At 50.2% G+C, this 44,974-nt stretch carries 41 protein-coding genes and 1 pseudogene (1 of these 42 running past the window's edge); 29 read left to right on the forward strand and 13 right to left on the reverse strand.

The annotated features are described in order from the left end of the window. The 8 genes from B7988_RS07415 to B7988_RS07450 form a co-directional block, all read left to right on the forward strand. A protein-coding gene (locus tag B7988_RS07415; protein ID WP_088657414.1) for an OmpA family protein crosses the window boundary here: on the forward strand, positions 1 to 482 show its 3' end. It extends 2,170 nt beyond the left edge of the window; the window shows 482 of its 2,652 coding nt (coding positions 2,171-2,652); the start codon falls outside the window, past its left edge; its stop codon occupies positions 480 to 482. Positions 483 to 593: 111 nt separating this feature from the next. Beyond that, the gene (locus tag B7988_RS07420; RefSeq protein ID WP_088657415.1) at positions 594 to 833 is read left to right on the forward strand and encodes a hypothetical protein; all 240 of its coding nucleotides are present in this window, start codon (positions 594 to 596) and stop codon (positions 831 to 833) included. A gap of 87 nt (positions 834 to 920) precedes the next feature. Further along, on the forward strand, positions 921 to 1,733 hold the full coding sequence (locus B7988_RS07425; protein WP_073317779.1) for a thymidylate synthase: 813 nt from the start codon (positions 921 to 923) through the stop codon (positions 1,731 to 1,733). A 20-nt stretch (positions 1,734 to 1,753) separates the two neighbouring features. Then, positions 1,754 to 2,239, forward strand: coding sequence for a dihydrofolate reductase (locus tag B7988_RS07430; protein WP_073317776.1), 486 nt, complete (start codon positions 1,754 to 1,756; stop codon positions 2,237 to 2,239). Then, on the forward strand, positions 2,240 to 3,955 hold the full coding sequence (locus tag B7988_RS07435; RefSeq protein WP_088657416.1) for a GGDEF domain-containing protein: 1,716 nt from the start codon (positions 2,240 to 2,242) through the stop codon (positions 3,953 to 3,955). 69 nt (positions 3,956 to 4,024) lie between these two features. Next, positions 4,025 to 5,332, forward strand: a complete 1,308-nt coding sequence (locus B7988_RS07440; RefSeq protein ID WP_088657417.1) for an MgtC/SapB family protein — start codon at positions 4,025 to 4,027, stop codon at positions 5,330 to 5,332. A 13-nt stretch (positions 5,333 to 5,345) separates the two neighbouring features. After that, positions 5,346 to 6,089 (forward strand): hydroxymethylpyrimidine/phosphomethylpyrimidine kinase, encoded by a 744-nt coding sequence (locus tag B7988_RS07445; RefSeq protein WP_088657418.1) that lies wholly within the window; start codon positions 5,346 to 5,348, stop codon positions 6,087 to 6,089. Positions 6,090 to 6,178: 89 nt separating this feature from the next. Beyond that, positions 6,179 to 7,195, forward strand: a complete 1,017-nt coding sequence (locus tag B7988_RS07450; RefSeq protein ID WP_249268897.1) for a fibrobacter succinogenes major paralogous domain-containing protein — start codon at positions 6,179 to 6,181, stop codon at positions 7,193 to 7,195. Positions 7,196 to 7,404: 209 nt separating this feature from the next. Here B7988_RS07450 and typA read toward each other — a convergent pair whose 3' ends face one another. Beyond that, complete coding sequence (gene typA, locus B7988_RS07455; RefSeq protein WP_088657419.1) at positions 7,405 to 9,237, reverse strand: translational GTPase TypA; 1,833 nt, start codon at positions 9,235 to 9,237, stop codon at positions 7,405 to 7,407. A 100-nt stretch (positions 9,238 to 9,337) separates the two neighbouring features. Between typA and B7988_RS07460 the strand changes: the two genes are divergently transcribed. Then, complete coding sequence (locus B7988_RS07460) at positions 9,338 to 9,793, forward strand: hypothetical protein (protein ID WP_088657420.1); 456 nt, start codon at positions 9,338 to 9,340, stop codon at positions 9,791 to 9,793. A gap of 107 nt (positions 9,794 to 9,900) precedes the next feature. Here B7988_RS07460 and B7988_RS07465 read toward each other — a convergent pair whose 3' ends face one another. After that, positions 9,901 to 11,139, reverse strand: coding sequence for a lamin tail domain-containing protein (locus B7988_RS07465; RefSeq protein WP_088657421.1), 1,239 nt, complete (start codon positions 11,137 to 11,139; stop codon positions 9,901 to 9,903). 144 nt (positions 11,140 to 11,283) lie between these two features. After that, on the reverse strand, positions 11,284 to 11,775 hold the full coding sequence (locus B7988_RS07470; protein WP_073317752.1) for a peptide chain release factor-like protein: 492 nt from the start codon (positions 11,773 to 11,775) through the stop codon (positions 11,284 to 11,286). Here B7988_RS07470 and B7988_RS07475 point away from each other — a divergent pair. The 4 genes from B7988_RS07475 (at position 11,770) to B7988_RS07490 (ending at position 18,397) form a co-directional block, all read left to right on the forward strand. After that, the gene (locus tag B7988_RS07475; RefSeq protein ID WP_073317749.1) at positions 11,770 to 12,486 is read left to right on the forward strand and encodes a hypothetical protein; all 717 of its coding nucleotides are present in this window, start codon (positions 11,770 to 11,772) and stop codon (positions 12,484 to 12,486) included. The genes B7988_RS07470 and B7988_RS07475 overlap by 6 nt on opposite strands. 62 nt (positions 12,487 to 12,548) lie before the next feature. Continuing rightward, positions 12,549 to 13,385, forward strand: coding sequence for a hypothetical protein (locus tag B7988_RS07480; protein ID WP_141225597.1), 837 nt, complete (start codon positions 12,549 to 12,551; stop codon positions 13,383 to 13,385). 39 nt (positions 13,386 to 13,424) lie between these two features. Beyond that, positions 13,425 to 17,528 (forward strand): C25 family cysteine peptidase, encoded by a 4,104-nt coding sequence (locus B7988_RS07485; protein ID WP_249268898.1) that lies wholly within the window; start codon positions 13,425 to 13,427, stop codon positions 17,526 to 17,528. Positions 17,529 to 17,530: 2 nt separating this feature from the next. Next, a complete protein-coding gene (locus B7988_RS07490; RefSeq protein WP_088657423.1) occupies positions 17,531 to 18,397 on the forward strand; it encodes a hypothetical protein in 867 nt (288 codons plus the stop codon). A 102-nt stretch (positions 18,398 to 18,499) separates the two neighbouring features. Here B7988_RS07490 and metK read toward each other — a convergent pair whose 3' ends face one another. Continuing rightward, complete coding sequence (gene metK, locus B7988_RS07495) at positions 18,500 to 19,690, reverse strand: methionine adenosyltransferase (protein ID WP_088657424.1); 1,191 nt, start codon at positions 19,688 to 19,690, stop codon at positions 18,500 to 18,502. Positions 19,691 to 19,939: 249 nt separating this feature from the next. On the opposite strand from metK, the gene B7988_RS07500 reads away from it, so the two are divergent. The 5 genes from B7988_RS07500 to B7988_RS07520 all read left to right on the forward strand — a co-directional run bounded on the left by B7988_RS07500 (position 19,940) and on the right by B7988_RS07520 (position 24,570). Beyond that, complete coding sequence (locus B7988_RS07500; RefSeq protein WP_170930576.1) at positions 19,940 to 21,715, forward strand: type II and III secretion system protein; 1,776 nt, start codon at positions 19,940 to 19,942, stop codon at positions 21,713 to 21,715. After that, a complete protein-coding gene (locus B7988_RS07505; protein ID WP_088657426.1) occupies positions 21,712 to 22,875 on the forward strand; it encodes a hypothetical protein in 1,164 nt (387 codons plus the stop codon). Before B7988_RS07500 ends, B7988_RS07505 begins: the two co-directional genes overlap by 4 nt. Next, the gene (locus tag B7988_RS07510; protein WP_088657427.1) at positions 22,865 to 23,785 is read left to right on the forward strand and encodes a hypothetical protein; all 921 of its coding nucleotides are present in this window, start codon (positions 22,865 to 22,867) and stop codon (positions 23,783 to 23,785) included. The genes B7988_RS07505 and B7988_RS07510 overlap by 11 nt, the downstream gene beginning before the upstream one ends. Before the next feature lie 219 nt (positions 23,786 to 24,004). Continuing rightward, a complete protein-coding gene (locus B7988_RS07515; protein ID WP_170930577.1) occupies positions 24,005 to 24,373 on the forward strand; it encodes a type II secretion system protein in 369 nt (122 codons plus the stop codon). Beyond that, on the forward strand, positions 24,361 to 24,570 hold the full coding sequence (locus B7988_RS07520; protein ID WP_073055610.1) for a prepilin-type N-terminal cleavage/methylation domain-containing protein: 210 nt from the start codon (positions 24,361 to 24,363) through the stop codon (positions 24,568 to 24,570). Before B7988_RS07515 ends, B7988_RS07520 begins: the two co-directional genes overlap by 13 nt. On the opposite strand, the gene B7988_RS07525 is transcribed toward B7988_RS07520, so the two are convergent. Beyond that, positions 24,560 to 26,125: a glycosyltransferase gene (locus B7988_RS07525; RefSeq protein WP_249268899.1), complete on the reverse strand. Its 1,566-nt coding sequence runs from the start codon at positions 26,123 to 26,125 to the stop codon at positions 24,560 to 24,562. The genes B7988_RS07520 and B7988_RS07525 overlap by 11 nt on opposite strands. Positions 26,126 to 26,256: 131 nt before the next feature. Here B7988_RS07525 and B7988_RS07530 point away from each other — a divergent pair, with 131 nt between their 5' ends. From B7988_RS07530 to B7988_RS07540, 3 genes are read left to right on the forward strand one after another with little or no spacing between them, the layout of a single operon-like run. Continuing rightward, positions 26,257 to 26,787 carry a sulfurtransferase TusA family protein gene (locus B7988_RS07530; protein ID WP_088657453.1) on the forward strand — a complete coding sequence of 177 codons (531 nt, stop codon included), beginning with the start codon at positions 26,257 to 26,259 and terminating at the stop codon, positions 26,785 to 26,787. 12 nt (positions 26,788 to 26,799) lie between these two features. Next, positions 26,800 to 27,384: a hypothetical protein gene (locus B7988_RS07535; protein ID WP_088657429.1), complete on the forward strand. Its 585-nt coding sequence runs from the start codon at positions 26,800 to 26,802 to the stop codon at positions 27,382 to 27,384. 12 nt (positions 27,385 to 27,396) lie between these two features. Beyond that, entirely contained in the window at positions 27,397 to 27,732 is a 336-nt protein-coding gene (locus tag B7988_RS07540; RefSeq protein WP_073055596.1) for a hypothetical protein, read from the forward strand. A 153-nt stretch (positions 27,733 to 27,885) separates the two neighbouring features. Here B7988_RS07540 and B7988_RS07545 read toward each other — a convergent pair whose 3' ends face one another. The 7 genes and pseudogenes from B7988_RS07545 to B7988_RS15300 form a co-directional block, all read right to left on the reverse strand. Further along, positions 27,886 to 29,157, reverse strand: coding sequence for an ammonium transporter (locus tag B7988_RS07545; RefSeq protein ID WP_088657430.1), 1,272 nt, complete (start codon positions 29,155 to 29,157; stop codon positions 27,886 to 27,888). Between the two features lie 131 nt (positions 29,158 to 29,288). Then, positions 29,289 to 29,630 (reverse strand): P-II family nitrogen regulator, encoded by a 342-nt coding sequence (locus B7988_RS07550; protein ID WP_088657431.1) that lies wholly within the window; start codon positions 29,628 to 29,630, stop codon positions 29,289 to 29,291. 189 nt (positions 29,631 to 29,819) lie between these two features. Further along, on the reverse strand, positions 29,820 to 29,990 hold the full coding sequence (locus tag B7988_RS15290) for a diguanylate cyclase (RefSeq protein WP_249268900.1): 171 nt from the start codon (positions 29,988 to 29,990) through the stop codon (positions 29,820 to 29,822). A 16-nt stretch (positions 29,991 to 30,006) separates the two neighbouring features. Next, positions 30,007 to 30,243 carry a hypothetical protein gene (locus B7988_RS15295; RefSeq protein WP_249268901.1) on the reverse strand — a complete coding sequence of 79 codons (237 nt, stop codon included), beginning with the start codon at positions 30,241 to 30,243 and terminating at the stop codon, positions 30,007 to 30,009. Positions 30,244 to 30,331: 88 nt separating this feature from the next. Beyond that, positions 30,332 to 30,820 carry a GNAT family N-acetyltransferase gene (locus B7988_RS07560; RefSeq protein ID WP_088657432.1) on the reverse strand — a complete coding sequence of 163 codons (489 nt, stop codon included), beginning with the start codon at positions 30,818 to 30,820 and terminating at the stop codon, positions 30,332 to 30,334. 23 nt (positions 30,821 to 30,843) lie between these two features. Further along, positions 30,844 to 31,536, reverse strand: a complete 693-nt coding sequence (locus B7988_RS07565) for a LysR family transcriptional regulator substrate-binding protein (RefSeq protein ID WP_249268903.1) — start codon at positions 31,534 to 31,536, stop codon at positions 30,844 to 30,846. Positions 31,537 to 31,551: 15 nt separating this feature from the next. After that, positions 31,552 to 31,725 (reverse strand): annotated as a pseudogene (locus tag B7988_RS15300) (LysR family transcriptional regulator); the annotation flags it as partial. Positions 31,726 to 32,389: 664 nt separating this feature from the next. Between B7988_RS15300 and B7988_RS07570 the strand changes: the two are divergent. The 8 genes from B7988_RS07570 (at position 32,390) to B7988_RS07605 (ending at position 44,150) form a co-directional block, all read left to right on the forward strand. After that, positions 32,390 to 35,680 (forward strand): helicase-related protein, encoded by a 3,291-nt coding sequence (locus tag B7988_RS07570; RefSeq protein ID WP_212668300.1) that lies wholly within the window; start codon positions 32,390 to 32,392, stop codon positions 35,678 to 35,680. 11 nt (positions 35,681 to 35,691) lie between these two features. Continuing rightward, positions 35,692 to 38,832, forward strand: coding sequence for a TaqI-like C-terminal specificity domain-containing protein (locus tag B7988_RS07575; RefSeq protein WP_170930579.1), 3,141 nt, complete (start codon positions 35,692 to 35,694; stop codon positions 38,830 to 38,832). 252 nt (positions 38,833 to 39,084) lie between these two features. Beyond that, positions 39,085 to 39,597, forward strand: a complete 513-nt coding sequence (locus B7988_RS07580; protein ID WP_088657435.1) for a hypothetical protein — start codon at positions 39,085 to 39,087, stop codon at positions 39,595 to 39,597. Positions 39,598 to 39,608: 11 nt separating this feature from the next. After that, positions 39,609 to 40,043 (forward strand): hypothetical protein, encoded by a 435-nt coding sequence (locus B7988_RS07585; protein ID WP_088657436.1) that lies wholly within the window; start codon positions 39,609 to 39,611, stop codon positions 40,041 to 40,043. Between the two features lie 180 nt (positions 40,044 to 40,223). Continuing rightward, a complete protein-coding gene (locus B7988_RS07590) occupies positions 40,224 to 40,496 on the forward strand; it encodes a hypothetical protein (RefSeq protein WP_088657437.1) in 273 nt (90 codons plus the stop codon). A 639-nt stretch (positions 40,497 to 41,135) separates the two neighbouring features. Further along, positions 41,136 to 42,146 carry a PDDEXK nuclease domain-containing protein gene (locus B7988_RS07595; protein WP_088657438.1) on the forward strand — a complete coding sequence of 337 codons (1,011 nt, stop codon included), beginning with the start codon at positions 41,136 to 41,138 and terminating at the stop codon, positions 42,144 to 42,146. Between the two features lie 139 nt (positions 42,147 to 42,285). Beyond that, the gene (locus B7988_RS07600; RefSeq protein WP_088657439.1) at positions 42,286 to 42,825 is read left to right on the forward strand and encodes a flavodoxin family protein; all 540 of its coding nucleotides are present in this window, start codon (positions 42,286 to 42,288) and stop codon (positions 42,823 to 42,825) included. Between the two features lie 125 nt (positions 42,826 to 42,950). Next, positions 42,951 to 44,150: an alpha/beta hydrolase gene (locus B7988_RS07605; RefSeq protein WP_088657440.1), complete on the forward strand. Its 1,200-nt coding sequence runs from the start codon at positions 42,951 to 42,953 to the stop codon at positions 44,148 to 44,150. Positions 44,151 to 44,204: 54 nt separating this feature from the next. On the opposite strand, the gene B7988_RS07610 is transcribed toward B7988_RS07605, so the two are convergent. Beyond that, the coding region (locus B7988_RS07610) for a hypothetical protein (RefSeq protein WP_212668301.1) at positions 44,205 to 44,974 on the reverse strand (770 nt) is incomplete at its 5' end.

Below are 44,974 nucleotides of genomic sequence, written 5' to 3' on the forward strand. Positions count from 1 at the left end.
AGAAACTCCAGAAGGAATTCGAAAGCGTTTGTACCGGTATCGACCGCTGCCCGGATGAACCGGGTGACGACGGCCATGGCTGCCCGAAGAAGGCTGTCGAAAAGCTCGATGGCGTGACCTTCAAGAGCGGTAAGGCTACCTTGGAATCCAACGCCAAGAAGATTCTCCAGAACGTGGCTAAGAAGCTCGTGAACGAAGACAGTTACAAGGATCTGAAGATCGTGATCCAGGGTCACACCGACAACGTGGGTAAGGAAAAGACCAACCAGAAACTTTCCGAAAACCGCGCTAAGGAAGTGATGAAGGTGCTCACCAAGGCGGGCGTCAAGAAGGATCGCATCAAGGCTATCGGTATGGGTTCCAGCTGCCCGGTGGATGACAACAGCACCGCCGAAGGCCGCGAAATGAACCGTCGTATCGAAATGCACTTCGTAACGCCGGATAACGACGGTACCCAGTGCGAAAGCAACTTGGTTCAGTAATCTTCGCTAACCTTTGAATAAAGTCCCTGGCATACCGCCGGGGACTTTTTCTATCTTAATCAAAAATCTCTTCCTACTTCCTACTGTCTACTTCTAACTTCCTACTCCTCTATGACCAAACTCGACGAAATTCTCCAGTCTCTCAATGCTTCGAACCATGACCTCGTGGAAATGCTCCCGGCCAATTTGAACCACAAGATGGTGCAGAAAGCCCGTCTCGGCAAGAAGCCTGTTCCGAAACATACTCAGGACCTGATTCTGCAGGCGCTGAACAAGTATCTGTTGCAGAATGCCGTTACCGAAGACAAAAAGGTGAAACAGTACAAGCGCGTGGAAATATTCGGGGAGTGATTACAATGAGGAATGTGTAATGTGGAATGTGTGGTTATTCATTTCTCATTACACACTTCACATTTCACATTTTATTAAATTGACTGTATGCAACAATATTTAGACCTGCTCAAGGATATTTTGGAAAACGGAGTTGACCGTTCTGACCGTACGGGTACGGGAACGCGCTCCGTGTTTGGCCGCCAGTGCCGATATGACTTGTCCAAGGGATTCCCTTGCCTGACGACGAAAAAGCTTCATCTGCGCTCGATTATTCACGAACTTCTGTGGTTCTTGAAGGGTGACACCAATATCAAGTACTTGCATGACAACAAGGTGACCATTTGGGACGAATGGGCCGACGAAAACGGCGACCTGGGCCCGGTTTATGGACACCAGTGGCGCAGTTGGCCGACCCCCGATGGTGGACACATCGACCAGATCAAGAACTTGGTGAACAGCCTCAAGAACAATCCCGATTCCCGCCGCCACTTGGTGTGTGCATGGAACGTGGCCGAAGTGGACAAAATGGCCTTGCCGCCTTGCCACTGCCTGTTCCAGTTCTACGTGGGCGGTGTAGGCGCCTCCGGCAAGCGCAAGCTCAGTTGCCAGCTGTACCAGCGCAGTGCCGATACATTCCTCGGGGTGCCGTTCAATATCGCCTCTTATGCGCTTTTGACCTTGATGCTTGCACAGGTCTGCGATTATGAACCGGGCGAATTTATTCACACGTTGGGCGATACGCACCTGTACTCGAACCATTTTGAACAGGCCCGTGAACAGCTGACGCGTACTCCGCGCAAGTTGCCGACAATGAAGTTGAATCCGGCGGTCAAGGATCTTTTCGAATTCAAGTTCGAAGATTTTGAACTGGTCGATTACGACCCGTGGCCGACAATTAAGGCGCCGATTGCGGTGTAATCGAAGGAGGAGGCAAAGATATGTTGATTTCTGCAATTGTCGCGATATCTCGGAATAACGTGATCGGGCGTGACGGGCACTTGCCTTGGCATTTGTCTGCCGACCTCAAGCGTTTCAAGGCGATTACGACCGGGCATTCGATTGTGCTTGGCCGCAAGAATTACGACGATATCGGACGACCACTCCCGAACCGCACGAATTACGTGCTCACGCGCAACCCGGCTTTCGAAGCTCCGGGCTGCGTTGTCTGCGGCAATCTTTCTCAGGCTATAGAATCTGCTCGCGCCGCCCATGAAACAGAATGTTTTATTATTGGCGGCGCGGCCGTTTACCGCGAAGCCATGCCTTTAGTGCAAAAACTGTATGTGACGCGCGTGCTTGCCGACGTCGATGGCGACGTCTTGTTCCCTGAATGGGGCGATGGCTGGCACAAGATAAGCGAAGAAAAATTCGAAGCCGACGAAAAGAACGATTACCCGACAGTGTTCGAGGTGTGGGAGCGTTAATTGACAGAACCGGAAAGAATTCATAAGCAATATCTGTGGGTCACGTCGGCTTCGGCTGCCGTGTTACTTTTGCTGTTTGTCTTTTTTTTGATTGCGGTTTGTTCCAATGGAGTTGCCCCGCAAAATGTCCGCCTCGATAAAGGCTGGACCGTTACCTACAAGGGCGAAAAAACCGGAGTGGGGTCCTTGGTTAATTATACGTTCCCCAAGAAACTCATGCGTGGAGATTCGCTGATCCTGGAGAACCGGATTTCGGCAAACCAGCTTGCCCATCCGATATTCAGATTCCGGACGGTCCATAGCGCTGTCGAGGTTTTTGAAAACGGTAAAAGCGTGTATGAGTATGGCGGGGACCGCGATTTTCCGGGATGCGGTTACCATCAAGTCCACTTGAGTCATGGCGAAAATCAAAAGTTGAAATTGGTCCTTGTCAATAAAATAGACAACAGGAAAATTACTATTTCGAAATATGAACTTTTTTCAGAGGAATACGCCGTGAGCGATTATTCCTCGCGCCATATTTTTGCGCTAGTCATCGGAATATTCTTGATTCTTTTTGGCGTGCTTGCTGTTTTGGTCGGCGCCGTCATGCGGATTTACGGTGTCAATTATTTCCGCCTGTCGATGATTGGGGTCTTGTCTTTTACGTTTGGCACTTGGACAATGTGCTATACGAAGCTAATCCAGATTGTGTCTTACAATTTGACACTTAACACGACTCTTGAATATATCTGCCTTTATTTTTCGCCAATTCCGTTTACGTTGTTGCTTTGGAACATGCAGCGGACGCGTCTCAGTCAATCCAAGACTTGGGTCATGAAGTTCCTGGTGGCCTACGAGGTCGCTTACTTGGCTGTCTCTTCGGTTCTTCATTTTACTGGATTGCTGTTCTACCCGCAAATGCTGGTGTTTTTCCATGCGGTCGTATTTGCCGGATTGGTATACTTTGTTTATTCCGGCATTCTCTACAACAAAAAAATGGACGAGTCCGGAAAGATTCTTTCCCGCGGAGTCCTGTTCTTTGTGGTAATGGTGGTAGCGGATATGCTTCGCTATAATTTTGCCCGCCATCTCGCAATCGACAACCCTTTGCTGGAATCGTCCTGGATTCCGTTGGGTACGCTTGGCTTTGTGTTCTCGCTTGTTCAAAGCTATGTCGTTTATTTGGTCTACATTCTGGAAGACCGTGCCGAAAAGGGTGCGCTCGCTACGATGGCTTATCTGGATGCCTTGACGGGACTATTCAATCGAGCCAAGTGTCAGCAGATTTTTGATATTCTGGACAAGAGCTTTGGCGACTACGCCTTTGTGAGTATCGACATGAATGGCCTGAAGATGGTAAATGACAAGTATGGCCATAATGAAGGCGATAAACTCATTAAGATCTTTGCCGGCCTTTTCAAGGAGGCTTTTGCGGGAGTAGGGACCGCTATTCGTGTGGGCGGCGATGAATTCCTGGCGATTGTGCGTAGTGAGCATGTGGCCGACGTGAACGATGCCGTCAAGAAAATGGTCGACTTGCAGAAAGAACGCAGCGAAGATTTGCCGATTCCCCTCGAAGTGGCCTATGGTGTGGCTTTTAAGCATGAATTCTTGAAAAACGGCTTTAGCATGGCCGAAGAAACCCACATTGATGCCGAAAAAGTTTACCACCTGTCCGACGAGCGCATGTACGCCATGAAGGCGAAGATGAAGTCAAAACTCGCCAGGTTCTAAAGCTCACTTTTTGCATATTTTCGCGATTCTCGTGTATCTCGGTGTCAGTCTTTAATATATATTAAAGACATGCTTGACTTTAACGTGTTTTATCGTTTGGCGGCAGCTATAGGCATTGGCCTGATTATTGGCTTGCAGCGCGAACACACTTACTACGACCAGTCGGGGAGGCATCCGGCGGGGGTTCGTACGTTTACCCTTGTGGGGTTAGCGGGTGCCATGGCGGCCCTGCTTTCGGACCAGATGGGGGGTGTGGCGCCTTTTGTTACCGGATTTGTTGTCGTGGGCATGCTCTTGATGGCCATGCATGTGTCTTTTGCGATTGGTCACTGTAAGCACGAAGATTCTACCGGGGGACACCTGCCCGGTGGCGACGGCATTACCACGAGTATTGCGGTGGTGATCGTGTACTTGCTCGGTGGAATTTGCTGGTACGGGCGTCTGTTGGAATCTTGCGTGATTGTGGTCGTGATTCTCTGGGTGCTTTCGGCGAAGGAGCAGTTGCATACTTTTGCGCAAAAGCTTTCTAAAGAAGATATTTTGGCGACGGTCAAGTTCGCGGTAATTTCGGCTTTGATTTTGCCGTTCTTGCCGAACCAGGCTTACGGCCCCGCGGGGCTCGAAGTTTTGAACCCGCATACGATTTGGCTGTTCGTTGTATTCATTAGCGGTATCGGTTTTGTGGGCTACGTGCTCATTAAGCTTGTGGGGCCGGGCAAAGGCATTTGGCTTACGGGGCTTTTGGGTGGGCTTGCCAGCAGTACGGCTTTGACCTTGAATTTGGCCGGCCGCAGCCGCGAAAACGAGGATTACGCGTCGGATTTTACGCTTGGCATTGTGCTGAGCTGGGCGGTGATGTATGTGCGCCTGTACCTGATATGCATTTTCTTGAGTGGCGCACTTGCGAAACCGCTCGCGTTGCCGCTGTTGTTGCCGGTGGTGCCGGCGCTCGGGTATGCGCTTTACCTTAAGGTGAAGGAATTCCGCAATCACCAGCAGAAATCGGCTGATTTTACGAACCCCTTCAAGCTTTTGCCTGCAATCAAGTTCGGCGTCATCTTTACTTGTGTGATGTTCGTGGCCAATGCGGCGCGCGTTTACCTGGGTGCAGGCGCGCTGCTTGCTTGCAGTTTTTTGGGTGGTGCCGCTGAAATGGATGCGGTGGCGTTCTCGGTGATTGACATGAACTTGAAGGCCGGTCTCCCGGTGCGCGAACTGGTGCTGGCGTTGTTGTTTGCAAGCCTCGCCAATACAATCACGAAGGGTGGCTTGGTGTTTTTCTTGGGCGCGAAGTCGATGCGTCGTCCGATATTGCCTGCGGTGGTGCTGATTTGCCTAGTGACGGCCGGCTTGATCGGGTATTACGCGGTCTTATAAAAAAGGATAGGGTATGGGTGAAAAATTGATTCACGCTTTGACGGTAGCGGGCTTTGACGGCTCTGCCGGAGCGGGTTTTATTTCTGATATCAAGACGATGGCGCATTTTGGCGTGTACGGCCAGGCAGTCTGTACGGCGCTCACGCAGCAGAATGAAGAAGAATTCGTGGCGCCAGGCTGGGTCATTTGGGACCGCATCGAGGCGCAACTCGAAACGCTCTTTAAAAAACATAAGTTCAAGTACGTGAAAATCGGGCTTGTGGAAAAGGCCCGCACCTTAAAGCGCATTGTGGAATTTGTCCGTGAAAAGTCGCCGGATGCATTCATTGTGTGGGACCCGATTGCAAGTGCTTCGGCGGGTTTTCACTTTATGCGCGATGCCGAAAAATTCTTGCCGATTATGAAGTCTATTGACTTGGTGACGCCGAACCAAGATGAATTTGCCTACTTGGGCCTGGGGCTTGCGGAATCCCGCGGACAGATTAAGATGGGCCGCGACTTTGCCGTACTCTTGAAAGGTGGCCATGCCCGCGGCAAGGAATCGATCGATACCTTGTGGTATAATGAAGAACAGTTCAAGTTTATTAGCCCGCGGCTCCCCGGCAAAGGCAAGCACGGCACCGGCTGCGTGCTCAGCTCTGCAATCCTTGCAAACGTCGCCCTCGGTAAAGATGTGCCTACCGCCTGCGAAATTGCCAAGCAGTACATGAACGAATACCTGCAAAGCGGGGAAGGAAGGCTCGGGTTCTTGGTGTAGGCGAGAGTTTTTTAATTGTCACACGGATTGGGAAAAGCTAACGTTTTTCTATCTTTTGATATGAGTTACATTTTATGGGGTTAGTATTTATGAGAATTTTTTTAATAGCGTTATTTTTGGTTGCTTTTGGATTTGTTGCTTGCGATGATTCCGGTACGAGTTCTACGGAACAAAATGCTGATACAGAACAAGTATCATCTTCATCTGTCAATTCGACCGTTGAACAAGAATCTTCTTCTAGTGTCGTTCCAAATGACACGAAGCAATCTAGTTCTAGCGAAAAAGATGTAGAGGTTAAATCGTCTTCATCGATCAACTCGGCTGTAGAACCGGAATCTTCGGCGGAAGGTGAGAATAATTCATCTTCTAGCAGTTTAGTCAATCTCGATGGCTGGATTTGGGACAAGGAAACATATCTGAATCCCGAAATTAATTACGGCACCATGATGGACGAGCGTGACGGTAAAATCTATAAGACAGTAAAGATTGGCGACCAAACCTGGATGGCGGAAAATCTGAATTATTCCGATAGTGTAAAAACTCCGAGCCTCAAGGGCAAAAGTTGGTGTTACAAAAATGATGAGAAATATTGCGATGTTGCTGGGCGCCTCTATACCTGGGCTGCTGCAATCGATTCGGTAAAGTTTGCGAACGATGATGATAACCCGCGCGATTGTGGCAATGGTGAAAAGTGTATCTTTTCTGACACGGTGCACGGAATTTGTCCGCCGGGCTGGCATTTACCGGATACAACGGAGTGGGTTGCTCTGTTCATGGCTGTGGGCGGGCAATCTACGGATCATCCTGGGGAATCCACGGCGGGCTATATTATCAAGACTCAGAGGGGCTGGAACGATTATAAGGGAATTTCCGGCAACGGCTCTGATGCATTTGGTTTCTCCGCATTGCCTGCTGGCCACGGGGATGTTGGCTCCAACAAAGTTTACTTTTACGATTATGGTTGTTACACCGATTTTTGGGGGGCCTATGATTACGGAGGTTCTCTCGCCTATCGCATTGCCTTGAGTTTCGCAGCGCCCGATATTGCGTATCTAGGCCACGGCACTAAGCGGCTCGCTTTTTCTGTCCGTTGTGTAAAGGACTAGTGAGACGGATGTCGAACGGTCATGTAAGAGCGAGACGAACTTATACTCATAGAGCATAACTCAACTAAGAAACTGAGGTTTCAAGTTTCGTATATCTCTGGAGCCGTGGTCTGTTTTCTCGGATTGGAGAGGAGGTCCCGGGTCAAGCCCGGGAAGACAATTAAAAAAGGCACTCGGTTGAGTGCCTTAAATTTTTTATGAAGTAAGTATTAATCTTCTTCAGCAGGGCGCTTGGAGAGCTGCTTACGCTTGATCGGGTCGAGCTCGGTCTTGCGGAGGCGCAGCACTTCCGGCGTGACTTCGATGCATTCGTCTTCGTTGATGAAGGTGACGCATTCTTCCAGAGTCAGGCGGCGGTACGGTGTCAGCTGGATCATGTCATCGGCAGACTTGGAACGCATGTTGGTGAGGTGCTTACCCTTGGTGACGTTCACGATGATGTCGACGTCGCGGTTGTGTTCACCCACGATCATGCCCGGATAAACTTCGGCACCCGGTCCGATGATGAGGTAACCACGATCTTCGAGGTTGGAAAGAGCATAGCTTGCAGCTTCGCCCGGTTCCTTCGCAATGAGCACGCCGTTTACGCGGGCCGGAATTTCGCCCTTGTACGGTTCGTAGTCCTTGAAGATGGACTGGCTGACGGCATAACCCTTGGAAAGGGAAAGGAGCTTCGGGCGGATACCGATAAGGCCACGGGACGGCACGAGGTATTCGAGAGTCACACGGTCATTTTCGTCGGTGGTCATGTTGACCATTTCGCCCTTACGGGTGTTGATTTCCTGAATGCAGGCGCCGCTGAATTCGCTCGGTACTTCGACCTTGAATTCTTCGATCGGTTCGAGGAGCTTGCCGTTTTCGTCGGTCTTGAAGATCACCTGCGGAGAACCAATGGTGAATTCATAGAGTTCACGACGCATGTTTTCGACGAGGATGGTGAGGTGCAAAATGCCTCGGCCAGACACCTTGAAGGTAGAGGCGCCGTCGACCTTTTCGACCAAGAGGGCGGGGTCTGCCATGTGGGCGCGTTCCAGACGTTCCTGGAGCTGGTTACCCGTCATGAACTTGCCACCGTACTTACCGGCCAAGGGCGAGGTGTTCACGGTGAAGAGCATGGAGATGGTCGGCGGGTCAATGTGGATGCGGGGGAGGTGCACCGGATTGTTCGTCGAAGAAAGGGTATCACCGATGTCGAAGTTGTCGAGACCGGCAATCAAGATGATGTCGCCGGGACCCGCTTCTTCGATCGGCTGCGGGGTCAGGCCTTCGTAGCGCAGAATCTTCTGGATACGGATGTTCTTCACCTTGCCGTCGCTCGTAGCCTGGGCAACGGTCATGTTCGGCTTGAAGGTGCCCTGCTGCACGCGGCCCACGGCTAAGCGGCCGAGGAAACCCGAGTATTCAAGCGATGCAATCTGCAGAAGCGGTTCTGCATTCGGATCGCCCTTCGGGGCTGGGATGCGTTCGATAATCTTGTCCATCAAAATGTGGAAGTCGCCATCGGGGTCTTCCATTTCGGCCTTGCAGATACCCTTACGGCCAGAGCCGAACACCTTGTCGAAGTCAAGCTGCTGCTCGTTGGCGTCGAGTTCGCAGAACAGGTCGAACACCTTGTCAAGAGCGGCGTGCGGGTTGCAGCCGTCACGGTCGATCTTGTTCACGACCACGATAGGAATAAGTCCCATTTCAAGGGCCTTCTGGGTCACAAAACGGGTCTGAGCCATGGGGCCTTCGAAGGCGTCCACCACCAGAATCACACCGTCCACCGTACCCAGAACGCGTTCCACCTGGCCGCCGAAGTCGGCGTGCCCCGGGGTATCGACGATGTTTACGCGATAGCCCTTGTACATGACGCTCGTGTTCTTGGAAAGGATGGTGATGCCGCGTTCACGTTCCAGGTTGTCGGAGTCCATCACGCGTTCGTTGACTTCCTCGTTTTCGTGGAAGGTTCCGCATTGCTTGAGGAGCTGGTCCACCAGGGTAGTTTTACCGTGGTCAACGTGGGCGATAATGGCGACGTTTCTGATTTTAGATGTATCCATAATGGCTCTTTTGATTGACGTTTATTTTTGCGCGCAAATTTAGAAATTCTAGCCGATTATGGCAATGTTTTGGGGGTAAGTTTACTATATTTGGGCTACTATGGCAAAAGAACTCGACAATTTTGACGATGAAGAAATGGACGAAGCCGCCCTCGAGAAGTTCGATTCCGAGGACTCCCTTGCCCAGCCCCCCCAGGTTCGCGACTATAGCGACCGCCGTATCCTGATTTGGGAAGAAGACGATTCCCATCGCGACGCTTGCCTGACCGTGCTGACCGACCTTCTGGTGGGTGCAACCATCAAGGCTGTAAAAACCGAGGCCGAAGCCCAGGAACAGCTCGAAAATGACGACTGGGATACTTTCGTTGTCGATTTCTACACCGAAGGCGTTTCTTCCAGCGACTTCATCAAGAGCGCAAACAACTATCCGGGCTCCATTCTGGTGGCCCTGAACATGGGTCCGCTGACTCTTGCCGAGGAACGCGATCCAGCCCGCACAGAATTACTGCGCAGGCTGTTTGACGTTGAACGCGCTAATACGCAGATTCACGCCTAGTTTATGAGCTGAACTCATAAACTAATTCGGAATTAGGAGTTCGGAATTCGGAGTTGATTTCCTGAATTAAAATTCTGAAATCAGAATTCCGAAATCTGAAGTTACGTTTAATCGCAGAATGTCACTACGCCCGGAGTGGGGACCGCAAGGCACCACGACGAGGAATCTGAACGCATGTTCCAGTGGTCAACATTCAGTTGGCCACTTTGATTGTATTTACCTGAGCCTACCGCGGGCACCACATTGGAATGCAGCGAGTCGGGGGTGCTTGCATAATACAGGGAGTCAAGCGTTTCGCCGTCGCACTGCAGTACGACGGCGCCCTTGCTGTTGGACATAGCGCTCCAGCCATCGGTATTGATGTGGAGGGCGGGCGTGTTTTCGGAGGCGGCATCGCCTAACACGAGCACCTGGCCGGGCAAGATTTCGCTGGCGGTGAGGGCGTAGCGCTTGACGCTGGTGGCACTCCCGAGGCCAAGCGTGCAATCGTCGAGGATAAGCGTGTCGATGCTTCCGTTGTAGATTTCAACGAATTCATACTGCGTGCTATCCTTGGCGTTGGGCGCTGCGTAGTATTCCGTAATCAGCAAGTCGTCGACCTTGGGTTTGCGGAAAGCGGCGCGGAGGGCAAGCGTGATGGACACGTTGCGCTCGTCGGCGGGCTTTACGGAGACTGCGATTTTACTGCGCAACGAGTTCAGCGAGAGGTCGGGCACCGGGCTGTCTTCGGTGAGCAGGAACCTGTCGCTCAAGTCGTAGATGGCGTTGCCGTCTGCATCGAACAGGGAAATCTGTACTTCGTATTCAACGCCGAGCTTGAGCATGCCGCTCTTGAAGAGGAGCTTGCCCGTGGATTCCTCCATGGGGATTTCGTAACGTTCGTCTTCGGAAACAAGAGTCATGGTACCGCTTTCAATACCGCTTTCGTTCCTGAGGCCGATAGGCACTTCAACCACCACGAAGCCCACAATGGGGTGCATCTGGATCGGAATGTCTGCGATGGCGCCTGCTTCCAACTTAGTCGAGAGTTCGCCCATTTGCATGAGCGCACCGTTCGCATAAATCTTGGCCTTGAACGTCCAGTTGTCGCTGGGGAACAAGTCCATGCTGAAGAGGCCGCTGTCGGCAGAATGCACGTAGTGCAAGGTGTCTGCGCCGTAACAGTCCAGCACCAGGCTGTCCAAGAGGGGCGGCGTGTTGTACTGCAGGCGGAGCGCGACCGATGCCGTGCCCGACTTGCTGATGGTGGCGCTGGTTTCGTGGGTGTCGCTGCTGCAGTTCCAGAGGGCGAGAGCGCACAGGAATGCGGTGGCGATGTTTGCGTGTTTCGTTTTGATAGGACTCATAATACCTCCATTTGGTTGAGTGGTCCTATTTACTAACACGCCATTTTGGGCAAAAGTGTCTGATTTAACCCCTGTTTTTTGGGGAACTTTGTTGTAAAATTTTGTTAACCACAATTGCGGGGGTGGAACGAAGTGCTGGAAACCCTAGAGCTTTAGCGCTTTCTGGCCGTTTTGCTTGCGGTTTCCTTGCAGCTTGGTGGCGCAGGCTTTGTCTTGGCGCAAAATCTTCACGAGCGCACTCGGGGTCAGGTTGAATGCGGCTGCCGCGGCCTTTGTGTCGCCGTTCTTGGTGGCCATAATATCGAATACGTGGGCTACGAACAACGGAAACAAGGGATTGGAAGGTTGGAGGTGACCGTTGCTCCCCGGAAAGGGCATTTCGGGATTTGCGGGTGTTTCGCGGACTTGCAGGGCGAGAGCCATTTGCATTCGGTGTAGCGCATGGACCTTGTTTTCGTGAGCACTCCTGCCTTCGCACGATTTGATTTCTAAATTGAATTCCCGTAAACCGAGCAGAACGCCCGTGTTGGTCTTGTTGCGGTGTTGACCGCCGGGGCCTGATCCCTGGAACCCCTTGAGGGTGCAGGCACGGAGCAGTTCGTCGAGCGTCATTTTTAAATAGGTATCGCGATGCATACTATTAAAAATAAAATTGTTATGGCCCTTGCGATTGGGGCATGCGTATTCTTTTCGGCTTGTGCCGGCTCTTCAAAAGACGATGCCGGCCTCGATGCACCGGCCAACGTGAAAAACGAGAAGGTAGTGGTTCAGGAATCTGACAAGCAGGCCATGCTCGAATCCATGTTCAAGAATTTCCTGGTTGCCATTCGTGAAGACACGCCTGCCGACGACCTTTACGCCATGTTGACGGATTCTTCGGAATACTGGCTTGACACTCTGGAACGCCACGCCATGACTTACGGCCCCGCCGAACTCGATACCTGCCAGTTCTACGAGATTTATTCCATTCTGCTTTACCGCCTTTACGAACGCGAACACCTGTGGCAGGTTCCCGAAGACCGCATGCTTTGGCTCTACATGTCCAAGGCGGGAATCATTCATAACTTTACCAAGCTGAAACTGGGCCCCATGAAAATCAAGAACGACCGCGGAAGCATTGGCCTGCAACAGAGCCCCGAAGTGCCGATCATGATTTTTGAATGGGACGACAAGTCCTGGAAACTCGACCTGGTCGAAACGGTTCCCCTGATTACGAAGGGTATCGAAGCTACTGCAGTCAAGAAGAGCTGGAGCAACAAGAAACTGGCTCTCTACTGGCTCGACCGCGAATACCACATGACGTATTCGAGACTCGATGATTCCCTTTGCGAACCCATTGGCTTCTAGTGGTGGGAAATCTAGTGCTGAATATAAACTTTTCGAAGATCGTCCTTGTTGCATTAATTTGTTTGAACTCCGCGCTTTGGGCCGCTCCCAAGGGTAAGCCCTATACGGCGGGCTCTGCCAAGGTAATCGGCGCAGTAGAATCGAAGACCGCTTTTAGTGGCGAACGCCTTTTTGCAACGCTCGATTCCGTGGGCGGTACGGGTACCTGGATGGAATGGGACGTGAATGGTGAGAAAGATCCCTCGCTTATGGGAATTCTGGACCCCATGCTCAAGGGGACGAACAAGCCCGAAATGGTGTGGGTGATTACCGAACGCCAAAAACCGTTGGTTGCCGTGTTGCTGCCCAAGGGAAAAGGCGAAACAATCCTGTTCTATGAATTGCCTTCGCTCGATGCAAAGCCGGTGCCGCTTTCGATTAATCCTGTGCTTCACCCCGAGGTGGTTTTCCGCGACTATAGGCAGGTTTCGGACAAGGAATATGTCCACCGCGATAAGGATAACCTGAAGGTGAAACTTTTGCCGTCGGGCATGCTCTTTACTTACGAAAAGAAGGGCGAAGATCCGTTGTACATGGTGGCTGATTACGCGACCAAGGACCCTGCCGAAAAGAATTCGATTTTGACCGATTACGAGGACTACTTCAAGTACGAATATTCGCTGATGCTCAGGGCCTTTGTGCAGTCGGTCAGGGGAGTGTTCAATTGGCAGCCGTGGCACTGGTATATGCCGGCCTGGAACGCCAAATTCATGATCAAGCGCGCCGAGCTTGAATCTATCCTTGTGCGCGGCGTGGCGCCCTCGTTCTTTAGGCTTTTCAAGGCGACAACGCCTGCCGGAGAATCGATTGAATTCCGAACGAATGGAAATGGCTATTCGGAATTAGAAATTCGCAAGTGATCTATAATCAGGGCTTTCGTTATTTGCTATTTTAGACTTGTGAAGCCTAAAGTACTTATTACCCTTTTTGTGGCCTTGGGGGCAATCTGCTCGTTTGCCCGCGTGGTCGAAGATTCCAGGACGCGTTACGTTCTGGATGACGCTGTCGTTGAATCTAGTATTCATCCTTGTGATTCTACCGGTTTGCCTGGGGTTAAATTCAAACCCGAAAATGCGACCTACCTGGAAAAGCATGATATGCCCTTTAGGCATTATTGGGTTGCTTTGCCCACGAACAAGAAACCGTCTGTTTCTGTAACCGATACCAAGACTGTTCCGCTGGGAGCTCCCTTGTGTGCAGAACACCGCGATATTCGTACGGATGCTTCTTGGATATATTCGATTGATGTTTCGGAACCTGTGCTCCGCGATGGTCTTTGGATGACCAACATTCGCGTGCCGCTTTACGTTAAGAACGGCTCGTCGGTTTCGCTGCGTAAGAATTTCCGCTTGAAGGTTCAGTTTAACGGCTCTACTAACGGAGTCAATCCGGGTAAACGAGCCCTTTCCAGAGTGCAGAACCCGGCGGCGGCTTCGCGCTTTGGCGTTTCGAAGGCGAAGGCTATCAAGGCCTTGCGTTCCGAGGCAGCAGACGGTGAATTGCCGACGTTCCTTGCCCGCTTTAGCGTGGGCGACCAGAATGTGGCGACCAATAGCGAAGACGGCCTGTATGCGGTGAGCTATACCACGATTCGTAATGCCTTACCCAACCCCAAGGATTTGGATGGCATTCCGGTAGAATGGATTCGCGTTTACGGTGCATCGCCCGATACGCTGGCCGACATGGCTCCTGGCGCAAGCGATCGCATTCCGAACCAGATTTTTGAAATTCCCATTGAAATTCGCGACCATACGCCCGCATCGGAATACGGTTCTGCGAGCAGCGCCCCCGATAACCTGTTCAATAGCGGCGACTCTATTGTGTTCATTGGCTACGGTAGCGCATTCTGGAAGCGTTGCGACCGCGAAGATCAGTTCTTTGTGAACGGCAAGATGGATTACTTCCATTCTTACTCTCCGTATTCGTTCTACCAGAAGTTCTTGTTGGGCTACAAGCAGACCGGCAAGGGCATGCGCTTTAACCAGACGGTTACGGCTCCTGCGGGTAGCGGCAAGGACATTGCCTGGTTGCGCTATGTGCGTGCCGAAAAAGAAATGGATTTGCGCGATACCTATTTCGGTAAGGAACTGGACTGGGAAAAGGCAACCGGTAAGGAATGGTATTGGCTGTGGCATAGCCGTCTCGAGACCACGACGGTTCCGGCTTCTGAACTTGAAATGAAGACTACCAAACAGTTGCCCGGGCTTGTTCCTGGCGGTAAGCAGTATGTGTCGGCTTCGTATTTCCCACATCGCTCGGTGTGGGCGTCTGCTGCAGTGGTGGACCAAGACCAGCGTGCAAACCTGACGCTTTCGTCTGCCGGGTACAAGCAGCGCATGGATTCTATTTATTTTGCGATGGAAATCAACGGTGTTCGTGTGGAATATACCGACACCGAACTCTTGCCGGGCGGTAACTTTCGTATCGATAATCCGGGGCTTGTTGAAGACGGGAACCAGTATGTACTTGAAATGTTGCCGTCGCCCAGACAGTTTGACCGCTTTGACGGCTATTCAGTTGCGTACCAGTGGACGCCTGCTGTCGATTCCGCCGAATGGCTTTTGCCGGGCGGTGCGGTTTCGGGCGTTATCAACGTGCCTGTTCCGTCTAACACCAAGGTGCTAAAGTTTTCGAACATGCGACCGGTCGGATTCCTGAAGGCTGCCGGTGGCGTTGCCAAGGACAGCGTTACTCTTGGCGAGGACGTGCGCTACATTGCCGTTAAGGAAAACGTGTTCCGCACGGGCTTGAAGGTCGAGGGTATTGCCAACTATGGCGATGGAGTACTCAAGGATCTTTCGAAGCCTAATTCCAAACTTGAATACCTGATTATTACTCCGGCCGAATTCGTGGACCAGGCGAAAAAACTTGCCGAATTCCGTAACGACGGTTCTTCCGTGGGTACGTTTGCGACCTCGGTGGTGGTGGCCGAAGACATTTACAACCGCTATACGGCTGGCCGCATGTCGCCGGTTGCAATCCGCAACTACATCGCCTACGTCTATTCCGTGTGCCCGAATTTCCGTTACGTGTTGCTTGCTGGCGCCGGCCACTTCGACTACCGCGACATCAACAAGAAATACGGTGTTCCGGTGCTTCCGCCGTTCGAAAAGGAAGATGGCGTGATCGAAGACTTCTTCGGTATTCTCGACTCGGGGGAGGTGGCTCCCTACGGTGTTTACGATTTGGACGTCGCCGTCGGTCGACTTCCGGTGGCGACGGCGGCAGAATTTGCAAACTATGTCGAAAAGGCCAAGGACTACGAAAAGAAAGGCGCCATGGACTATTCCGACTGGCGCTCGACTTTGCTGCATACGGCTGACGATGCCCGTAACAGCGGTATGGATGACGCGACCAAGCATACCATGTATCAAGAAAACCTGGTACGAGCTATTGATAGCATGGCTGTGAAAAAGAAGGAACGTTGGAATTTCAAGAAGATTTACTTGCTCGATTATGCTGAAGATGCGGCTGGCCAAAAGAAAGACGCCGCCGAAGACTTCCTGAATATCTTGAATCAGGGAGCCCTGTTTACCACATACTTTGGACACGGTTCCAAGACTGACTGGGCAAGCGAAGGCCTGCTCAAGCCGAGCTACTTGGTGAAGCTTACGAACAAGGGCCGCTATACGATTCTGGGCTCGTTCTCTTGCACGGTGGGCCGCTTTGACGAAGGTAACGCCCGCTCCCTTTCCGAAGAATTCTTGCTGAAGGCAGATGCCGGTTCTATCGTCTCTATCGGTGCGACGCGTGAAACCTTTGCCGAATACAATTCCAACTTTGGAACAAACCTCTTGCTGAATTCCTTGCGTGAAACCGGAGAAACTATTGGAAGCGCCTTCTTGCAAACCAAGCGCTCTGTCAGCATGAAGTATGAACGCCAGCGATTCAACAACGAACGCTATGTGCTTCTGGGTGAACCGGTGATTCGCATGCCGAGTAGCGAATTCAAGTTTTCTCTGGACACTCCGTTGGATTCTGTCAAGGCGCTTGACCACGTGAAACTTTCAGGTTCCGTGGAAGGCCTTGACAATGGTTACGTGGACTTGATTCTGCGCGAAGGCCGCACAAACAAGAAAATGTCTCTCGAAGTGAGCGATGATTCCGTTGACGTGTTCTACGACGGCGGATTGATTTATTCCGAAAAGGTTCCGGTGAAGGGGGGCCGCTTTGCGACCGACTTCGTGACGCCGCGCAAGATTTCGATTGGCGATACGACGGCTGAATTCAGCGCGTGGGCTTATTCCCCGAATGAAAGCGCCGTGGGCCGTTCTTGGCTCAGGAACCTGGTGATTAGCGGTATTTCGGACTACGCCGATTCCCTGAATGACACGCTCCCGCCTTCTATCCAGATTCAGTCTTGCTACGGCGGCGGTGTAGTGACAGACTTTGCCGATGGTGAAACGGTCAAATTGCAGGCTCCAGCTTGCCTGCAGGTGGTTGTAGAAGATTCCACGGCGCTAGACTTTAGAGAACAGGCTGATGAAGGAATCTCGTTTGAAGTCGTGGGCGTGCAGGAACCGTTCCACCCGTGGCCCTATTTGGAACAGACTTCGAAGCGTGCCAGGGTGCGCATGAACTTTAGCGCAGAACAGTATCCTGCCGGCAAGTACGAATTCAAGGTGTTTGCGAAGGACGTTTTGGACAACATCGCCGTCAAGTCCTTGAATCTTGAAATTACGGACGACATGGAATCTGGCCTTGCCGACGTATTCAATGTGCCGAACCCGATGGGCAAAAAGGGCACAACCTTCTACTTCAAGAATTTGGCTGTGGATCGCGACAGCAAGGTCGACATCTTTATCTACAACCAGAATGGCAAACTGGTTCGCGTGATCAAGAATGCTGTTTCGGGCGTTACGCACTGGAACGGTCATGACAATCACGGGCGCTTGCTTGCTAACGGTCTGTACCACTACGTGGTTCGCAGCACCGTATCTGCTAACGAAAAGTTTGGCAAGAAAACTTGGACTAAAAAACAAAAACTGTTGATTTCGAGGTAATTATGGATTTGCGTGAAAAGCCTGGTAAAGTTCAGACTTTTTTGGAATTGATGTTGCGTTTTCGTTTGATCGCCTTGGTGGTCATGGTCATTGCGACGGTTTCATTTGTGGCGACCGGCTGGCAAGAAATAGTTTCTTTGCCGCTGGGCTCTTCTGAAGCGCTTGGAATGTGGCTTGCCGAAACAGATACGGCGAAGGGCTTGTGGGAATCTGCCCGCTATATTGGCGTGGCGACGATTGCCTGCGTGGTCATGTTTGTCGTATTTGGCGGAGTCCGCGCGGGCATTGCCTCGGTGGTGTCGGCGATGCTTTCTTTTGCGGCGCTGTATGTACTTGGTGGCGCCGAAAGCATGCCGCTCCCGATGTTTGGAATCCTTGCGCTGGTGGCGGTTGTCATGTTCATTTTCGTGAAACTTTCGGTCGCTTGCGCGCTGTTCCCGTTTGTGCTTTCTTGGCTGTTCTTGAGCGGGATTCTTGAAATTATTTCTTCGAAATTTGATGCCGCGGCAAGCCTCATGTGGGGTGCGCATTCCGCATTCGCTTTTGCTTGTGCGATGGCTTTTGCGGTGGTTGCGGGCAAGCACTTGAGCGAAGGCGCTCCGCAGGCGGGTGCGCTTGTGAAATCGGCAAAGCAGTTACTTGCGCCGGTAGTGATTGGTTCCTTGCTCTTGGTTGCAGCCATGACTTTTGACATGGGTGAACGCAACTGGGTCTATGCAGCGCTCCAGTTTGTGGCGGTCCTCGTGTGGTTCTTCGTATTTTTCTTCTCGATTTCCTCCTTTGGCCCGTGGGAACGCCTGCGTTCCGGAAGCCGCCGCGTCGAAATGAAGGACAAGAAGAAAAAGGCTCCAGCTAAAAAGAAGAAGTAATTCGCTTTTGAATGCAGAAAAAAATCCTCGACTTTATGTCGAGGATTTTTTGTAAAAGGAGATCCCGGGTCAAGCCCGGGAAGACAATCTTGAGAAAGTCGCTTAGATTTTTGCGAGTTTCTTCAAAGTTGCAGCCTTGTCGGTCTTTTCCCAGGTGAAGCGTGCGCCCGTGCGGCCGAAGTGACCGAGAGCGGCGGTAGCCTGGTAGCCCGGCTTCTTCAGGTCGAGCATCTTCACGATGCCTGCCGGAGAAAGGTCGAAGGTCTTCGCGACGAGAGCTTCGATTTCGCGGTCGCTGATTTTGCCCGTGCCGAAGGTGTTCACCAACACAGACACCGGCTTACTGTAGCCGATGGCGTAGGCGAGCTGCACTTCGCAACGGTAGGCGAGGTCTGCGGCGACAATGTTCTTTGCCACGTAGCGAGCGGCGTAGGCTGCGCTGCGGTCCACCTTGCTCGGGTCCTTGCCGCTGAAGGCGCCACCACCGTGGCGGCCCATGCCGCCGTAGGTGTCGACGATAATCTTACGACCGGTGAGGCCGCAGTCACCGTGCGGACCGCCGACCACGAACTTGCCGGTCGGGTTCACGAGGTAACGGGTCTTCTTGTCGAGCAACTTGGCCGGAATCACCTTCTTGATGAGCTTTTCGATGATTTCCTTTTCTATGGTAGAATGCTTGAGTTCCTTGCCGTTCACGAATTCGTCGTGCTGGGTAGAAATCACGACGGTGTCCACGCGTACGGGCTTGTCGTTTTCGTCATATTCCACCGTCACCTGGGACTTGGCATCCGGGCGCAGCCACTTGATCTTACCTTTTTCGCGAAGGTTCTGGATTTCTTCCATGAGCTTGTGGGCGAGGCTGATCGGGAGCGGCATCAGTTCCTTGGTTTCTTTAACGGCGTAACCGAACATCATGCCCTGGTCACCGGCACCCTGCTTGTCATCTTCCTTACCGTCGGCAGCCTTGGCGTCCACGCCCTGGGCGATGTCGGGGGACTGCTTGTCCATAGCGACGAGCACGGAGCAGCCCTTGTAGTCGAAGGCGAGTTCCGGATTCACGTAACCGATGCCCTTGATAGTCTTGCGGGCGATCTGCTGATAGTCGATGACGGCCTTGGTGGTGATTTCGCCGGAAATCACGACGAGGCCCGTGTTCACGAGCGTTTCGCAGGCGACGCGGCTGTTCGGGTCCTGCGCGAGGCATGCGTCGAGGATAGCGTCCGAAATCTGGTCGCAGACTTTGTCCGGGTGTCCCTTGGACACGGATTCAGAAGTAAAGAGATAATGTGCCATGTAGGCTCCTTGATGTTTCCAGCACCAAAAAGAATGTCGCATTTTTGAGCATTCCCAAGCGCTGAAAAAACGGGTTTAGGTTTTTCTATGCATAAATCTACAAAAGCGCATAAAGACTGACAACTCCAAAACGGAATTTTTGGACCGAATTGGGCTTTGGTCGTCTATTTTTGTAAATTGAGTCCGATTCGCCGAATTGGGAATCTTTTTTATATCCCGGGCAGGGTTATTGCCGTTCCCGAGGGATTTTTGCCCCATAAATTGCTATTTGCCCCTGTTTTGCTGTGGGCTTTATTCTGTTTCGCGCCCGTGCAGGCTGTCGAGCGCGCTAAAACGCATGCCGTCGAGCGCGCCGAAAAACCGGTGACACTGGATTTCGTGGATACGCCTATCGCCGAGGTGGTGCGCCTGATTTCGCTTGCGTACAAAACCCCCGTGTTGGTGGATGACGCCCTCGATTTGAAGGTGACGTTTCACTTGGACGGCGTGGGCGTACTGGATGCCTTGACCGCGCTGTGTTCCGCCCACGGGCTTGAACTGGTGCAGCAGGAATCCGTGTTCCATGTGCGGCGCGCGAGGGAGCGCGGCGAGCATGAGTTTTCCCTGCGCGACACGCTTGTAACGCTGTCGGTCAAGGACAAGGAAGTGGGCGAATTCGTGCGTGAGTTTGCCCTGAATTCCGGCCTGAACATTCTGGCATCACCCGGGCTTGAAGGCCGTATTACGGGCGAGCTTCGCTCCATGCCGGCCGAGGCGGCATTTCGCTCTATAATGTCTGTACATGGTTTTCGGGTTTGGCGTGAAGGCGCAATCTTGCGGGTGGAAAGCCCGCGGTTGAGTTCTGCGGGTAAGGCATCAAGCGAAGCGAGCGATAAAATCCGGATTTACAAGGACGGCGACTTGTACAGCGCCGAGGTGAACGATGGCGATTTGGCGCAGGCGCTGAATGTACTTGCGGAAGTTGCGGAATTGAACTTGGCGCTGTACGGCGACATCCGCGAAAGCATGCGGCTTAAATTGCATGCGGTGACGCTTGAATGCTTGATTGAGTCGCTGTTCAAGGGGCGTCGTTACAGCTTTGCGCTTGAGGGCAAGACTTTGTACGTGAGCGAGGGTGGCACGCACAAGGCGCTTTCGGCGAGTAAGCTCTACCCGCTGCGGCATGTCCATAGCGAACGTGCGCTTGCGTACTTGGGCAAGTTTGCGCCCAGCCCGAACTTCGTGGCGACCGAAATCAAGGAACAGAATGCGCTCTTGCTGGGCGGTTCGCATTTTGAAATCCAGATGGCGGTGGATTTGCTCAAGCAGATTGATATTCCGGCGCTGCAGGTGACGCTCTCTTGCATCGTGGTGGAATTCAAGCGCGGGCGTGGCTTCGAAATCGGGCTGCATAGCGGTGCCACGCGTAAGACCGCGGAACGCGATCTTGGCGCGCGAGGCTACTTCGATTTTATGGGCAAGGATTTTTCGGCGGCGGGCGCTTTCGGTAAAATCGGGCTCTTGCCCGACCGCTTTGAACTGGAGCTCGCCTCGCTCGAAGAAAACAACCAGGCCGAGGTCCTCGCGCGCCCGCGCTTGACCACGCTCAACGGCAATAAGGCCGAACTCAATGTAACAAATACCGTCTACTACTTGGTGAGCCAAGTGTCTGCCGATGGTTACCCGATTACAGATTACCGCTCGTTCAACGATGGCATTTCGTTGGAACTCACGCCCTCGGTGACGCAAGAGGGGAGAATCACCTTAGAGGTTTCTCCCGAAATCAAGTCAGCCGGGCGCAGCTCCGGCGATGGCCCGCGCGACATTAGTACCCGAAACTTGAAGACGATGGTGGTGCTTGCCGATGGCGAAACGCTGTGCCTGGGCGGCCTGATTCGCAAGAGTAAATCAGAGGTTCGCTCAGCGGTGCCGTTTCTCGGGAGTATTCCTTTGCTTGGGCGTTTGTTCAGCTACACCTCCGAAGAGGAAGAAGAAAATGAACTTGCCATATTCATCACGCCGCACGTAGAAAAGGCGGGACTATGATTTTGAATATGGCTGGTTTGTTATTGCGTTTGCGGTACACGGGGACAATTCCGGTGGAGGCGAAACTCTTGACTTGGGAATGCATGACGACATTTGATGAAATCCCGGCGCAGGCGGAACTGGAACGCATGTTTGAAATGGAATTTCCGCGCACGAGCCGCCGCCTGCAGGAATGTGGTGGCTTTTACCGGATTTGGCATTTGGTCTCCTTCAATTCGTCGGAGGGAAGGCGATCCCGATTCCTGGTGGCGCTTGTCGAAAAGCCCGTTGAAAAAAGAACATTTGAAAAAATAACGTTTGAAAAAATCAGCCGGCGAGTGTTGCCCGAACAGATTTGGCTTTCGGCGGCGGCAGACCAGGCGATTCGCAAGTTGCACGAAAGCGATAACGCCGGCAATTACTTGTGCTACGCTCATGCCGAAGGTCGACTGTTCGTGCTTGTATTCTTTGAAGGCCGCCTTTGCCACTGGTCCGAAGATTTTGTAGGGGGTCATGCAAAATTGGAATTGGCCTTGTCTCGGTTCCGGCGTTTTTTGGAAAGCGATGCGCTGTTTTCGCGGGCGGAGCATTTTCAAGAAATCGCTCTGCAAGGCGACTTTACGCAAGGAATTATTTTGCAAGATTTTTCTTCGCAGGCGTTGTTCAAGCGCGCTTCGCGAGATTCTTTTTGGCGCTGGCACGATCTGCGCAAGCCCGAAGTGAAAGCGACGGGCTTTGCGGAACTTGTGGGTGCAATACTTGGACGCAAGACTTGTTGGCTCTTGATTCTTGCGCTCGCCATGTTGCTTGGTAAATTTGGGGAACTTGGCGCGAAATTGAAAAGCGATTTGCTGTCGAATGTGGCAGATGTTGTGCCACCGGAATTATCGGTGCCGGAAATCTCGATGCTGGAGGTTTCGCCGGATTGGAATGCTGTCGTAGAACTGCCGGAATCGAGTGCTCCGCGGGTGCGTAAGCCGATTTGCCTGCTGCCAGAGGTCTTTTTGAAAGGTGTCGTGGGCGAAGAGATTGCGGTCGTCGCGATGGCGGGGAAGCCTAAAGAAATTACGGCCGGAGATTCTCTAGGCTCGTTTGAAGTCTTGGCAATTGGTCGCGACCAGGTTGCTTTGGCCTGCGGCGATTCTACTGTCGTAAAGAAGGTGGGTGCGCATGGACCTTGATTATGGCATGGGTAAGCGAGGTGCAGTCCTGCAGCTTGTTCTAGGAATTATTTTGGCGGTGACGCTCTTGCTGACGTCGCTTTTGCAAATGCCGGGAGGCCTGCAGCGTGTGGCGTTGCGGCGTGCCCAAATGCAACAGCAGATTTATGATGCGGAATCGGCGCTGATTGCGCACTTGGAAGGCTTTCCCGAGGGCTATTTTGCGCTCCCGAAAGTCGAACGCTCGCGGCTTGGCCCTTGGGCGGATTTATCGGCAAATTTAGCTGTACCGATGGGCGAGTCGCGCCTTCATGTGCTCGCAGGAATCGCTTGCGACAGCGCCTGCAACATGCTCAAGTCGCCCAAGCTTCGGCATGAAATTTATGAGGGTTTCAAGCAACAACTGAATCGTGAAATCATGCTGGTCAAGCCCCCTCTCCAGCTCGAAATCAAGTCGGGCAACCGCCGCGTTTTCGGTCGAGATGCCGGGCGCATTCCCTCGAAGGCTTTACAAGTTCTCGATGGCGATTTAACGCTTGATTTGGAGGGCGAAATTTCATCAGGCCGATTCGTCGCCGACGGTTCAATCGAGATTCGCGGAAGTGCAGACTTCGATACTTTGCGCGTATATGCCCGAGGGCCTGTTTACTTGCGCGAATCGCTCCTGCGGGGGGCTGTCAAAATCAAGTGGCTGGAGGCTTTTAGCGAGGACCGAATCGAGATTTCTCGAGGCGTGGAGTTTTCGGGCGTCGCCATCGCCCGGCACGAGGTTGCCTTCCCGAATGGGGCGGGCGAAGTCCGAATGCGGTATCCTTCTTTTGTGATGGCGGTTGAATCGGCGAACCTGCCGCTAGACTTAAAACTGGATTCCGTCTTAATTCCCGACTTTATTGACGGTGACTTGAAACCCTTCCAATGGAGCTTGCGGTAGGCTTGTCTTCCCGCACGTAGATGACAATAGCCACTTGCAGCTTTGCTGCTTAGTGGATATGATCCTCGGAACGGGGACGGGATCTCCTCTTCAAACCGAGAACAACGCATTTTAGGAAATGAAAATGAATTATAACTATTACGTCTACATTCTTTTTTTTTGCAAACATCAAAGGAGATCCCGGCTCAAGGCCGGGAAGACAAGGGAAAATGCATGTGTATGATGAAAAGAAAACCTGGATTCACCTTGATGGAGGTTTGCGTGGCGCTGGCGGTGCTTTCTGCGGGTGTTTTTGTGTTCGGGCGGTACTTGGACGGCTTTAACCGCATCCGGACTCTAGAACGCGCGCAGGCCCGCGCGGTGCTTGAAGCCGCCAATGCGGTAGAATATTTCGTTCAAAATCCGCCGGATTGTCGCGATACTTCGTTTGCGTTCAGCGAGGCGCTTGCCTTCACAATCCAGGTTTCCCTCGAAACAATCCCGGGCCTGAGACAAATCGTCTGGCTGAATGCATCCGTTGTCACGCCTCGTGTGCGGACCGACCCTAAAGCACCTGTTTTTCGGAGGCTTGTGCGATGCGTGCGGTGAGAGGCTTTACCCTGATAGAACTCCTGGTTGCAGTCGTGGCCGCTTCGACTTTGTCGCTTGTGGCACTCCAGGTCTACGGGGCCTACCACAATCTTTACTTGCACCTTTATGGCGACTATCAAAAAGAAACCGCCGCAATCCTTGAGGAACTGCGGCGGATAAATCCTTATTGCTTTGGCGCTAGAATTAAGCGGTAGCCTTTTCTGCCTTGGCTGCGGCCTTTTCAGCGGCGCGGGCCTTGTGCATTTCGATGAGGTTTCCGATGTAGTGCATGAAGGATAGCACGCTCACCGAGAGGAAACCGACGGAATAGAGGGCGAGGAACGGTCCGATAATGAACTTCTGCGCACCGATGTATTCCAAAAGACCGAAGATGCAGTAGATGCCGACGCCGAGTTCAACAACTGCCTGCCACGGGAACTTCTGGGCGTAGTGGCTCTTGGCTTTCTTCTTGGAGCCGCCGCTCTTCGGGGTGCGGACAAAGCTGCCCTTGGCACCGATTATGGCAGAGAACACGGCGCGGGAGTTGCTCACTGCAATGCCGACACCGAGAGCCATGAGGATCGGGAGGCTGAGCAGGCGGATCTTCCAACCGGTGTAGCCGGAGCAGCGCTGTGCCACAAAGTAAAGAACAGAAGGTGCGATTGCTGCGAGGAAGATAAAGCTGAAACCGACGGTGTAGGCCCAGGTCGGCAGGTGCGCGACCGGTTCAAAGAAGGCGAGCAACGGCCAAGCACAGAGGGCGGTAAACAACATGCAAGGGTGAATGGAGTAGTGCGTCGTGTGGAGGATAGCGCCAATCTTTACGCGGAGAGGAACCTTGGCTTTGAGCACGCGCGGCAAAATCTTGATAGCGGTCTGGATAGAACCCTTTGCCCAGCGGAACTGCTGTGCCTTGAAGGCGTTGATGTCGTTGGGGAGTTCGGCCGGAACGATCACGTCGAACACGAACTTCATCTTCCAACCAGCGAGCTGAGAACGGTAAGAAAGGTCCATGTCTTCGGTCAGGGTGTCGCCTTCCCAGCCGCCACCGCCGTAGATGGCCTGCTTGCGCCACACGCCGGCGGTACCGTTGAAGTTCATGAAGAGCTTGCCCCAGCTGCGTGCCGATTGTTCCACCACGAAGTGGCCGTCGATACCGATAGACTGAGCGAGCGTAAGACCGGATTCGGTGCGGTTCAAGTGGCCCCAGCGACCCTGGACCAGACCAATCTGATCGTCCATCACCAGGTAGGGGATCGTCTTGAGTAGGAAGTCCTTCTCGGGCACGAAGTCAGCGTCGAAAATGGCGAGGAATTCGCCCTTGGCCACTTCCATGGCTTCTTTAAGGGCGCCGGCCTTGAATTCGGAGCGGTTCGTGCGGTGAATCAGCTTGATGTCGTAACCCTTGGCGGCGAGTTCTGCAACTTTTTTCTTGGCAACTTCGTAGCATTCGTCGGTAGAGTCGTCGAGAACCTGAATTTCGTGCTTGTTCTTGGGGTAGTCGATAGCGCAGACGGCTTCGAGCAGACGTTCGACACAGTTAGCTTCGTTAAAGACAGGGAGCTGGGTGGTCACCTGCGGCAGTTCGTCCATAGAATGTTCGCGATAGAACTGCAGAATCTTTTTGCGGTCGGAAAGACGTGTGGTGCGGCTGTTCTTCAAGAACAGGTAGATGCTATAGTAACAGCTAAAACCGTAGATGACAAGCCCGATGCCCGCGATAACGTAGACAACGAACATGATGTCGAGTAGGATTGTACTGATTGCCATAAAACCGTATAACCTATATGTAAAACCTTTTGCTCCATTCGGAACTTGCGGCCAAATATAGAAACCTGCACGGAAGTTTGCTACATTGTGGCAGAGATTTTATTGAAAAATTTATCAAATATAAGTGCCAAATGTCTGTAAAAAACGAAAAACATGCACTTGAAAAATGGATGGATGCCCAAAAAGGGAATCCAGGCTTCGAAATTGCGCTCAGAAAGCTAATTTCGTTCGCCTGTTCGGAGTGGTACAGACGTGAAAATTTAGTTACGATAGCCCCCGAAGAAGCTCTTGCCCGGGTGCTAGCGGCGAATCTGTCCGACTACCCCCTGGGAATGTGGTTGGACTCGCCTGCGAGGTTTGCCCCCGAAATTGCCGATTTTTGTGAGAAGACCAAGGTGGAACCCCTGCCGGAAACCCTGAAAGGTGGGGTACCGACGCTGTTGGACCTGCGCGGGGTCGTTTGTCCGAACAATGCCATGCGTAGTCGTCTGGTGATGTCCGGGCTCCCTGATGGGGCGGAACTGGAAATCTACCTGGACGAAGGGGCGCCTATCGAGAATGTGCCTGGAGCCCTAGTTGCCGACGGTCATGTTGTCAAAAAAAGGCAAAAAAAAGAGGGCTTTTGGTCGATTTCTGTGGTCAAACGGCCTGGAAGAGTGTAGATTATATATATAATGGAAAACAGGATACTGATTATAGGCGATGAACTTTTGGGAGAACAAGGCGAGGCTGCCAACCGCTTTGCCGAAATACTTCTCTGTCGCGAAGCCAACAGACCTGTCCAGTTTTCTATAAACGCGCCTGCCCCCCAGACATTGCAACAACTTTATGACCGAGCCTCGGCCGACATTATCGGCAAAAAGGCGGGGCGGATTATAGTTGGCCTTGGACTCAAGGAGCTCAAGCGCGGTGGCAAGGACTACATGGGCGTCTTTACCGCCTACGAAACGCTTGCGAACGAAATCTTGAGCAAGACGCTTGTGCCCATTCATTTTTTGACCATTCCCGAAGACATGTTCCCGGCGGCGCCCTCCCAGCTGGCGGCGTTGAACGACTGCATTCGCGGACTGCAGCAGAAAGATGAAAAACGGGTGAAAATTTTGGATTTTGCCGCCTATGTGGCGGATTTCAAGGAAAAACAGCTGGAACGCGGCAAGTTCGGTCGTAGCCTTTATACCGAAGAAGGCAACCCGACTTCTATATGCAATACGTTTATGGCGTTGTTCCTGTACGACTTTATAAAAAGAGAATTAAAATAAAGGAAGGTAAACATGAGCTTGACAGACGATCATTTCGCACGCAAGATTGCAGCCCAGAGCAAGGCCTGGGAAGATACCAGTGACGCTCCCAAGAAGGAACGCAAGCGTGAACCCGCAGAACCCAAGATGGGTATTTGCGACAAGTGCAAGAAAGAAGCTTTGCTTCGCCCGTACCGCTTTAAGGAAACGAGCGTAAGTAACGGAGCGGCTAGCTTTGGTACCGTGACCAAGCACCTCTGCGAAGATTGCGCTCCCAAGTCCCGCGCCCAGAAGGATGCCGAAGTGCCGCAGCTCGACAAGAAGCAGCTGAAGAACCTGATGCGTTCTGCTCGCAAAGCTTTAAGATAACAAGACGACAAGGACCGCTCGCTCTCGCGAACACGCCCGGTTAATACCGGTCGTTTTTCGCTCACGGAGATCGCTCGACTCTGTTGTATATGAAAAACGGCCCTGGCAAACGCCAGGGTCGTTTGATGTATCCGTTTTGCTAGAGTGTATGGATTACATGTTGCTGAAGATTTGGAAGCCGCTGTAGGATTCTTGTCCGTGTTCGCTTTGGTCTAGGCCGCGGAGTTCTTGACGTTCGGTAACGCGCAGTCCCATGGTCTTCTTGATTGCGAAGAAGATGAGGCTAGCAGCACCGAAGCAGGGAACCGCGTAAGCGATCACGCCGATGGCCTGAGTGCCGAGGGTGTAGTCGCCAGTGATATCGAAGATGCCGACAGCGAGCGTACCCCACACACCGTTCACCAGGTGAACCGAGAGTGCGCCGACCGGGTCATCCAAGTGCAGGCGGTCGAACATGAAGACTGCGCCGACAACGAGCACACCAGCGATGGCACCGATAATCCAGGAAGAAAGCGGGGTAACCACGTCTGCACCGGCGGTGATGGCGACGAGGCCAGCAAGGCAGCCGTTGAGGGCCATGGTGGCGTCCGGCTTCTTCGATACAATCCAGCTCGTGAGCGTTGCGGTGATGATACCGGCAACGGCGGCAAGGTTCGTGGTCACCAAAATCCAGCTAGTAGCCTTTGCATCGCCGGAGAGAGCAGAACCGGCGTTGAATCCCCACCAACCGAACCACAGCATGAACACACCGATAGTTGCGAGCGGAATGTTGTGGGCCGGAATAGCGTGCACCTTGCCGCCGACATACTTACCGATACGCGGTCCAAGGATCATGACTCCGGCGAGAGCTGCCCAGCCGCCCACGGAGTGGACGAGCGTAGAGCCTGCGAGGTCATGGAAACCGGCCTTGCCGATGGTAGAAAGCCAGCCGCCGCCCCATGTCCAGCTACCCACGATGGGGTAGACGAGAGCCACGTAGATGATGGTGAATACGAGGAAGGAGTTCAGCTTCACACGTTCGGCGACGGCGCCAGAAACGATGGTGGCCGCGGTTGCTGCGAACATCGCCTGGAACAACCAGTCGGTAAAGAGGGTGAAGTGGCCGTTGTAGGCGGCGGTGAACTTGGAGGGGTCTGCCCAGTCACCGATACCGAATCCGGCAAATCCAAGTACACCGGAGATCGCGTTGAACGTTCCGGGGTACATGAGGGCAAAGCCGATGGCGGCATACATCGTAATTCCTATGGCGGGAACCGCGATGTTTTTGAAAGCGACGTTGGCCGCGCACTTCGCGCGAACAAGACCCGCTTCGACACAGGCAAAGCCCAGGCCCATGATAAACACCAACATGGCGCTAATCATGATCCAAATATTTTCTGTCATAAAGATGGCGTCGCTGACAGGTACGACAGTTGCTGCGTTCATTGGTTTAAATCCTTTTTTAGTTGATAGTTTGCTAACTAAACAAGTAGGCAGTAGGAAGTCGGAAGTTGGAAGTAGAAAATCAATTGTGTGATTCTACTGCCTACCGTCTACTGTCTACTTCCTACTAATACTTATCCAATCGCCTCCGGGCCAGTTTCGCCGGTGCGGATACGGATGCACTGCTCGAGTTCAGTGACGAAAATCTTGCCGTCGCCAATGGCTCCCGTGCGTGCGCCCTTGATGATAGCGTCGATACAGGGCTGCACGAATTCGTCATTTACCGCAATCTTCAAGCAGATCTTTTTGAGCAAATTAACCTCTGTCACCACGCCACGGAAACGTTGGTTGTAACCGCGCTGCTGACCACAGCCAAGGACATTAGTGACAGACATCTTGTAGATCTTGTTTTCGTAAAGTTCTTGCTTTACGATGTTTAATCGTTCGGGTTGGATATAAGCTGTAACTAGCTTCATGTTCCTATCCTTTGTTGAGGTTGTTTCTTGTTTTGCCCAACCCATTGCAAAAGGCGTGCCAAAATAATCAAAATCGCGAAAATGGCTTAAAAATGATGTTTTTAAACCAAAAAATGTTATAATAACGAAAAAATCGCAGCCTGCTAAGCTGCGATTACAAATTTTGATTTTACAAATTTGGAAAGGGTGTCAGAAAATGTAATCTTGCAGTTTGATTTTTTCTGCCTTGGCACGCATCTGTTCAAGTCTGGTTCTCAGCACTTCGTGGCTGATTCCCTTGAACGTGATCAAGAATTCGTCGCCACCGTAACGTACCACGCGGTCCAAGTTTCGAACAGATGTACTCAGTATCGATGCCACGGCGGCAAGGGCTGCATCACCGCACTGGTTCCAGCTTTGTCATTTGCGCGTTCACGTTTTCGACAAGGTACAGGACTCGACGTAGGGGCTTTTCGTTGCCAATGCGGACAAAAATCGCCTTGCTCCAACCGTGAATCTTTCCGTGGAAAATTTCTGAAATAACGTTTGTGTCTTTCAGGCGTTCCTGCAATGTGGAAAGAATCGTAAAATTCTTGATGGTTTCAACACTTTCCGGACATGCAAGATTTACCATGATATTGGTAAGACTTTCTTGTAGGGTATTGCCGCATTTCATGAACTTATCGATGAAATGTCCATAACGGTTCCCGAAAATAATCGTTTTAAAGTTCGATATAATGCGGAATGATGTCTTCGTAGTTTCCGTCCTTGAGCAGGAATCCCTTGGGGATTACGCCTAGCTGCGTAAATCCGAGCTTCTTGTAGAGCTTGAGTGCCGACGTATTTGTCGCGACGACCGCGTTGAACTGCAAAATCCTGAAACCGATTTCCTTGGCCTTCGCGAGGCAATCCTTCACGAGAAATTCGCCGATATGCTGACCGCGCTTGTTTTTCTTGACCGCATAGCTCGCATTCGAAATATGCCCGCAGCGCCCGACATTGTTCGGGTGGAGAATGTACAGCCCCACAACCTCGCCGGAGTCCGTATCAACAGCGATTCCCGTGAATGACTGAGACTTGAAAAATGCGTCGCCCGTCTGCGGGGTCAACAATTCCATTTGCGGAAACGCGACACCGTCTTCGACAATATCGTTCCAGATTTCAATCGCGTCGTTGATATACTTTGTACTGTATCCTTCAATTTTAATCATGAGAATAATCCTCTAATTTCTTTTTATTCCCCCAGCACGTGCCGGAGCGTGTCGAGGAAAAGTTCGCCCGCCCGCGTGAACTGCTGGCCCCGCCGCCAAATGATGTACATGTTGGTGGTGAGCTCGGGCATGAGCGGCCTGAAGCACAGGCGCGAAGTGCGGCTCGTATCCACCAGGCCGTCGAAAGTGAGCAGGTAGCCCGTGCCCTCTTTGGCAAGCACCGAACCGTTGTACGAAAGATCCAGCCCCACAATCACGTTCAGCCTCGAAATATCGTCGCCGAACCATTTAGGCAAATCCGCCACCATCGCCTGGCGCGACGCCAACAGCGGCTTGTCGAGCAAGTCCCTCGGCTCGATGAAATCCCGCTTGGCCAAAGGGTCGTCGCGACGCATCACCACGCCCCAGCGGTCCACCGAACGCACTGCAAGGCAGTTGTACTTTTCCAAATCAACGTTGTCTACAACCACCGCAAAATCGAAAATGCCCTTGTCCAGCTTTTCCAGGGCGCGCTCGCTGTCGCCCGAATATAAGTTGTACTTAATCTTCGGATAGTCGTCTCGGAGAATCCCGATGCACTTCGAAAGAAAGCTCACGTTCCGCGATTCCGCGCAGGCAATGGCGATTTCACCCACCACCTCGTCTTCCTTCAGCGACTTGAAATCCTGCACCGTCCTGTCCGCCATCGAAAGGATATCCTCCGCACGCTCCCGCAAGAGTTCCCCCGCAGGCGTCAGCCGAATCGCGTAATTCGTGCGCTCGAAAAGCTTTTCGCCCAGTTCCTCCTCCAACTCCTTGAGCTGGCGACTCACCGTCGGCTGCGTCACGCAAAGATTATCCGCCGCGCGCGAGACATTCCCCAACCGCGCCGCCTCCAGAAAATACCGCAAAACTCGAAGTTCCATACCCGAAAACTAATAAAATTCAAGCTCCGCAGGTATGAAATTGTAAAAATAATGCCCGAAAGGAATAACTGATTGATTTGATGGGGGAGGAGTCCCCCTGGTTCGCACTTCGTTGCTCTCCACCCCCTCGCCTAAGGGGCTCCGCCCCCTAAAACCCCTGGGCTTTTGTCATTCCCGCTCCATTTGTCACCCCGGCCACTGTGCCGGGGTCACCGTTTTTTTTTCGTCATTGCGCAAGCGCATGACCGCTTCGGCTCGGCAGTAGAACTCGCAAGCGGTTCTGCTGCTCTTGCCTCGCACGTCATTCCGGGCTTGATACACGTCATTGCGAGGGTTCGTAGAACCCGTGGCAATCCATCTCTCGCATATTTATATATATTTCCCACTGACATAGCCCTTTGCCGCATGGCATTGGGCGACCGGAAATTTTGAGATTCGTCTCTTATTCTTTGTCCTAAAACTACCACTTTTAAGTCACTAAAGGATAAGACGAACGCTCACGTCCCATCTGGGGCGTGGGTCGTTTTGTGCTTATTTAGTGACAGGATGTGGTAGTCCTTAGGACAGATAGGCACGCTAAGCGACTCCACGCCTTTTTTGTTTTCCCGACATCTTGGGCCAACGTCTCCGTGCGAATGAGAGCGAACATTCGCATGGAGTCTAAATGGCAAAAAGGTTCTTTACCAACCGCGACGGCAACACCCTGATGAAGGAATTCGAGGGCGTTCTCACAAACAATCCCGCTATCAAGAACCTAGACTCCGTTGTGGGTTTCTTGCGGGCAAGCGGCTACTTCTCTCTTCGCCCTTTTTTGGACTCCATCAACAAGGCTCGCATCCTTATCGGTATAGATGTTGACAAGTACATTGTTCAAGCGCACAATGCGGGGACACTTTTCTTTGGTGCCGAGAAAGAAGTCAGGGAAGATTATCTTGAACAACTCCGCAAGGATATTGAACACGCTCGATATACAAAGGAAGTCGAAGCGGGCATTCGCCAGATGGCAGAAGATATCGCAAGTGGAAAACTGGAACTCCGCGCACACCCGAGCAAGAAAATCCATGCGAAAATCTATTTGCTGTATCCAGAAAACTTTAATGAATACACGCTTGGAGCCGCCATTACCGGCTCCAGTAACCTGAGCGGGAATGGTCTCGGAATTTCTGATGAAAAACAATATGAATTCAATGTCAAGTTGACTGATTTTGAAGATGTTCAGGGGGCAAAGGACGAATTTGAAATCCTTTGGGCAGAAGCCGAGGGGTGTCCCATAGAATTTGATGATGTAGATGCGACCATCAAGAGCACCTACCTTAAAGGCGATGCTACTCCGTATGAAATCTACATAAAGATGCTTATGGAGTATTTCTCCGACCGCAAACTTGAAGTCAATCAGGAAGACGCGTTCGATGTTCCCGCTGGGTACATGAAACTTGAATATCAGACTGACGCTGTTGTAGAAGGGTATCAGAAACTCATCAAGTATGATGGATTCTTCTTGGCAGATGTTGTCGGTTTTGGAAAGACTGTCGTTGCGGCAATGATTGCAAAGCAGTTCTGTATTGACAATGGTTACGGAAATACGAAAATTCTTCTCGTTTTCCCTCCTGCAGTTGAAGAGAACTGGAAATCGACATTCAGGGATTTTGGGCTGTTTGAAAGGACCGAATTCGTCCATAACGGAAGCCTTGACCATATTCTTGATGAAGACAATGTGAACTATTCGAATGCGGGCGATTATGACTTGGTTATAGTTGATGAAGCGCATAAGTTCCGCTCTCACACAACTTCCCAGTTCAATTTCTTGCAAGAGATTTGCAAGATGCCCCGAATTAATCAAGGCGGCATTCCGGGCTACCGTAAAAAGGTGATGCTCATCTCGGCGACCCCGATGAACAACTCACCCTTGGATATTTACAACCAAATCCTTTTGTTCCAGGATCCCAGACGTTGTACCATCGATGGTGTCACCAACTTGACAAACTTTTTCTCTCCACTCATCGTACAGTTCAAAAAACTTAGAGCGCAAAAGGATTACGACCTGCCAGCATTCAAGAGGTTGGCGGAAAAAGTTCGTGACAGGGTTATCAAGCCCATTACGGTTCGCAGAACTCGTAGCGATATTGAAGCGATTCCTCGTTACAGCAAGGATGTCAATGGATTCCCGAAGGTGGCACCGCCTGTCAAGAATACATACGAACTGAATGACCGCGTGGCTGATTTGTTCGAAGAGACAATGGATATTCTGGTGGACAAGTTGACATACGCCCGCTATCAGGCAATTGCCTTCTTGAAGGAGGAAAAATCCAATGGTCTGTATGACAATGCGGAGGTAATTTCCCGCAGTTTGGCTGGCATCCGTAAAAACGGTCTCGTGAAACGCCTAGAAAGCAGCTTCCATGCTTTCAAGATTTCTGTTGCCAACTTTAGGCAGGCAAACCAGAACATGATAGACATGTTCAATAATGATCGTGTGTTTATCGCTCCCGATTTGGATATCAACAAGATGTATGATCAAGGGTTATGTAACGACGAAATCGAAGAAAAGATAAACCAAAAAGCAGAAAACAATCCGAAGAATGCGAAATTCTGCGTTGCTGATTTCAAGCCCGGTTTCAAGGAAATGCTTGAAGCCGACCAGATTGTCTTGGACGATCTCTGCAAAAAATGGGATAGCGTAACGGATGCCGATGATTCCAAGTTTGCCAAGTTCAAGGATTTGCTGGACCACGAACTCTTTAAGGCTTCTAAAAATCCGGAGCAGAAATTGGTGGTTTTCTCGGAATCCCTTGATACAGTGGAGTACTTGAAAAACCGTATTGGTCGTGATGATGTTCTAGTTATCTCCAGCGACAACAGAAAAAGGCTATTTACGACCATTCGTGATAACTTTGACGCGAACTATATCAAGGCGCAAAAGAACGACTTTAACATCATCATTACGACGGATGTGTTGGCCGAAGGTGTAAACCTGCACCGTTCAAACATCATTGTGAATTACGATACGCCATGGAATTCGACCAAGTTGATGCAACGAATAGGGCGTGTAAACCGTGTTGGCTCCAAGTCAAAGAATATCTACAACTACGTATTCTACCCGTCTAGGCAAGGCAATAAAGAAATCAATTTGAATAAGATTGCCCTTTCAAAGATACAGACCTTCCATACGACCTTTGGTGAAGACAATCAGATTTATTCTACCGAAGAAATCCTTGACCGTGATTTGGACAAACTGTTTGATGCAGCAATTAAGCCGAAGGAAGAAGTAAATCTTGAATTGCCGTTCTACGAGGAACTGCGCACGCTTTATCAAGAAAACCGAAAGGAATACAACCGTATCTCCAAGATGTCTATGCGTAGCCGTACAGGCAGAAATGTCTTGACCGTGCAGGGGGTGACGCTCAATAACGACACGCTCGTTTTCTTGAAGACGAACCATCGCAAAATTTTCTATAGGGTCAGCGATTCATCTTCAGAGCAGCTTTCTCCTATTGACGCAATGAACTATTTCAAGGCGGCAAAAGAGGAACCGTCGAAGGCTCGTATCGAAAACCACCATGAGCATGTGCAGAAGGCCATTGAAAAGTTTACGGCGGTAAAATGCGAAGAAGTTTCCACTGCCGTTTTGAACGCCCAGCAGATGAATGCCGGTGCGCAAGTCACGACAGCCGTGAATCTCCTGAAAACGTTCTTGCCCAAGGCGCGGGATGATGACGAAAAAGTTCGTATACATCATTTGATTGCGAATGTTGAAAACGGCGTAATCGCCTTTGTGGCGCGTAGGCTAGAACGCATGCATAAGGATCTTGGCCGGGGTAAGTTGTCACAGGAACAAGCGCAGAATGAAATTTTTGAAATGGCGAAAAAATATGACGCCTATTTCATCGCAAACGAAAGTCTTAAACGAGAAAGCGAATCAGACCCCGAAATCGTTCTTTCGGAATCGTTTAGTTAAGGGAGATGACCATGAATGCCCAAGAAATTCAGAACATAGTCGAAGCAAGATACAACAGGGCCAGTTGGCTGAAATTGCTCCATGGTGTTTTCGGTGCAAAGGTCAAGTTTTTTGCGGCACCTACGACATTGACTGTCGAAAAGGCAATCGCCAGCGAGGCGGTTTATTTGGGTGACGTCACGTTACAGGACGACCATAAGATTGCCGTGTATGAAGTTCATCTCTCGGAACATGTGAACATTGAACGGAATAGGGCCGGAATTAGGAACTTGCTCTGTTCTCAGTGGCGGGGTGCTGGCTTTGCCGGTGCATTTATGCTCTGTTACCGCAATTCTGAATCCGTGCTCCGTTTTTCGTATGTGAGCGAATCATGGGCGTTTAACGAAGAAGGTGCCTACAAGAAAGAATCGACAGATGCTCTCCGTTTTACTTATTTGCTAGGCGAAGGTCATCGTTCTAGAACTGCCGTGCGGCAGTTTATGGAACTGGCGAATAGTGGCTTGACTCTTAAAGATGTGACAAAAGCTTTCTCTGTAGAGGCTCTCAGTAAACGGTTCTTCAACGAGTATAAGGAAAAATATGAAGATATCGTTGAATACGTGACGGGAAAGCGTGTTGTTAAATCGGGTGGCAAATGGGAAACGAAAACAACCGGCGTCTCGAATAAAAAAATAATGACAGCGTTTTCTGTTTTTGCTGACCCCGAGAAGGCCGTTCGTGATTACGTGAAAAAATTGATGGGCCGCCTTGTGTTTATCCAGTTCTTGCAAAAGAAGGGCTGGATGGGCGTCCCGGCAAGCGATGCTGCGTGGAAAAATGGCGACAAGGATTTTGTGCAGAATCTGTTCAAGAATACAAAGAATAAGGATTCATTTATTGACGATGTTCTGGAACCGTTGTTTGATGACCTGAATACCAAACGTGAAAATGACCTTGTGTCCTCAGAAATGGTGGGTAAGGGAATTAAGGTTCCGTATTTGAATGGCGGACTTTTCGAGAAGGATGCTCAGGATAATACAGAATTCCCGCTCCCCAAAAAATACATGGAAGAACTGCTAGAATTCTTTACGCAGTATAACTTCACCATAGACGAGAATGACCCGGACGACGCTGAAGTGGGTGTTGACCCGGAAATGCTGAGCTGCATCTTTGAAAACCTGCTTGAAGACAACAAGGAAAAGGGAGCGTTCTACACGCCGAAAGAAATTGTGCAATACATGTGTCGCGAAAGCCTGATTGCGCACTTGTGTAACGGCGTGAAGAAAAACGAAACGAAGGAACGGATTCGTGATTTCGTACTGACACATAAAGTAGATGTATTGAATGGTGATGAAAATATTTCAGAACAAGTTGACGAAAAACTGAAAAATGTCAAGATTTGCGACCCTGCCATTGGTTCTGGCGCTTTTCCCATGGGCTTGATGCGTGAACTCTATTTCTGCCGTTCTGCGATTGAGGGCTTTGATCATGCGAAGGCTGCTGAAATCAAGAAGCACATTATCCAACAAAATATTTATGGTGTCGATATTGAAAAGGGTGCCGTAGATATTGCAAGACTGCGTTTTTGGCTTAGTTTGATCGTTGATGAAGAAACTCCGCATGCATTGCCGAACCTGGATTTCAAGATTATGCAAGGGAATAGCCTTCTGGAGCAATACGAAGGCGTAGATTTAAGCGATATCACCTACAATGCAACGAAGAAAGAAAAGGTTACTGGGAAAATTTTAGACTTGTTTGATACAGGAGAAGTCGCCAATAAAAAAGTCATTTCTCTTTTGAAAGATGAATTCTTTAATTGCGAAGACCATGAAATGAAACGTCAAATTCGCGAAGCCCTTAAGTCAAGAATACAAGATTTGCTTCGCGAAAAAGGTTTTGGAGTAAAACTGGATGCTATCAAGGATGTAACCGCAACGGATCGATTTTTTCTATGGCATACATGGTTCAGCGAAGTCTTCGAACAAGGTGGCTTTGATATCGTGATAGGAAATCCGCCGTATGTCTTTGCCCGTGATAGTAGCGAAAAGGGTATTACACCCGAAATGAAAAAAATATTCTATAACTCCTTTAATTTGGCGAAATACCAAGTCAACTTGTATCATTTATTCGTTGAACAGGGCGTAAATTTACTTGCTTCCAAAGGAATCTTTTCGTATATCATTCCCAACAATTGGCTTACTATTAACACAAATAAAGAATTACGCAAATTTGTGCTTGAAAAATCATACGTTCAAATTGTCAATTTTTATAAAAAAGTTTTTGATAATGCGGATGTTGATTCAAGTATACTCTTGTTGAGAAACGAAAACAATAAAAATGGAAAGATTAAACTTTTTGAGGCAATTGAAAAAGACAAAATTGAATTGATAAAAGAAACGGATTGTCTATATTTCTTAAAGCAAAAAGATTTTATCATAAATATGGAATTGTTCAAGAATAATTCTTTTGCATTGATTTTGAATAAGATTGAAAATAATTCAAGAGAACTAAGAGATGTTGCGGATGTAAAAGCTGGTTTGTGTGCGTATGAAGTTGGAGCGGGAATTCCTGCGCAAACAAAAGAAATGAAGGATAATCGTATCTATCATTCTAATAAAAAGGAATCACGAGATTATTATAAGTATTTAGATGGAAATGATGTAAAAAGGTATTTGATAACCTGGGAACGCAAAGAATATTTGAAATATGGAAAGAATCTTGCTGCTCCAAGGAATAATTTTGATTTATATTCTACACCACGAATTTTGGTTCGTCAAATTCCATCGAAGCCTCCGTATTGTATAAATGCATGTTATACTGAAGAGACTATTCTGAATGACAGAAATTCAATGAATGTCATTTATATAAAAGAGAATCCCAAATATATTCTGGGTGTTCTAAATTCAAAAGTGGAATCCTTTTGGTTTGCTCATAAGTTTGGTAAATTGCAACGCGGGTTGTTTCCTCAATTTAAAATCAATGAATTGGCAATTTTCCCGATTCCATCTACAAATCAGCAGCAACCCATCATTGACATTGTTGATAAAATCCTTGCCGCAAAGAAGGCGAACCCGCAAGCCGACACCACCGACCTGGAAAAGCAAATCGACCAACTCGTCTACAAACTCTACAACCTAACCCCCGCCGAAATCGAAACCATCGAAAAGAACTAACCCTTTTGCCTCAATACCGCGAAAAACGTCAAGAACCTGCCGAAAGTGAAGTTTTAGGAATTATCCCTGTTCATCGTCAACCCATTTGACTTCGCACTCTATCTCGGGGAGTTTTTTCCATCAAAGATAGGCTGTTCGAGAAATTCGACGTAATTACCATTGGTCATACGTGGGTACTCCTAAAAAAAATATGCAATTGTCATCTTATGACAGTTGTTTAAATATATATTTATGCGTGAAAGGATGTCTTGTATGGATAGGCTTTACTGCGAAAGATATTACGAGGATGAGGAACTTGCTTTTGTGCAGGATACCTATGGTATCGTTTTGGAAAAGAAAGTTATCGATGCCGCAAATAAATTCTTTAGCGTCTTTTATATGATCGAGACAACTTATTGCAAAATTCATCGCTACGATGGCTATGCCCTGGATGTTTTTCCTACAGACAATAGCATGCCGATGGAAGAACTGGCTAAATTCTATACCGGAACAGATTTGCCGAAGGACTGCGTTGTCCATCCAGGAATGTCTTTTGATGAAGTTCTTGCACATATAGAACCGAAATTTTGGTCCGATGAACGTGCGACCCTAATCTCGAACTTTAAGAAAATTTTTGATATAGCGGCAGATGAAGAGCCTATTTCTGTACTAGAAACGGGGTGCTTTGACAGTGTGCATTCCTATCAGTTTTATATCCTTTGTGGGCTTTGGATTGTTAGGTTCAAAAATGTAACTCTATTTGTGACGCTTGGTTCAGATGAGTAAGAGGCTGTGAAATGAGCGAATACATAGAACGTGAAGAATTGCGTATTGATGATCCGGAGTACAACATCCTTGTAGAAAATGATGATTACCTAGTGTATAAGAAGTATGAAACGGTTCGTCTTTACATGAAAAAGCAAAAGCAGCTTGTTTGGTGTATTGGGGACTTTTATGGCGATGCCGAAGGCGCTATTATAACGGAAGACAATCAATGGTGCATAATGTATGGTTGCGGAATTATTGCATATCGCTTAAAAGAGCCGTTTGATGACTATAGCTATGACACTGTATGCGAACAATGGTCTGAATTCCGCCGTGGACCAAAAGACATCTTGTGGGTGGAAAAGGTTGTGCAAACGTCGCCTACATCGATGCTTGTGATTTCAGAAGACGAATCAAAATATACATTGGATATTTTAGATAACCATTTGAAATTGGAGCGGATTTAAAAAAACTCTTGACAATCGCCATCTAGTAATTTATATTTAGTGCACAAGTGTGTAGAAAACTATTTTTCGCGCACGGTGTAAAACAAGCAAAGCCCCGCCTTTTTATGCATGTAGGCGGAGGGAGGAAAGATGAATACTAGCCAAACAAGGCCTGAAAATGTTATATTGCCATTAAGCAATATGATGTACCCCTTCATGACACTTGACGACAACGCGGAAATTGTCCATTCCGAAATGGGCAAGGATGGCCGCGTTAAGGTGTACATCGAAAAGCCCGACGCAAAAGACGGCTTCCATCGGGCGACATGCTATTTACCCTCCTATACATGGGAAGATATATTCGGTTTTTCAGATGAGGAAATCAATCGCTATAAGAAGGTGATTGAATCTACGGCTCATTTGATAATGGAATTTTCTCAGAAAGGTGGGTTCAACAATGCCGCAAATCTTTAAAATAGGGTCTTTCTGGGTTTATTTCTGGTCCAACGAAGGTGTTCCTCTGGAACCGGTACATGTCTTGCAAAATATTCTTCGGATTATTGAAGCTCGTCATGAGGATGTTGTTGCGAAATGGATTGCTCATTTCAACGAAATATCGTATTTCTGCTAGAAAGAACTAAAAGGATATGATTCGGAAGTAATCTCAGGATGTAAGGATTCCTTACTAGCAAAAAAATGTAAACTTGAATTGCCCCGCCTTTTTTATGCATGTAGGCGGAAAAGCATGCAAGGCGAACGAAGCAAAATCAAACTTGTTTGATTTTATTTCTCTTCAGTATACTATTTTGCATTTTTTGCAAATTACAAATTCGGGCAAACCTGTCGGAAATTCCGACAGGTTCAAATCAAGAGCTTCCACAAGGTCTTTGTTGTTCATGGTATTGAAATACGAATAACCCCAGTGGTTATGTAAAATTTTCTTACTCCCCTTGCCAGTTTTGGCAATATTAGGTACATTAATGCGCGACGTGTTTTTCCGTCTAATGGAAAAATGCGTCTTTTTTTATTCTGGATTTTCGGAATACAAGAGACGCCTCTAACACTAACCAGCCGCGAAAGCGGCGTCGCAAATTGCAACCAAACGGAGGCTATATGGCTAAAAAAGTGGCTAATCATAGGGAAGACGCTCTTTATTCTCAAATTGCGTCGATTCTCGAACAGAACCGTAAGTCTGTTGCTGTTGCCGTTAATACGGCGATGGTTCGCACGTATTACGAAATTGGCCGTTCGATTGTCGAAAATGAGCAAAAGGGTAACATCCGCGCAGAATATGGAAAGGAAGTCCTCAAAAATCTTTCTGCCAGGCTTACTGCAAATTATGGCAAGGGATTTTCGCAGAGAAACCTGGAGCAAATGCGTCAGTTTTTCTTGATTTACTCCAAGGAGATTTCGCAGACAGTGTCTGCGGAATTCACCCTCAGCTACTCCCATTACTTGTTCCTGATGCGTATTGATAATCCCGACGAACGGAAATTCTATGAAATTGAGGCGAAAAACTCGAATTGGAGCCTGCGGGAACTCAAAAGGCAGTTCGATTCCGCGCTTTATGAACGGCTCGCTGTAAGCAAGGATAAGGAGTCGGTGAGGGAACTGTCTAAAAAAGGGTGTATCGTGGAGTCCCCGGCGGACATTGTCAAGGATCCCTACATTTTGGAATTCTTGGGACTGCCGGAACAGTCCGAATATTCGGAAACCGAACTGGAAAGCAAGCTCATCGACAAGTTGGAGTCTTTTTTGCTTGAACTGGGTAAGGGATATACTTTCGTGGGACGGCAGTCGCGGATTACGCTGGACGAAAAGCATTTCTTTATGGACCTGGTTCTTTATAACAGGTTGCTGCAGTGCTTTGTGTTGGTGGATCTGAAGATTGGCGAACTCACGCATCAGGATTTGGGTCAAATGCAGATGTATGTGCACTACTATGACCGCTTTGTAAAGCTTCCGCACGAAAATAACACTATCGGCATCGTTCTTTGCAAGAAAAAGTCGGACTCCCTTGTAGAAATCACTTTGCCCGAAGGCAATTCGCAGATTTTTGCCAGCAAGTATCAAACAGTGTTACCCAACAAGGAGCAGCTGATAGAGTTGATCGAAGAGAAGTAGATGCTGAAAAATGCTCCGCCTTTTTATGCTGCTTAAATCTATGCCTTATAGGCATGTCTAGTTATGAAAACAAAGTATTTGCAATATCTGAAAAAAGAGGTATATTTGAACATGTAAAGACTTCAACCGAGAGGAACCTATGAAAAAAGTATTGGTCTTGTCCAGCAGCTTGCGCAAGGGAAGCAACTCCGAAACCCTGGCGCAGGAGTTCGCGAAGGGTGCCGCCGAGGCGGGCAACAAGGTGGAATTCGAGTCGCTGCGCGGCAAGAAGATCGGTTTTTGCATGGGCTGCCTCGCTTGCCAGAAGAAGGGCAAGTGCGTCATCAAGGACGACGCTCCCGCCATCACCAAGAAGATGGAATCGGCCGATGTCATCGTGTTTGCCACGCCCATTTACTATTACGAGATGAGCGGCCAGCTCAAGACCATGCTCGACCGCGCAAATTCCCTCTATTCTAGCGATTACAAGTTCCGCGAGATTTACCTGCTCACGTCTGCTGCCGATACCGACGCGAAGGCCATGAACATCGCAAAGCGCGGCATTGGTGGGTGGATTGCCTGCTTTGACGACGTGAAGCTCAAGGGCTCCCTCTGCGCCACGGGTGCCGAAAGCGCCGGCGACGTCAAGAAGAATTCCTCGCTCCTGAAAAAGGCGTTCGCCATGGGAAAGAAAGTGTAATACAATAAAGTCATTCTCACGAAGGCTGGATTGCTTTTTGTCATTCTCGCGAAGGCGAGAATCTTAAGATGTCCGCCTGCGCGGGCATGACAAGAAGAGTTGAATTTTTAAATAGGAGATAAATCATGAAATCCAAATTCTTAAAAGTGGCGCTTGCCGTGGCTTCCGCATGCACCCTGATGGCGTGCTGCCCCGAAAAAGAAAATAATGCTGCCGCGCAAGGTGCCGCCACGCCGGCCGCGCAGTCCGCAACAGAAACAGCACAACAGACAAAGGAAGAAAATATGAACAAGCTCACGCTCACCGCCGAATGGGACAAGGTATTCCCCAAGAGCGACAAGGTCGAACATTCCAAGGTCACTTTCAAGAACCACTTTGGCATTGAACTCGCCGCCGACATGTTCGTGCCCAAGGACACGAGCCTCAAGGTGAACGGCAAGTTCCCGGCGATCGCAGTCTCGGGCCCGTTCGGTGCCGTCAAGGAACAGTCCAGCGGTCTTTACGCCCAGCAGATGGCGGAACGCGGATTCCTGACCATCGCATTCGACCCGAGCTTCACTGGCGAATCGGGCGGTGAGCCGCGCTACATGAACAGCCCGGACATCAACACCGAAGACTTCATGGCGTCCGTGGACTTTCTCTCGACCCGCGACAACGTTGACCCGGAACGCATCGGCATCATCGGCATTTGCGGCTGGGGCGGCATGGCGATTAACGCCGCCGGCATCGACACCCGCGTAAAGGCGACGGTAGCCTCGACCATGTACGACATGAGCCGCGTATCCGCAAACGGCTACTTCGATTCCGCAAACAACGCCGACGCCCGCAACGAGGCCCGCAAGGCTTTGATGGCCCAGCGCACCAAGGACTTCAAGAATGGCACCTACGACCTGGCCGGCGGCGTGGTGGACCCGCTTCCGGACGACGCACCTTACTTTGTCAAGGATTACTACGCCTACTACAAGACCCCGCGCGGCTACCACAAGCGCTCCCTCAACAGCAACAAGGGCTGGGCCGCCTCCGCAGGCACCTCGCTCATGAACACGAAGCTCCTCGCATACGCCGACGAAATCCGTAACCCCGTGCTCATCATCCACGGCGAAAAGGCCCACAGCCGCTACTTCGGCGAAGGCGCATTCGAAAAGATGACCGGCAAGAAGGCGAACGTCCCCGCAAAACTCGACGCCACCAAGAACTGGAGCAAGACCGTCGGCAACAAGGAACTCCTCGTTATCCCCGGAGCCTCCCACGTGGACCTCTACGACAACCTGGAAAAAATCCCCTTCGAAAAGCTGAACGAATTCTTCAAGACGAACTTGAAGTAAGATCGAATTCAACAACATTAAGCGAAAAGCGGCCTGCAAATTGCGGGCCGCCTTTTATAATGCGGCCAGAATCGCCGGGATTAATGTCTTTGCATCCTCCATTTTTTCAAACGCAAAACACGCCTTGCCTAAATCCTTAAGCGACGCACCAATATGATACAGTTCCTTATTGTCGATAATCAAGAATCGGTCGTGCATCTTTTTGGTGAAGTCCATAACTGCGGTTGGGTATTGCGTGTTGAACTGGTCGACATCAATTTTTTGCAATTCTGCTTTCGGGTTCGTGAAAATTTTTACAGCAACATTCTTCTTTTTTACTGCAAGCCTTTCCAAAACAGACAAGTCAACATAACCATCAATAATGACAATTTCTTTTGTTGCAGTCTTTATGATGTCTTGGAAAAAGGCGTAAGCATCAAAGATTTGCCCCTTGAAGAATACTCCCTCCTTCGCCCTTTGGGGCGAAGCATCCAACTGATTGAAGATTTTCGAGAAATTTTCGTCAATCTTTTCAAATTTGATGTCGTGTTCAACAAATCTTGCGTTAAACCTGTTTTCTACGGCGTCAAGGCGGTTTGCGATGGCGATGTTGCCGCGCAGGTAATGTCGCATCTGCACGAAAGCGTTCATGATTTCAATGCTGACCTTGATCGCCCTTTCGCTGCGAAGCACAGCCGAAAGCATGGCGACACCTTGTTCTGTAAAAGCGAAGGGATGGTATTTTATATTTGAACCACGGCGGTCGCCCTTGCTGTTCAAGGTCACAATTGGGGATGCGGACAATAATTTAGACAGATTGTTTGTCCAAATATAGTTTCCGGTAA

It is taken from the genome of Fibrobacter sp. UWB1, assembly GCF_002210325.1.
In the GTDB taxonomy this organism is placed as follows: Bacteria; Fibrobacterota; Fibrobacteria; order Fibrobacterales; family Fibrobacteraceae; genus Fibrobacter.

What these genes read in the sequence shown, in the direction of transcription:
- B7988_RS07420 (WP_088657415.1), top strand. Translation starts at nt 594, where the DNA reads ATGACCAAACTCGACGAAATTCTCCAGTCTCTCAATGCTTCGAACCAT.
- B7988_RS07425 (WP_073317779.1), top strand. Translation starts at nt 921, where the DNA reads ATGCAACAATATTTAGACCTGCTCAAGGATATTTTGGAAAACGGAGTT.
- B7988_RS07430 (WP_073317776.1), top strand. Translation starts at nt 1,754, where the DNA reads ATGTTGATTTCTGCAATTGTCGCGATATCTCGGAATAACGTGATCGGG.
- B7988_RS07440 (WP_088657417.1), top strand. Translation starts at nt 4,025, where the DNA reads ATGCTTGACTTTAACGTGTTTTATCGTTTGGCGGCAGCTATAGGCATT.
- B7988_RS07445 (WP_088657418.1), top strand. Translation starts at nt 5,346, where the DNA reads ATGGGTGAAAAATTGATTCACGCTTTGACGGTAGCGGGCTTTGACGGC.
- B7988_RS07450 (WP_249268897.1), top strand. Translation starts at nt 6,179, where the DNA reads ATGAGAATTTTTTTAATAGCGTTATTTTTGGTTGCTTTTGGATTTGTT.
- typA (WP_088657419.1), bottom strand. Translation starts at nt 9,237, where the DNA reads ATGGATACATCTAAAATCAGAAACGTCGCCATTATCGCCCACGTTGAC.
- B7988_RS07460 (WP_088657420.1), top strand. Translation starts at nt 9,338, where the DNA reads ATGGCAAAAGAACTCGACAATTTTGACGATGAAGAAATGGACGAAGCC.
- B7988_RS07465 (WP_088657421.1), bottom strand. Translation starts at nt 11,139, where the DNA reads ATGAGTCCTATCAAAACGAAACACGCAAACATCGCCACCGCATTCCTG.
- B7988_RS07475 (WP_073317749.1), top strand. Translation starts at nt 11,770, where the DNA reads ATGCATACTATTAAAAATAAAATTGTTATGGCCCTTGCGATTGGGGCA.
- B7988_RS07470 (WP_073317752.1), bottom strand. Translation starts at nt 11,775, where the DNA reads ATGCATCGCGATACCTATTTAAAAATGACGCTCGACGAACTGCTCCGT.
- B7988_RS07490 (WP_088657423.1), top strand. Translation starts at nt 17,531, where the DNA reads ATGGATTTGCGTGAAAAGCCTGGTAAAGTTCAGACTTTTTTGGAATTG.
- metK (WP_088657424.1), bottom strand. Translation starts at nt 19,690, where the DNA reads ATGGCACATTATCTCTTTACTTCTGAATCCGTGTCCAAGGGACACCCG.
- B7988_RS07505 (WP_088657426.1), top strand. Translation starts at nt 21,712, where the DNA reads ATGATTTTGAATATGGCTGGTTTGTTATTGCGTTTGCGGTACACGGGG.
- B7988_RS07510 (WP_088657427.1), top strand. Translation starts at nt 22,865, where the DNA reads ATGGACCTTGATTATGGCATGGGTAAGCGAGGTGCAGTCCTGCAGCTT.
- B7988_RS07515 (WP_170930577.1), top strand. Translation starts at nt 24,005, where the DNA reads ATGATGAAAAGAAAACCTGGATTCACCTTGATGGAGGTTTGCGTGGCG.
- B7988_RS07520 (WP_073055610.1), top strand. Translation starts at nt 24,361, where the DNA reads ATGCGTGCGGTGAGAGGCTTTACCCTGATAGAACTCCTGGTTGCAGTC.
- B7988_RS07525 (WP_249268899.1), bottom strand. Translation starts at nt 26,125, where the DNA reads ATGGCAATCAGTACAATCCTACTCGACATCATGTTCGTTGTCTACGTT.
- B7988_RS07530 (WP_088657453.1), top strand. Translation starts at nt 26,257, where the DNA reads ATGTCTGTAAAAAACGAAAAACATGCACTTGAAAAATGGATGGATGCC.
- B7988_RS07535 (WP_088657429.1), top strand. Translation starts at nt 26,800, where the DNA reads ATGGAAAACAGGATACTGATTATAGGCGATGAACTTTTGGGAGAACAA.
- B7988_RS07540 (WP_073055596.1), top strand. Translation starts at nt 27,397, where the DNA reads ATGAGCTTGACAGACGATCATTTCGCACGCAAGATTGCAGCCCAGAGC.
- B7988_RS07545 (WP_088657430.1), bottom strand. Translation starts at nt 29,157, where the DNA reads ATGAACGCAGCAACTGTCGTACCTGTCAGCGACGCCATCTTTATGACA.
- B7988_RS07550 (WP_088657431.1), bottom strand. Translation starts at nt 29,630, where the DNA reads ATGAAGCTAGTTACAGCTTATATCCAACCCGAACGATTAAACATCGTA.
- B7988_RS15295 (WP_249268901.1), bottom strand. Translation starts at nt 30,243, where the DNA reads ATGGTAAATCTTGCATGTCCGGAAAGTGTTGAAACCATCAAGAATTTT.
- B7988_RS07560 (WP_088657432.1), bottom strand. Translation starts at nt 30,820, where the DNA reads ATGATTAAAATTGAAGGATACAGTACAAAGTATATCAACGACGCGATT.
- B7988_RS07570 (WP_212668300.1), top strand. Translation starts at nt 32,390, where the DNA reads ATGGCAAAAAGGTTCTTTACCAACCGCGACGGCAACACCCTGATGAAG.
- B7988_RS07575 (WP_170930579.1), top strand. Translation starts at nt 35,692, where the DNA reads ATGAATGCCCAAGAAATTCAGAACATAGTCGAAGCAAGATACAACAGG.
- B7988_RS07580 (WP_088657435.1), top strand. Translation starts at nt 39,085, where the DNA reads ATGGATAGGCTTTACTGCGAAAGATATTACGAGGATGAGGAACTTGCT.
- B7988_RS07585 (WP_088657436.1), top strand. Translation starts at nt 39,609, where the DNA reads ATGAGCGAATACATAGAACGTGAAGAATTGCGTATTGATGATCCGGAG.
- B7988_RS07590 (WP_088657437.1), top strand. Translation starts at nt 40,224, where the DNA reads ATGATGTACCCCTTCATGACACTTGACGACAACGCGGAAATTGTCCAT.
- B7988_RS07595 (WP_088657438.1), top strand. Translation starts at nt 41,136, where the DNA reads ATGGCTAAAAAAGTGGCTAATCATAGGGAAGACGCTCTTTATTCTCAA.
- B7988_RS07600 (WP_088657439.1), top strand. Translation starts at nt 42,286, where the DNA reads ATGAAAAAAGTATTGGTCTTGTCCAGCAGCTTGCGCAAGGGAAGCAAC.
- B7988_RS07605 (WP_088657440.1), top strand. Translation starts at nt 42,951, where the DNA reads ATGAAATCCAAATTCTTAAAAGTGGCGCTTGCCGTGGCTTCCGCATGC.